Source organism: Pseudomonas cremoricolorata DSM 17059 = NBRC 16634 (assembly GCF_000425745.1).
Taxonomy (GTDB): Bacteria; Pseudomonadota; Gammaproteobacteria; order Pseudomonadales; family Pseudomonadaceae; genus Aquipseudomonas; species Aquipseudomonas cremoricolorata.
Genome location: NZ_AUEA01000003.1, coordinates 339,019 through 396,689, shown reverse-complemented (window position 1 = coordinate 396,689; position 57,671 = coordinate 339,019). Strand labels below are relative to the sequence as shown.

The following is a 57,671-nucleotide window of genomic DNA, read 5'->3' as shown; positions in this document are numbered from 1 at the left end:
CATCGCCGAGCAGGCGCGGGTACGCAATTTCAGCCTGCGCCAGGCGGTGGAGTTCGGCCGTCAGTTGCGCCCCGGCGCTTTCGTCGGGTCGGCCGAGACGGTCGCCACCAAGATGACCGACTGGTTCGAGGCGCGGGCGCTGGATGGCTTCAACATCTACATCGGCCACCCCGAGCAGTTCCGCCGCTTCACCCAGGAAGTGATCCCGCTGTTGCAGGCGCGCGGGGTGTACCGCCGCGAGTACCAGGGCAGCACCCTGCGCGAGCACCTCGGGCTGGCGATACCGCGTAACCGCCATGGAGGGTAGCGTGCAGGCTGGGCGGATTGACTGGCGGTGAGTGGCAGAGGTGTGCTGCAATCAGCGCCTCTCAACCCACCAAGGACATAACAATGGGTGTGCAAGGGCAGGATCGGCAGATCGACAACGTCGAATTCAACGTCAGCGACATCGCCCGCAGCAAGGCGTTCTATGGCGCCGCGTTCGGCTGGAGCTTCACCGACTACGGTCCGACCTACAGCGAATTCAGCGACGGTCGCCTGCACGGCGGATTGACCACGGGTGAGGAGGTAAGGCCCGGTGGGCCATTGGTGATCTTGTACGCCGATGACCTGGAAGCGACCCAGCAACGTGTCGAAGCCGCGGGGGGAGAGATCTGCCGCGCCACGTTCAGCTTTCCGGGTGGGCGACGTTTTCACTTTCGCGACCCCGATGGCTACGAGCTGGCGGTCTGGACCTCAGCTGTCTAGGGCGCCTGGCCTTGGATTCGCGGCTGAGCGCAGCAACGGTCGGTGCTGCGCTCGCTGATCGATTCAGTCGCCGCAGCACCGCTCGGTACCGCTTTATTTCTTCTCGATCTTGTCCAGCTCTTCGTTGATCGCCTGCACGCGTTCGGTAGCCTGTTTGCGCAGGTTTTCGTCGCGGGCGGTTTCCATCATGTAGCCGTTGAGCTTCTCGCCCAAGGCCTTGGTATCAGGGGTTTGACCGAGCTGCTGGGCCTTGGCCGGGTCTTTCATGTAGCCCGCGATCTGCTCGAATTCGGCGTCGTTGAAGTGTTCCTTGCCGTACAGCTTGTGCATGTCGGTGCGGTATTCCTCGAAGGTGAAGTGTTCACGCACCACCGACTGGATCTTGTCTTCGGACACCTTCGGGTGCGCAGCGGCGAACGGCGGCACGATGCTGTCGATGGTGGTCTGGTAGTGTTTTTGCAGCGGGAACTGGGTGTCGATCTGCTTATCGCGGTCATTGCCGCCGCAGGCGGCCAAAGCGCCGGCGAGCAGCAGGGGAAGTAGGAAGCGGGAAGTACGCAGCATGGGAAAAGCCTTATCAGGACGTAGGAAAAAGGGAAAACCATAGCAGCCGGACACGGTTCAGGACACCGGCTCGCGCAGGTAACGTTGGTAGAAGTCCAGGGTCGCCAGGTTCTTGTGCTTGGCCTCGAACATCACATCGAAGGCATCGAAGAACTGCAGGGCATAGCGGTTGGTCCAGTCGTTCCACATGGTCTGGCTATGACCGTACAGATCACGTTTGTTCAGCACCTCGAGCAAGCGCTCGATTTCCAGCTTGTGCTCAGCGTCGAAACCCAGCGCCTGCAAGCTTTCCGGGGGTTGCGAGTAATGCAGCACCGGGCGCACGCCGCGCCAGCTGTCGATGACATTTTGTACGCGCGGGTCGTGGCGGGCGATGTGGTGATTCTCGTGAATCCAGATGTGGTGGATGTCCAGCACTACCGGCGCGAGGTCGGCAATCGCCAGGCAGTCGTCCAGGCCGTAGGTCTTTTCATCGTTCTCGAAGGTGATGACATTGCGCGCCACCTGCGACAGCCGCGGCCACACCGCGCGCACCCCGGCAGCGCCGAGGCGTCCGGCGATGTGCACGTTGCACTTGAAATCCTGAAAGCGCTGACCGTAGCCCATCAGGCGGATCATGTCGGCGTGGTACTCGAATTCGGCCAGACTCGCTTCGACCACCTCAGGGCGATCGGAACCAAGCACGCAGAACTGCCCGGGATGAAACGACAGGCGAATGTCCGCCTCGCGGGCGCGCTGGCCGATGGCGGCGAAGCCGCGTTCGAGCAACTGGCGCATCTCGCCGTGCTGATAGAACGGCGCGCCCTGCGGGTGGCTGTACAGTGGCAGCAGGTCGCTGCTCAGGCGCAGCATGTGCAGCGCTGCCGGCAGGCTGGCGACATAGTCGAGCAACTGCAGCTGTGCATCGAGGTTGTGCTGCACCAGGCTCAGGAGTTTTTCCTGAGCGGCTTCGACGCTGGCCGAAGACACCCAGCGCAAGGTGGTGGTACGCGGGTTGTAGGCGCGCTCGATGACCTCCAGCTCTTTGGCCGAGTGGTCGCGGTGCGGGTGGCGGTACATGCAGGCAAAGCCCAGGCGGGGCATGGAAGTCTCCGTTGACGACGAGCAGGCAGGCAGTTGACCACCGCGGTTGGCAGAACGATCCCTCGCTCTTTGCACGCAGGCCTGAACTGCCCGGGCGGCGCTTGAGTCGTATAATTCACGGCCATCGCCCACTGAAGGACACCGCCATGCGTCAACGCCCCTCGGCCCGTTTGCTGGTCATCGACCCGCAACAGCGGGTGCTGCTGTTTCACTTCGTTCACCACCAAGGCGCCCTGGCCGGCAGCTCGTGCTGGGCCACGCCTGGGGGCGGTGTCGAGGTAGGGGAAACCTTCGCCGAGGCCGCGCGCCGCGAGTTGTGGGAAGAAACCGGTATCCAGGTGCAGGATGTCGGCAACCCCATCGACCAGCGGCGCTTCGTCATGACCTTGCCGTGTGGCGAGCAGGTCACCGCCTTCGAGCAGTACTTCGTGGTGCGGGTGGCCGATGCGCTGGTGTCCAAGGTCAACTGGAGTGACCTGGAAGTGGAGGTGATGGCTGCCCATCGCTGGTGGTCGGTCGATGAACTGCGCCAGACCGAGGACATCGTCTGGCCGGCCGATCTGGTCGAGTTGCTGTCGCGGGTGCGCTGACTCAGCTCTGGCGATTCACGGTGCCGGGGCCTGTCGCTGACGTTCGCGCAGCTCTTGCTCCACCTCCTGCATGCGCTGCGCCGCCCGCTGCTTGGCCGCAGGATCATTGGCACTGGCGCGCATCAGGCGGGTGAGTTTCTCGCTCAGCTGCCGGCCTTCGAGGCTCTGGTTCAGCGCCCGGGCCTTGGCCGGATCTGCGGTGGCGGCGATCACCAGCTCGAACTCGGCGTCGCTGAAGTTCTCTTCGCTGTACAGGCGGAACAGGTCCTGGCGTTGATCCTCGACGGTCAGGTGCTCGCGCAGCACCCGGTCGATTTCAGCCTGCGGCACCCCGGCAAAGCGCGGTGCCAGCAATTGCGCCATGCGCGCGATGTTGTGCGCGTAGGCATCTTCCAGCGGCAGTTGGGCGAGAATCTTTTCCTGGCGGGTGGTGTGCGCTTCGCCAGCGTGCTGATCGCAGCCGCCCAGGGTGACCAGCAACACGACCAGGAACATCGAAAAATAACGCGGCATGCACGACAACCTTGCTTGGAAACCAGCCGCCAGTGTACTCAAGCGACAGGCACTTGGCGCGGCGGCGTGCTTGCCCTGCTGCGCCAGGCTGGGTTAGAACCGCTGATTACCTGCTGCTGACCTGGACTGCCGATGACGCCCTGGACCCTGCATCAAGCCTGCGCCGAACACATCGAGGAAATCGTCGAGTTCGTCAACTGCGCGCGCAAGGACATGTTTCCCAAGCTCGCCCATTCACCGATGCCGACTGATCTGCTCGATTTCGCCGGGGTGTACCTGCACGGCCAGGGGCATTTTCTCACCGCGCGGGCAGAGGGCGCGTTGGTTGCGGTGATTGGCTACGTACCGTACGACCACCGCTTCGCCCAGCTCGACTACCGTGGGCTGAAGGTGGTGGAAGTGGTCCGGTTGTTCGTGCAGCCGCAGTATCGCCGCGGCGGGCTGGCGGCGGCGCTGTTCGCGGCGTTGCGCGAACAGGCGCAGCGAATGGGGGTGCAGTGTCTGTACCTGCACACCCATCCGTTTCTGCCGGGGGCCATCGCGTTCTGGCAGCGTCAGGGTTTTGCCATCGTCGACATCGAGCCTGATCCGCTGTGGCAGACCACGCACATGCTGTTACCGCTGACCCCTGAAGCGATGCCGTTCACGCCGGAGTGAGCGCTTCGCGCCAGGCGACGATCTGCTCCAGGGTCGCGGTGGCGCCACCGCAGACCACCACCAGCACGTTCTGCGCCTGGCCCAGACGCTCGCCTTCGTAGGCCAGGGCCAGGGCAGCGCCGCAGGCCGGTTCGACCAGCACGCGGTGATCGTGCAGGAAGCGCTCGCAGGCGCGCACGGCTTGCAGGTCGGTGACCAGGTGGCTGCTCACCGGATGCTGGCGGGCGCACTCCAGCGCTTGTTCAGCCACGCGCTTTGCGCCCAGCGAAGTGGCGATCGACTCGATCTGATTCAGCTCGACCAACGTATCGATTTGCAACGAGGCATTGAACGACGCAGCCCCTTCGGTTTCCACCGCCAGCACCGGCACATGCTCCCAGCCATTGCGCTGCAAGCCTTGCACCACACCGCTGAGCAAGCCGCCGCCGCCCACTGCCAGCACCACTGCATCCGGCACCACGCCGGCTTTGGCGACTTCGTCGATGAGGCTGGCATGGCCGGCCCACAGCAACGGATCGTCGAAAGGGTGAATGAACGCGGCGCTCTCATCCACCAGGGTCTGCGCCAGGGTATTGGCTTCATGCCAACTGCTGCCGTGCACGACCACTTCGGCATCTTCCAGCGCCAGCAGGGTCTTGGCATGGGCGCTGGTGGTCTCCGGCACCACCACCGTCACCGGCACCCCGAGTTGGCGCCCGGCGTAGGCCACTGCCAGCCCGGCGTTGCCACCGGACGACGACACGAAGCGCTTCGCGCCCTGGGCGAAATGGCGTTCACAGGCGTGGCCGACACCCCGCAACTTGAACGAGCCACTGGGTTGCAGCGCATCGAGCTTGAGCCAGATGCGCCGGCCGGTAGCCTGCGAGAGAGGACGGGATTCGATCAGCGGGGTATTGATGTGCAGCGTCATCGACAAACTCCATGTACAAGGCAGCCTTGGACCATAGCGCCGCCCGGCACAACATTCAACGCGCGCTCAACGGCGGGGTGCGTGGCGGAATCTGTCGACGCTGGCCAGTGGCCTCGAAGGCGCAGGCATAGCGCAGCAGAGCCGAGTCGTCGTAGGCCCTGCCGGCGAAGGTCAGGCCCACCGGCATGCCGATGTCGGCCATGATCCCCATCGGCACGGTGACCGTCGGCACGCCAAGGTGGCGGATCGCCAGGTTGCCGTTGGCCACCCACACGCCGTTGCTCCAGGCGATGTCGGCCGAGGTCGGATTGACGTCGGCATCGGCCGGGCCGACATCGGCTACGGTGGGGAACAGCACGGCGTCCAGGCCCAGGCCCTGCATCCAGTCTTCGAGGTCTTGCTTGCGGGTCTGCTCCAGGCCGCGCAGGCCGGCTTGCAGCGACTCGATCTGGTCCCAGCGCTTGAGCCCGCGTTTGGCCATGTTGACGTACTCGTCCATGCCCGCAGCGAGGTCGTCTTCGCGGTTGGGCAGGGTGCCTGGGTCATGCGGGAAAATCAGCGCACCGTCGACGTCGGCCAGGCGATTGAGCGCCGGGTCGCCGTTGGCTTGCAGGAAATCATCGAAGGCCCAGCCGGACAGTTCCCACAGCTCGTCATGCAGGAACGCCGCACTGACGATGCCACGGTTGTACACGGTGGGTGCGCCGGGGCGGTCGCCCTCGCAGTTGGACACCAGCGGGAAATCCACCTCGATGACCTCGGCGCCTGCGGCCTCGAGGGCCTGACGCGCTGCCTGCCACAGCGCCATCACGCTGGGGCGGGTGTGGATGCGCTGGCCGGTCGGGCCACCGATACCGGGTTTCTCGGCAGTGCCGGCCAGGTCATCGGCGTTGATGTACATGCGCGGCACACCAAAACGCTTGCCCGCCAGGGCCTCGGCGCCTGCGGCCAGGGCTGGGTAGGAGGGCGGGCGGACGCTGCTGGCCGGCGGAATCTCGACCCAGGGTTGCAGGCGCCACAGGTCGCCGCGCGGGTTGGCGTCATCGGCCACCACCACATCGAGCACTTCCAGCAGGTCGGCCATGCTGCGTGCGTAGGGCACCACGACATCCATGGTCGGGGTCAGCGGCCAGTTGCCGCGCACCGAGATCACCCCGCGCGATGGGGTGTAGGCGCACAGGCCGTTGTTCGAGGCAGGTCCACGCCCGCTCGACCAGGTTTCCTCGGCCAGGCCGAAGGCGCAGAAACTGGCCGCCGTGGCGGTGCCGGCACCGTTGGAGGATCCGGAGGCGAACGGCGCGGTGAGGTAGGCGGCGTTGTACGGGCTTTCGGCGCGGCCATACACGCCGCGCTGCATCCCGCCGTTAGCCATGGGCGGCATGTTGGTCTTGCCCAGGCAGATGGCGCCGGCAGCGCGCAGGCGCTCGATGGTGAAGGCGTCACGTTGCGCCATCAGGTGCTCGAATGCCGGGCTGCCGGAGGCGGCTGTCAGGCCTTTGACCAGGTAGCTGTCCTTGGCCGTGTAGGGGATGCCGTCGAGCGCCCCGAGCGACTCGCCGCGGGCGCGGCGGGCATCGGAGGCGGCGGCTTCATTGAGTGCTTTGGGGTTGCGGACCACCACGGCGTTGAGCGCTGTCGCGCTGTCTTTGCCATCGAAGGCAGCGATGCGCGCCAGATAGGCCTCGACCAACTCGACCGCGGTCGTTTGGCCAGTGGCCAGCGCTTCGCGCAGGGCGGCGATGGAAACCTCGGTTACCTCGATCATGCGTTCACCAGACTGTACAGAGGGGCTAATGCCGCGAGTGTACAAGAAGCCCTAGGGTGACGCAGTCGTGCGCGCCAGCAATGCCTGATTGCAGGCCGGCACGTCAGGTGGCGCTCGAGCCACGCTCCAGGGCGCAGCCCTGGAGGTGGATGACTGACGTTTCCTCACTCAAGCGCGTGGGTCAGGCTCACGATCAGGCCGCGCTCGACCTCTGCCAACTGCTCGACGATACGCCCGCTGGCCACGCGGTACTGCTCGGAGTTCACCTCGACGCGGCGCAACTGACCGGTGTCGTCGAGCAACGACTCGCCCAGCGCCGCCTCCAGTGTGGTGCGAACCGACAGCGGCAACTGGCGCACCGCTTCGGCCTCGGCATCCAGGCAGTAGTCCAGATAATCCAGGCCGCCGCGCCAGAAGTCGGCCAGGGCCTCGAACTGACTGGCGTAGTGCCTGCGCAGGGTGCGCTGCCAGTGCGGTTGTTCGATCATCCAGCCACGCGCTGCGGCCGGGTCCTGGTCGAGCCTGAGCACTTCTTGCCTGACATTGCCGCGGATCCGATCGTTGAGGTAGGCGACCTGCTCGTACAGCATGTCGACGCTCGGTTCCGGATAGTCCAGCGCCTGGGCCAGCGACTGACGCAGAGCCAGGCGGATTTCGATGTCATCGACCAGGCCGTCGATCAACAGCACATCGGGGACTACCTGAGGATCATCCAGTGGGTCGAGCGCGGCCAGGTCGCTCTCATGGCCAGTGCGTTCCGCTTCCTGCAAGGAGGCCTTGCGCAGGCTGCGGCGCCAGGCGATGCGTTCGGCCAGCAGATTGACCTGTTCACGGCGGTACAGTCGCCGGTAGAGACGCAATTGCTGGCTCAACGGCTCGCCGCCCAAGGCGATGTCGTGGGTCAGCAGACGTACCTCCAGGGCGCTGAAGGCGTCGGCCCCGGCATCGCCGCAGGTGACGGGAAAGGCCTGAGCTTCAGCGTTGAGTTCCTCCAGCAGGCCGGCGTCACCGTGGGCGCGCTCCAGCAGCGTCCACACCTGCTGGCGTAGCTTGGCCGGGTGCTGACGGGCTTCGGCCGAGCGGCTGAGCAGCTCCAGCACCTGGGCCAGCGGGCGATTGGCGTTGTCATCGAACAGCTCAGCCCAGATGCCCTCCCGGGCCGCGCTGGCCGTACCGCGCCAGACCATCTGCCAGTCCGGCAGGTCGGCCGGATGCTCGAATACCGACACGCCGGCACGGAACAGCCGCGCCCGCAGCGCGCCTTCCAGGCCGTTGTAGTTCAGCCGCCAGTGTCGACCCGGCACGCGAGCCTGGACATCACGTGCAAACGGCGTGTCGAGCAGTTGCTCGAGCTCGGGCAGCTCATGGATGCGGTTGAGTGAGAGGTCGACTTCGCGCAGTTGATACTGCGCCTGGCTCATGAGCACCTGCAGACCCTGCGGTACGCGCTGCAAGCCGCAATTGGCCATCGACAGATGGCGCAACCGGGCCATGGCGCGCACGTCAGGCACGACCCCCAACGGATTGAAGTCAAGGCGCAGGTACTGCGGATGAATCACCCGCTGGAAACGCTCGGCGCGCGCCGCGTCCAGACGCAGGCCGTTGCTGCTCAGATCGAGGCTGTCCAGGGGCAGTTCGGCGAGCGCATCGATAGTCGCTGCGTCGAGCACCAGGCGGTTGCGGCTCAGATTCAGCACACGCAAACGGCGCAGGCTGCGCAGGCTCTGCAAGGCCGGCTCTGGCAGCAGGCTCAGGCCATTGCTGGACAGATCGAGCTGGACCAGCTGCGGCGTCGCGCGCAACGTGGTGAACAACGGGCCGGCCGGCAGGCCGTAGTTTTCGACGATGCGCAGTCGCTCGAGGTTGGGGAAGCATTCCAGGAAGCTGGCATCGAGCTGCTGCACACCCAGCCCCTCCAGGGCCAGCATGCGCACGTGATAGAACCGTGCGCTCAGGCTTGGCAGACGTGGCAACAACAGGTTGCTCAGGCGCAGCGCGTTGGGGTTATCGACCACTTGCCGCCAGTTGTCGTTGAGCTGCTCGGCGCAGCGCAGGCGCTCTTGCTGAATGCCGTCGCTGGGCGCGCTCGACACCCACTCGAACAGGTCGTGGACCATCTGCGCGTGTTCGGCCTCCAGCGCGCGCAGCGCTTGGGCAAGGTCGCCGCGCTCGGCCAGTCGTGCTTGCAGCTGGCCGATTTCGGCGTCGTCCATCGCCGGATACAGCGCTTGCAGGCGGCGCATCGCCGCCACCCGCAGGCGCCGGGGTACGCCGCGTCCGCTCAGCGGGTAGCCGAGCCGGCCATGACTGAGCCCGAGCGGCGAACGATAGCCGGGCCTGAGTGGTTGCTGCCCGATCAGCTCGGCACACCGTTCGCGCTGGCTCAACGCGAAGCGCCACAAGGCTTGGCTGCCCAGGTGCGGATGGCGGGCTTGCAGGCCCTCGATGATCAGGCTGCTGTCGGCGTTCGCCAGGGTTGGCCGGTACAGCCCCAGCAGGGCGCGGTCCAGGCGCACTTGGGCTTGCAGGGCACGTGCCTCTTCGAGCAGGCGCAAGGGAATCGGCCCAGCTGCCGCCAGACGCTCGGCTTCAGCCAGGCTGGCGCCCCGCGCGATGGCCGCCACGCCCACGTTGGGCAACCCCGGGAACTGTCCGGCGATGCGCTCGCCGGCAGCACTCAGGCTTGGCGCGCCGGCGCTATACAGGCGCTGCTGCAAGGCAGCGTGCTGGCTGCGCAGGCTGCTCGCCAGGCGTCGCTGCAAGGCTTGTGGGCGCTGGTCAGCAGCGACCGGCTCGAGCTCTAGCACCTTAGGATCGTGCAGTTGCCCCAGTACCACCTCGGCCAACCGGCCTGCTTCGAGTTCGCTGCGGCTGATCTGGATCAGCCGGTCGCCAGGCTGGCTCGGCAGGCGCCCGTACAGCACTGAAGGGCCGGCGCGCTCGCTGCCGTGAAACACTTCCAGCAGGTGATCTTCAGGCCAGCCCGACAGTTGCACCAGCGAGGGCGCCGCGAAGTTCTCAGCCGCCGGCAGAGGCTGACCCTGCTCGATGCGCTGGATGATGTGCAGCACACGCTGGTCGGCCTCCAGGCGCGCCAGGCCGTCGCTGAGCCGCGCGGGCATTGCCTGGTTGTTCAGGTGCAGTTCCTGCAACAGCTCACCGGGCAGTCCGGTGCACTCCCAGGCGGCGTTCAGGTCCGCCTGGCCCAGCAAAGGGCGGTCTGGGGCGAAGCGCCGCAGCAGGGTGGGCAGGTCCCAGTCCAGGGGTGCTTCGAGCCTCAGGCGCCAGGCGCCGGCGCCGTTGTGCTCGAGGGCCGGGGCGTAGGCCTCGGCGTGGTTGGGGTGGCGCACGTGCCAGGTGCCGTCCGCGGCCTGGAACTGCTCATACAGTTGCCCATCGATGCGGATGAACTGGCGCTGCTCGACGCTGAACTGGCCCAGCGCGTTGGCCTGGGCGCCGTCGGGCAGGGCCAGGTCGCTGGCATAGCCGGCAAGGCTCGGCTGCCACAGCCGTTCGCCGTCTGCGGTGCGGATGCTGCGCAACGCGTCGACGAAACCTGAACCCTGCAGCACCGCGCCACCGCCGACGACCCCGGCAGTCACCACCACGTTAAGCAGAATCGATTCGAGCTGGGCCATCGCCGTTGCCGTGTCACCGGCCTCCCAGGCCGAGATGCCTGCGAACACGCTGCCGCTGATTTGCGCCGCGCCGAGTGCCAGCATCAGCGGGTTGAGGGCGGGCACGCACAGGGCCGCGATGTTGAGCACGTTCAGGCCAACTTCCAGCCAGTACTCGAGGTTTTTCAAGCGCACCTGCTGATCGACGTCGGCAGTGGGGACGGCGATATGCCGGGCATCGGCTTTCAGGCGGATGACGTGTTCACGCTCGAGCTTGTCCCACAGCGCAAACGGCAGTGAGTGTTCACGGGTTTCCAGGCGCGCGCTGTAGCGGCTGCGCAGCGGCTGACCGGCCTGCTCGGCGTTGTCGTACAGCGCCTGTTTCAGCCTGGCCAGCAGCCCAGCCTGTAGCGCCTGGGGCGCCAGCGCCACCAGACGCTGGCGCACGCCCGTGTCGAGCAGCGCCGTGCGCATGTGCGTGTAGGCCTGTGACAGGGACGCGAATTCACGCAGCGGCTCGGCTTCATGGGGCAGATACAGCACCACCGAGCCGTCATTGCCAGAGTCGCCACGCGAGATCAGCAGCAGCTCGTGGATCGGTGCACCGAACAGCGACAGCTGCCGGCAGCGCAGCGCGTGCGCGGTCGGCACGTCGTGGCACAGGCCATGCAGGGCGAACGCCCAATCGCTGCTGATCAACGCCTTCAGGGCGGCGATACGGACCTGCACGCGCAGCTCATCCTGGCGCGCCTGCACCGCCGCGTCATGGATGGCCTGGGCGTTGGCGCCGTCGTACACGGCGCTCAGGTGGTCCTGATAGCACTGGCCCAGGTCAACGGCGCGGCATTGTTCGATGAACTTCGGCAGGCTGAGCTCGGCGAGGCTGCGCGGGTCATCGCGGCTGACCTGCAGGGCGCTCAGCCGGGTAGTGTCGGCAAGGCCTTCGAAGTTGTGCAGGGCCGCCTCGAGCAGGCTGCGCAGTTGCGGCGCACCTCTAGCCACCACCGGCAGCGGATCGCCCGGCACACCAGGGCCAGCAGGCGGGGTGGTCGGGCGTTGCACTTCGGTGGCCTGAAAGCGGTACTGCGCTTGCAGCACCGAAGCCTGGATGCCCAGATGCCGTTGCAGCAGCGGTGCGCAATAGGCGGTGATGCCCTGTAGCGGGGCGAGCAGTCGGCCAAGGTTGCCCAGGCTGATGGCGCGCACTTCCAGGGCGCGACGCAGCCCTTGCTGATCGAGCTCGGGCGCATCGCGGTACCAGGGGTAGGCGACGCCGCTGGCATCGAGGTAGGGCGCGCGCTGGGCGCTGGTCAACGGCGCCACGGCACTGGTCGGCAGGTGCATGCTCCACTGCGGCAGGGTGCGCAGGATCTGGGCGTGATGCAACGGGGTTGATGCAGGCATGGCGCGAATCTCCGGGGGAAGGGGGAGTCGCGATGAAACGTCACCCCCAGGCGTGCCGCGCGGTATTCAGGCAATACCTGCGCTTGACCTTCACCTGGAGTTGCACGAGCGCCCCGGCAGCGTCGCTGGCAGGTCAGTCGCGCAGCAGTTGCTCGATGCGCGTGCGCTCCCACTGGCTGAGCAGTTCACAAGGGTCACTGCCGTGGCGCGGCCAGTGCTCGCTGCTGGCCTGGCCGCCCGCTGCGCTACGGCAGGCCAGGCAGTGCGCCAGGCCGTGCTGATCGAGTTCCAGGGTCAGTTGCCAGGCGTCGATGCCAATCTGCACCCGCCCAGCGCCGAGGTGAGCCTCGACGCGCAGCGCGGACACTCCCAACGCGGCATCGCGCAGGCATTGATAGACCTCGCGGGCGCTGGGCGGTCGCGGGCGCTTCAGAAGTTGGCCGGGGTGTTGGCGCTGATGATTTCGGCCTCGTCGGGACCGATGTTCTTGAAGGCGTGGGGCAGGGTGGTGGGGATGTAGTAGCCGTCGCCTGCGCTGAGCACACTGACCTGGCCATCGACCCACAACTCCACGGTGCCGCGGGTGACCAAGCCACACTCTTCGCCCTCGGCATGCACGATCGGCTCACCGGAGTCGGCGCCCGGGGCATACAGCTCGCGCAGCATGCGCATCTGCCGGCCCTCGACACTGGCCCCGACCAGCAACATGCGCAGGCCGTTGCGGCCCAGGTCGGGCTGTTCGCCGGCGCGGAAGACGAAACGTTCCTCACGCACCGGGGCGTCGAAACTGAAGAACTCGGCCAGCGACATGGGAATGCCTTCGAGCAGTTTTTTCAGCGAGCTGACCGACGGGCTGACTCGATTCTGCTCGATCTGGGAAATGGTCGAGTTGGTCAGTCCGCTGCGGCGAGCCAGTTCACGCTGGGAAAGGTTGTTGCGTTCACGCACCAGTTTGCTGTTCACCACCGGTGTGCACTACCTACCGCTGGCCGAGGCCACCGCGGTGAACTTCCTCGCTCCGGTGCTGGTAACCGCCTTGTCGGCACCGCTGCTCAAGGAGCGGGTGACCCGCGGCCAGTGGGCGGCGGTGGTGCTGGGCTTCGTCGGCGTGCTGGTGGTGGTTCATCCGGGGGGCGAGATGTTCACCCCGGCGATTCTGTTCCCGTTGGGGTCGGCGCTGGGCTTTTGTTTCTACCAGTTGCTCACCCGGCAGTTGGCGAGCATCGACAGCCCGACCACCAGCAATTTCTATGCAGGGCTGTGCAACACCGTGGTGATGACCGCGCTGGTGCCGTTTTTCTGGTCGACCCCGCGCTGGGATCACGCCTTGCTGATGCTCGCCTTGGGAGGCTTTGGCATGAGTGCGCACTTGCTGCTGACCCAGGCGTTCCGCTTCGCCGCCCCGGCGTTGCTGGCACCGTTCAGCTACTGCCAGATCGTCTTCGCCGGCCTGCTCGGCCTGCTGTTCTTCAGCCATGTGCCCGATTCCACCAGCCTGCTGGGCATTGCCATCATCTGCCTGAGCGGCCTGGGCGCTGCGTGGATGCAGCGCCGCCGTTAGGCGCCCTAGGCGCAGCCGCGAGACTGGCCCACGGGCGAACGTCAGCCCGCCTCGGTGAAGTCGGCGACCGCTACCCTGCGGCGGAACCCAGCGGTCAGTACGCCCAGGTACGCTACCCCAAGCACGAACCATGACAGGCCGATGACCAAGGTCACGCCCGACAGGCTGGTCCACAGCCACAGTGTCAGTGTCAGCCCCACCAGCGGCACGACGCCGTGCAGACCCCAGCGCCTGCGCTGGCCGGCGGTGGGCACAGCCAGCAGGTGCGTGCGCAGCACCGCCAGATTGACCGCAGAGAACGCCACCAGCGCCCCGAAGCTGATCAGCGAGGCCAGCGTACCAAGGTCGACGAACAGCGCCGCCAGCGAGACCACCGACACCACCAGGGTCGCGTTGACCGGGGTGCCGAAGCGCGGCGACAGAGTGCTGAACAGTCGCGTTGGCAACAGTCGGTCGCGCCCCATGCTGTAGAGAATGCGTGAAACGGCCGCCTGGGAGGCCAGCGCCGAGCCCAGGTTGCCGGTGACGAAGGCCGCCGTGAAGAAGTTCGACAGGAAGCTGCCGCCGGCCTTGACCATCACCTCATTGGCCGCCGCGTCGGTATTGGCGAAGTGGCTGCCGGGCAGCACCAACTGGCTGAGGTAGGCCAGTGCGGTGAACAGCGCGCCTGCCAGCAGCGTGGTCAGCACGATGGCACGCGGGACGTCGCGGCGCGGATCACGGGTTTCCTCGGCCAGTGTCGATACGGCGTCGAAGCCCAGAAACGACAGGCAGAGGATCGCCGCACCTGCCATCAGGGAGACGAACCCTGGCTGGCTGCCATCGCCGCGCAGAGGCGCCAGGTAGTCGACCGGCGCATCACCCAGCGATGCCCAGGACAGCGCAACGAACACGACGATGAAGACCAGTTGGGCGCCAACGATCAGGTTGCTGGTCTTGGCCACTGATCGGATGCCGCCGATGTTGAGCAGCGTCACCACGATGATCGAGGCGAGGACGAACACCCAGGCCGGCACGGCCGGAAAGGCGATATTGAGGAATAGACCGATGAGCAGGTAGTTGATCATCGGGATGAACAGGTAGTCGAGCAGCAGCGACCAACCGGCCAGGAAGCCGGCATTCGGACCGAACGCGATGTGTGTGTAGGAATAGGCAGAGCCCGCCACGGGGTAACGGCGCACCATGATCCCGTAGGAGGCCGCGGTGAACAGCATCGCCAGCAGGGTCACCAGGTAAGCCCCGGCAGTCCGTCCGCCGGTGATCTGGGTGACGATGCCATAGGTGGTGAAGATGGTCAGCGGCACCATGTACACCAAGCCGAAGAAGATCAGCGCGGGCAGGGTAAGCACCCGGCGTAGTCGAGAGTGAGGCAGGGGCGTCGGCGAGGCAGTGCTGTGACTCATGATTCGTGTCCCGTTCTTGGCTTTTTATAGGGAAATGCGTGAAGGCACAGCGCCACGCGCAAGACGTGGCGTCGGCAGCACGCTACCACTGCCTTTGGCAGACGTCATGCCGAACATGCGTGCAGGGCTGCAAGCACCGTTTGTAGCGTTGCCCGCCTGGCGGTTGCTACGCCCATCCTGGGTCGGTAGTGAAGGTGATGGTCAGCCAGCGGTTGGCCGGGTCACCACCGATGTCCTCGCCGACGCGGTCGCGCAGCGCGTCCCATTGCTCGAGCGTTTGTGCCGGCCATTGGCTGGGGACGATGAAGTAGATCTCGATCTGCCGGGCTCGACCGACCTTTGCGACGTAACTCTGATGACCAACGAACCCCTGTTCAGCCACTACCCGAGTCGCGATCGCGTCGACACGTTGCTTGAGGTCGGCGGGCGTCAGCATCAGCACATCGGATAGAGCGTGCCGCAGGGTCTTGAGCGGCAACGGGATCAGGCAGGCGCAGATCACCGCGAGCACCGCAGGATCGAGATAGGGCAATAGCCAAGCCCAGCGCGTCTGCTCGAGCAGCAAGCCCAAGGCGAAGGCCACCAGCAAGGCCGCTGAAATGCTGCCGGACATGATCCACGTTTTCACGTCCAGGGCAATGAAGTCTGAGCGCAGGGTCTGGTTGGCCTTGTAGGCGTACAGCGCCATGCCCGCACAGACCGCCACCGCCAGCATCGCGTAAACCAATGCGTAATCGAAGTGCAGCACCTGGCCGCCGTCCAGCAGGCTGCCGATGGCAGTGATCAACGCATACAGCGCCACGGCGCACAGCAGCGCGCCGTTGAGCATCAGCACCATCGGTTCGAGATGCCAGAAGCCCATGTTGAAGCGTTCACCCAATTTGCGACTGGATGCGCCGCGACCGGTGTGCCGTCCTATCAGCGACGTGACTGCCAGGGCAAGCCCGCTCATCATCGCGTCGATCAGTGAGTAGAACCCGTCGAAGACAATCGAGAATGAACCGGACAGCAGCCCGGTAATGATCCCGAAGACCGCCAGCAGCACCGTACAGACGATCGAGAGTTTGAGGACGGCGGATTCGGTCCACACGACAGGGATCCTTGTGCAGGGTGGCAGAAGAGAGGCGAGGCGAAACGAGCGATCATCGATAGCACAGCGGCAGCCGTCAATGTGCGTGGTGGCATAGGCTACTTGCAGGTGTGAACAGCACGAGCGACGTGCCTGGAGCCGAGTCTCGAGCCGATGGCGCCTGCCTGAACAGACGCGCCTGCCATCGGCCTGTCAGAAGGCTGGCCCCTTTTAGCGCCGCGCCTGCTGGCGCGCCTCGGCGAATGCCTGCTCACTCAGCGGCACGGCATCGGCCTTGCCCAGGTCGGCCATGGCCAGGCGGTGGGTCTCAGGCGCCAGGTAGGCGGCCACCGCGCACAGGCAGGTCAGGGCGAAGGTCAGGCCGCCGACGATCCAGGGAATGTTCAACGACCCCGGCGGGGCCAGCGCGGCGAACAGCGCGGGCAGCATGGCCGTGACCAGGGTGCCCATGTTCTGCGCGATGGCCATGGCCGAGACGCGGTAACGGGTCTGGAACAGTTCCGGGAAGAAGCTTGGAAATACCGCGTTGTAGCCCTGGTACAGCAAGCCCCACATCAGAATCGAGGTGAGCACCGCCAGCGGCACGTTTTGGGCGCTGATGGCGTGCAAGTAAACGAAGGCCATCAGCCCCGAGCCCAGGCACCCAGCGATCAGCAGTGGGCGCCGGCCCACGCGGTCGGACCAGCCTCCGACCAGTGGAATGGCCAGTACCGCGACCAGGTTGCCGACCACCGGAATCCACAAGTACAGGCTCTTGTCCATGCCGATGCCGTAGGCCGGCTGAACCGCGTAGGCGGCGCCGAAAATGGTCGCGACCACCGGAATCACGTTCATCAGCGCCATGCAGGCCACCAGCGCCATGCGCCGCCAGCTGCAGCGGAAAGCCTCGCGGATCGGTGAGCGTGGAATGCGTGCGGTCTGTTCTTCCTCGACGAAGGCCGGAGTTTCGTGCACCTCGCGGCGAATGATCAGCCCGGCCACCAGCACGAAGGCGCTGAGCAGGAAGGGAATGCGCCAGCCCCACTCGTTGAAGGCCTGGTCGGGCATGAAGTAGGCCAGCGGCAGGAACACCGCCGCGGCCAGCACCTGGCCAGCCTGCACGCCTTGCAGGGCGAAGCTTGCGTAATAGCCGCGCCGGCCCATCGGCGCGTGCTCCATGATCATCGAGCTGGCGCCGGAAATCTCGCCGGCCACGGCAAAGCCCTGCACCAAACGCAGCAGCACCAGGATCAGCGGCGCGGCAATGCCGATGTCGTGGTAGGTCGGCAGCAGGCCGACGGCCATGGTCGATAGACCCATGAGGAACATGCACAGCAACAGCACGTACTTGCGCCCGCGGGTGTCGCCCCAATGGCCGAGCACGAAGGCGCCCAGGGGCCTGGCCAGGTAACCCACGCCGTAGGTAGCCAGCGAGGCGATGATGGCCATGCTCGGGTCCATCGAGGGGAAGAAGATCTGCGGAAAGATCAGCGCTGCGGCCTGGGCATAGATGAAGAAGTCGTAGTACTCCAGCGCCGAGCCGATCCAGCCACTGGCCGTGGCCTTCTTGGCCTGTGAGGGGGATGAGGACATCGTGTTCTCCGGGGTCAGTGCTGGCCAGCCAATGGCCGGCGACGTTGCGGTGAAAAGGCGCGGCGGGCCGCGAGATGCGCGTGCTGGAGGCTGTCAGGGCAGGCAGGCGGGGCACTGTGGGCGTGGAAAGTTGAACGCAAGTGGCATTGTTCCGTACAAAGCAGGGGCGGGCGCGACTTTACCTGTGAACCTGCCGGGCCGCCAACACGGCGTCGGCCATCGCTCAATCCGCTTGCTCGGATCAAGGAATCTGTCATGCAACAGTGCATCGCCACGGTATCTCTGGCCGGCGCCTTGCCGGAAAAGCTCGAGGCCATTGCCGCGGCCGGCTTCGACGGCCTGGAGCTATTCGAAAACGATCTGCTCGACTACCCGGGCACGGCCGCCGAGGTGCGCCAACGCTGCGCCGACCTGGGCGTTGACATCGCCCTGTACCAGCCCTTTCGCGACTTCGAGGGGGGCGCGCGCGAGCAGCTGCCCAGCCAGCTCGAGCGTGCCGAGCGGACCTTCGACATCGTGCAGACCCTGGGCTGTACGCGCATGCTGGTGTGCAGCAATACCCAGGCCGACGCCAGCGGCGATTCGGCGCAATTGATCGACGACCTGCGGCAATTGGCCGAACGCGCCGAGCGCCGCGGCCTGCAACTGGGCTATGAGGCGCTGGCCTGGGGGCGCCAGGTCAATACCTACCAGCAGGCCTGGATGCTGGTGCGCGAGGCCAATCACCCGGCCCTGGGACTGGTGCTGGACAGCTTCCATACCTTGGCCCTGAACGGCGACCCACAGGGCATCGCCGAGATTCCCGGGAACAAGATCGCCTTCGTGCAGATGGCCGACGCGCCGCTCAAGCGCATGGATGTATCGCAGTGGAGCCGGCATTACCGCTGTTTCCCGGGCGAGGGTGAACTGGACATGGTCGGCTTTCTGCAGCCGATTCTTGCCACCGGCTACCGCGGGCCGCTGTCGCTGGAGGTCTTCAGCGACTTGCAGGACAGCCTGCCGGCGCGCGTCAGCGCCGAGCAGGGCCTGCGTGCGCTGCGCCAGTTGCAGCAGCAGGTGCGTGCACGTGGCTGAGGCGCCTGGCGCTCACTACTCAGCGCTCAGGCTCAGGCGCCCGTGCAGCTGCAACTGCTGCAGAAACACCTCGTCATGCGACACCACCAGCAGCGCGCCGCCAAAGGTTGCGAGCATCTGCTCGAGCGCCTGTAACGAAGACAGATCGAGGTGGTTGCCAGGCTCATCGAGCAACAGCAGGTCGACCGGCTCGGGTCGGTAGAGCAGAGCGGCGAGGGCGGCCTTGACCCGCTCGCCGCCGCTGAGCAGGTGGCTGGGCAGGTCGACCCGAGCCGCATCCAGCCCCAACTGCGCCAGGCGCGTGCGCAACTGGCTGGGGTCAAGCCCGGGGCTGTGCTCACGCAGGTGCTCGAAGACGCTGCACTGGCCAGGCAGCAGGCTGGCGTGCTGGTCGAGCAGGGCCACGCTGCCCTGCACGCGCACCTCACCTGCGCGCGGCGCGAGCTGACCGCTGATGACCTGCAACAAGGTGGATTTGCCGCTGCCGTTGGCGCCCGTCAGGGCCACTCGCTCACCGGCGCACAGGCGTAGATCGACCGGCGCAGCGTTGCCGAATGGCACCTGCACCTGTTCGAGCGTCAGTAACGCTCGACCGGCAGGGCACTGCACCGCTGGCACCTGAACATGGATCGCCTGGGGCCGGTCGAGCCGTTGCGCGGCTTCGCGGACTTGGGCCTGCATGGCCTCGCTGGCCTGTTGCAACTGCTGCTGGCGCTTGCCGGTGCTGGCCTGGCTGCGCTGCTGCTGCCGGTCGAGGAGGATCTGCGCCTGATTGGCCTGCCGCGCCTGGCTGCGTCCGCGGCTCTGTTGGCGTTGCAGTCGCTCACGTTGTTCGCGAGCGGCCTGGGCCTGGCGCTCGCGCTGCGCTTTCAAGGCGCCCAGCGCCTGTTCGGCACGCGCCTGCTGCTCGGTTTTGCCACGCTGGTAGGCGCTGTAGCCGCCGGTGAAATCCAGCAGGCCGTGGGCGGTGAGTTCCAGGGTGCGTTGCAGCGGTTCGAGCAGGGCGCGGTCGTGGCTGATCAGCAACAGGCCTCTGGGCCATTGGCTGATCAGTGCCTGCAGTTGCTCACGGGCATTGCGATCGAGGTGATTGCTCGGCTCATCGAGAATCAGGTAGTCGGCGTCGCTCAGAAACGCCCCCAGCATCGCCACGCGCATGGCCTGGCCCGGGCTCAGCACGTCAGCCGGGCCGTTGATGTCGAGGCCGCCGAGCCCGTGCCGGGCGAACAGCGTTTGCAACTGCTCGGCCAGGTTCCAGCGCTCGCCCACCGCGTCGAAATCGGCAGGGTCGCTGCTGCCTTGGGCGATGCGCTGCAAGGCGCCAAGCACTGGCGCCACCTGGGCGAGTTCGGCAATGCTGCGGCTGTAGCGGATGATCTGCTGATCGAGCAGGTGCACGTGAGCGTGGCGCAGGCAGCGACCTTCGCTGGGCGCGCGGTGGCCTGCAAGAATCTGCCCGAGCAGGCTTTTGCCCACGCCATTGCGGCCCACCAGGCCGGTGTGGCGCTGGTCGAGGGTGAGGTTCAGGTCAGAGAACAGCACCCGGCCGTTGGGCAAGGTGCAGGCGACGCTGTCGAGCGTCAGAATCGAAGAAGGGGTCATGGAAGGCTCCACGCATGCCGCGACATCCCCAGAGCAGGCTAGGGAGTGAAGACTGGCCGTCGACTGGACGGCGGCATCAATGGCGCATCGGACCACTACCTCATGGACAGGAAAGGCCGCCAAGGGTAACCAACCCTGGCGGCAAGGTAAAGGCGTCAGTCGTCTTGCTGACAGAAGCGCAGCTGGTTGCCGAACGGATCGGCGATCTGCATCTGCCAGCCCCAGTCGACCTGCTCGGCGCTGGGCCGCGAGTAGCCATAGCGCTTGGCTTGCAGCTCCTGCTCCAGTGCCCGCAGGTCGCTGACCCGGGCGAACACCGTCGAGCCGGGGGTGGCATCGCCGTAGTGCTCGGAGAGGTGCACGATCAGCCCGTCGCGGTGGATTTGCGCATACAGCGGCAGGTCGGCGGCGAAGCGATGTTCCCAGTCGAGGCTGAAGCCGAGAAAGTCCAGGTAGAACTCCTTGGCCTTGTCGACGTTGAAGATGCGCAGTACCGGAATGGCAGGGGCGAAGTTCATGGTGAGGGTCCGTGTGCGTCAGGGCGCAGGCAGAGTAGCCGTGGCGCGGGGATCGTTTCCAGTCCACCGGCCGCCAGTCAGCGATCGCGGGCAGACCTTGGCGCATGCAATCAAAGCAATTAGAATCACTCGCATTTGCACCTCACCCACTCTGCCTGCGTGCCTGTGTATGACCGATTCCGTTGCGGCGCCTTCACCTTGCATGAATACCCTCTACCGTGAGCACAGCGGCTGGCTGGAAGGCTGGTTGCGCAGTCGTTTGGGGGATCGCTGGGCAGCGGCCGACCTGGCCCAGGATGCCTTCGTGCGGGTGCTGGCGGCCGAGCGCAGCAACAGCCTGCCGAGCCTGCGTGAGCCGCGCGCTTATCTGCTTACCGTGGGCAAGCGCCTGCTGGTCAATCACTACAAGCGGCGCAGCCTGGAACGGGCGTATCTGGAGGCGTTGCAGCACCTGCCCGAAGAGCTCGCGCCCTCGGCCGAGCAGCGCTGGTTGCTGCTCGAAGCGCTGCATGCGCTGGATGAACTGCTCGACGGGCTGCCGCTGGTGGTACGTCGGGCGTTTCTCTGGGCGCAACTCGAAGGCCTGGGTTATGCCTGCATCGCCAGCCGTTTGCAGGTTTCCGAACGCACCGTCAAACGCTATATGGCCCAGGCGTACGAGCATTGCCTGTTGGTCGAGCTGTGAGCGTTCAGCTCGACAGCCAGGCCCGCCAGCTCGCCCGCGAGGCGGCGCAGTGGCTGGCGCGCCAGGACGCTGGTGAGCTGGACGCTGACGGCGCGTTGCAGTTGCAACACTGGCGCGCCCGCAGCGCCGCCCATGAAGCGCTGTGGCAAAAAGCCGAGCAACTGCGCCAGCGTTTCAGCCAGGTGCCGCCGCCCATCGGCCTGAGTTGCCTCGACCGTCCCGATCCGCAGCGGCGCAAGCTGCTCGGCCAGGCTCTGGCGTTGGGCGCCGTGGCGCCGCTGGCGTGGATGGCCTACCGGCAACTGCCGATCACGCCGTGGGGCGCTGACCTTGCCACTGCCACCGGCGAGCGTCGTGGCGTCGAGTTGGCAGACGGCAGCCGCGTGCAACTCAATACCGCCAGCGCGCTGAACATCACCTTCGAGGCTGGCCAGCCGCGTTTGCACCTGCTGCGCGGCGAGATCGCCGTGGACAGTGTCGGCCCGTTGCAGGTGCAGACTCGCTATGGCCGCATTGTGGCCGGCGCTGGCAGCTTTTGCGTAAGAGAGGGCGAGCACGACTGCCAGGTGTCGGCGCTGCGCGGCGAACTGCGCCTGCTGCCGCAGCAAGGTAGCGAAACCCTGCTCAAGGCCGGACACCGCGCGCGCTTGAGTGCCAGCCAGGTGCACGGCATCCAGGCCTTCGACCCGCAGATACCGGGCTGGCAGCAGGGCGTGCTGATCGTCGAGGCGCAGCCGCTTGGGCTATTTCTGCGTGAACTGGACCGCTACCGCCCCGGCGTGCTGCGCTGTCAGCCGAGCCTCGAGCGTCTGGCGGTTACCGGCACCTTCGCGCTCGATGACACCGACCGCATTCTGGCCTTGCTGGCCGCCAGCCTGCCGCTACACGTCCAGTACCGCACGCGCTACTGGGTGTCGCTCAGCGCCCGTGGCGCAGTCGCTTAGGTGCAAGGCAAATGTTTCAACGTGTAGCACGATGGAATCGCAGCGCCTGTGTGTAGTCCGATCCTTCACGCGGGTTCTGCAAGGACCTGTCATACCGGGTACGACGCCCGACTGATCATTGCCAAGGAGACATCATCATGAAAGCACTGCTAATGACCGCCCTGCTGGCCAGCGCCGGGCTGGCCCAGGCGGCCGAAACCGTGGAGCTGAAACTCGCCGGTGCCGATGGCGCGGGCAAGTCGATCGGCACCGTGACCATCGAGCAGAACAAGTACGGCACGCTGCTCACCCCAGACCTCAAAGACCTGCCACCGGGCGTGCACGGCTTCCACCTGCATGCCAAGGCCTCGTGCGATCCAGCCCAGGAAGACGGCAAGACCGTGCCAGCAGGCGCGGCCGGCGGGCACTGGGACCCGGATGACACCAAGGCGCACAAAGGCCCGTACGACGACAGCGGCCATCGCGGCGACTTGCCGGCTATCTACGTCGGTGCCGACGGCAAGGCCACCTATCCGGTGCTCGCGCCACGCCTGAAGGCCAGCGATTTCAAAGGCCACGCGCTGATGGTCCACGCCGGTGGCGACAACCACAGCGACCACCCGGAAAAACTCGGCGGCGGCGGTGCGCGCATGGCCTGTGGTGTGGTCAAGTAAGCGACGCCCAGGGTTAGCGGGGCTGCTTTGCAGCCCATCGCGGCGCAAGCCGCTCCTGCAGTGAGTGCAATTGCTGTAGGAGCGACTTCAGCCGTGAAGGGCGCTCTAGAGTTTGTTGTCGATCAGCTCAGTTCGAGCCAGATCGGGGCGTGGTCTGAAGGCTTTTCCATGCCACGCAACTCGTAATCCACACCGGCATCCTTGATCCGCGGCGCCAGGCCCGCCGAGGTCATGATGAGGTCGATGCGCAGCCCACGCTTGGGCTCGTCCTCGAAACCGCGACTGCGGTAGTCGAACCAACTGAAGCGATCGTCGACCTGCGGATGCAGGTGGCGGAAGCTGTCGGTCAGTCCCCAGCCCTTGAGGCGTTCCATCCACTCGCGTTCTTCTGGCAGGAAGCTGCACTTGCCGGTCTTCAGCCAGCGTTTGGCGTTGTCGGCGCCGATGCCGATGTCACAGTCCTGCGGCGAAATGTTCAGGTCACCCATCAGAATCAGCGGCTGGTCGTTGCTGAACTGGCCCTCGAGCAGCGCTTGCAGATCGCTGTAGAAGCGCTGCTTGGCCGGGAACTTGGTGGGGTGGTCACGGCTTTCGCCTTGGGGGAAGTAGCCGTTCATGATGGTGATCGGGGTGCCATCGGTATCGGCGAAGGTGCCCCAGATGAAGCGCCGCTGGGCGTCTTCTTCGTCGCCGGCAAAGCCCTTGTGCAGCGCCAGCGGCGCCTGGCGCGAGAGCAACGCGACGCCGTAATGGCCCTTCTGCCCGTGGTAATGCACGTGGTAGCCCAGCGCCTGCACCTCGGCCAGCGGGAACTGTTCATCGCTGACTTTGGTTTCCTGCAGGCCGATGACATCGGGCTGGTGCTTGTCGATCAACGCCGCCAGCTGGTGCGGACGGGCGCGCAGGCCGTTGATGTTGAAACAGACGATTTTCATGGGTAAGGCTTGCCTTGGTAAAAGCCCGGATGCTAGCGGACTCACGCCGCGACCACCAGCATCGCGCCTGGCACGCGTATTTGCCTGCTACAGCGGTGAACGATGGCCACGCGCGCGCCTCCAAGGCTAAACGTCAATTCCAGGAGGTCCGCTCGCCATGTCATCCCCGTCTGAACCGCAGGTCTGCATGCTCGACAATGGCTTTGCCCGTGAGGTGCGTGCCTTGCTGTTCGAAGCCTATCGCCGTGAACCGGCCTACGGCTTTCTGTTCGACGCCCAGCGCGGCGGGTATGAACGGCGCTTGCGCGTGGTCATCCGCGAATGGGTGCGCCAGCATTTCAATTTCAAGCTGCCGGCCATCGGCCTGCTGGTTGACGACCGGCTGGTGGCGGTGGCGCTGATCGTACCGCCGCAACGCCGCCTGGGGGTGGCCGACAGTTGGGGCTGGCGCCTGCGCATGATCATCCGCGCCGGGCTGCGCAGCACCCGCCGCTACCTCGACTATCAGGGCGCGCTGTCCAGCTGGCTGCCTACCGAGCGCGTCCACGTGCTGCCGCTGTTGGGCATTCACCCGCAGTTTCAGGGCGAGCACTTCGCCGATCGACTGCTCCAGCAGGTGCATGACTGGTGCGCCGAAGACCCGCACACCGAGGGCGTGGTGCTCAACACCAGCAACCCGCACGCGGTGGCGTTCCTGCAGCGCCAGGGCTATGAGGTGCTGGGCGAGGTGACCATTGGCCCGGTCATCGAGCAAGTGTTTTTCAACCCTGCACCGACCTCCTCGCGTGCCGTACCGACATGAGTGGCGGGCAAACGGCTTTCATCGACGCTCGCCTCTGGTAGCATGCCGCGCATGAAATATTCAGGAAGAGTTGCCTGGGGCCTGATCATCTGGGTCGCCAGTTTCACAGCATGGGGGCAGAGCGAATTGGTGGTGCGGATCAAACCGGCCAACAAGGCGCTCAAGGCCAATGTCGAGGGCTACATCGGTGCGCTGGGCAACCGTGATGAGGAAGCGCTGCTGCGTTTCAGTCGCGGTGCCGAGGAGCAGGCGCGCAAGGCCGCCCAGGCGCTGGGTTATTACCAGGCGCAGATCGACACCCAGGTGCAGCCCCCGGCCAATGCCGAAGCCTCACCGCGACTGCTGGTGACCATCGAACCGGGCGAGCCGGTACGCCTGCGCAACGTGACCGTGCGGGTCGAGGGTCCGGCCAGCGAGCTGGCCTCGTTCCGCGTCCCGGACAGCCGCCTGTTGCGCGCCGGGCAACCGCTCAATCATGGCTATTACGAAGATGCCAAGCGCCTGATCCAGAATCAGGCGTCGCGTTACGGCTTTTTCAGTGGCCGCTTCAGCCGTCAGCAACTGGCGATCGATCCGCGCGCCGGTGTCGCCGACATAGACTTGGTGTACCAGAGCGGCCCGCGTTATCGCCTGGGGGCGGTGACCTTCGGCGGCGACACCCCGCTCGATCAGGACCTGCTGCAACGCATGGTCTCGTTCAAACCGGGCACGCCGTACGATTCCGAGCTGATCGCCGAGCTCAACAACGACCTGCAGTCCAGCGGCTATTTCGAAGGTGTGCGGGTCGATGCGGCGCCCACCGCCGCGGTCGACCAGCAGGTGCCGGTGGCGGTCAACCTGGAAACCCGCAAGCCGCGCACCATGGGCCTGGGCCTGGGGTTCTCCACCGATGTCGGCCCGCGCGGCAAGGCCAACTGGACGCGCCACTGGGTCAACCCGCAGGGCCACAGCTATGGCTGGGAAACCGAGCTGTCGGCGCCACGGCAGAACGTCGGGATCTGGTACGACGTGCCCCTCGACCCGCCGCTGACCGACAAACTGCGTTTTGCAGGCGGCTACCAGAACGAGGAAATCGCTGGCACCGACACGGTCAGCCAACTGCTCACGGTCGGCCCGGAATGGCACAGCAAGCTGCCCAGCGGCTGGCAGCGGGTGCTGTCGCTCAAGTACCAGCGTGAGGAATACAAGCTGGGCGATGATTCGGGCCTGAGTAATTTGCTGATGCCCGGCGTCACCTATTCCTACCTGCGCAGCGACAATCGCATCGACCCGCACAACGGCTACCGCGTGCAATTCGATGCCAAGGTGGCCAAGGAGGGTGTGGTCTCCGACACCAACCTGCTGTACGGCAACGTCACTCTCAAAGGCCTGACCACCGTGGCGCAGAACCATCGCCTGCTCGGCCGTGTGCAGTTCGGCGGCAGTGCCACCAACGACTACAAGAAGAATGTTCCGCCATCGCTGCGCTTCTTCGCCGGTGGTGACCAGAGCGTGCGTGGCTACGACTACCAGACCTTGTCGCCGAAAAACAGCGACGGCGACCGCATCGGCGGCCGGTATCTGTTCGCAGCCAGCGCCGAGTACCAGTATTCGCTGACGGAGAAATGGCGCGTGGCGACCTTCATCGACCAGGGCAACGCCTTCAATACCCCGGAGTTGTCCAACCTCAAGACCGGGGTCGGCTTTGGCGTGCGCTGGGTTTCGCCCATCGGCCCGCTGCGCCTGGATCTGGCCAAGGCGCTGGACGATGACGGTGGCATCCGTCTGCACTTCTCGATGGGGCCGGAACTGTGAGGCCTGGGGTGAAGACCGCGCTCAAGGGCGGCGCAATGGGGATTGTCGGGTTGCTGGTGTTGCTGCTGCTGGCGCTCGCCGTGGTGCTGGGCAGCCAGGCCGGCAGCCGCTGGGCGCTTGGCCTGGTGCCGGGTCTGCAAGTGGATGAGTTCCAGGGCCACCTGGGCGGCCGCTGGCAGGCCAGCCAACTGCGTTGGATCAGCGGCGAAAGTCGGGTAGAGGTGCAGGCGCCGCAGTTCGACTGGGCGCCTGGTTGCCTGTTGCGCGGGGCGCTGTGCATTCGCCGCCTGCAAGCCGAACGCATCGACATGGCCTTCGCGCCAAGCGAGCCCGACCCACAGGCCGGGCCGCTGCAGTTGCCGAGCCTCGACCTGCCGGTGTCGATCGAAATCGAGGAACTGCAAGTCGGGCAACTGCGTCTGGACGGCAACGAATTGCTGGGCGATCTGCAACTGGTCGCGCACTGGACCCCCGAGGGCCTGCGCATCGACCGCCTGGAAGTGCAGCGCGAAGACCTCCACGCCCGCCTGGAGGGGCTGGTGCAGCCCAATGGCGACTGGCCGCTGGAGCTGAGCGGCAGCGCGCAGTTGCCGCCGGTCGACGAACAGCCGCTGGCGCTGCAACTGCAGGTCAAGGGTGAGCTGCAGAACGTGCTGACCCTCAACGCCAGCACCCAAGGCTACCTCGACGCCACCCTCACCGGCCAAGTGCAGGCACTGGCCGAAAACCTGCCGGCGACCGTGCGCATTCGTTCCGAATCGTTCAAGCCGAGCCAGGCGCTGCCTGACACCCTGCGCCTGCAACAACTGCAGCTCGATGCCAGCGGTAACCTGCTCGACGGCTTCGCCCTGACCGGCGCCGCCAATCTGCCGGCCGAAAAAGGCCCGATCGCTCTGGCGCTCAATGGTCGCGCCGATGCCAAGGGCGCGCAGGTGCAGGCCCTGGACCTGACCGCAGGCGACAAACAGCGGGTCAAGTTGCAGGCCAATGCCGACTGGCAGCAAGGCATCAAGGCCGACGCCAAGCTCGACTGGCTGGACTTCCCCTGGCTGCGCCTGTACCCGCTCGAGCAGCCGCCGCAGGTCACGCTCAAGCGTCTGCGCGCGCAGGTGGAGTATGTCGATGGCGATTACCGCGGGGATTTCAACGGTGATCTGGACGGTCCGGCCGGTGCCTTCAACCTTACCAGCCCATTCGAAGGTGACCTGACCCAGATCAAGCTGCCCAAGCTGGCGCTGAGCGCAGGGCAGGGCAAGGCAGCCGGCAGCGTCGCCGTGAAGTTTGCCCAGACCCTGGCCTGGGACGTCGATGTGCAGCTGTCGGCGCTCGATCCCGCTTATTGGGTGGCAGAGTTGCCGGGTACCCTGGCAGGCCCATTGCGCAGCACCGGCGAGATGAAAGACGAGCGTTTGAGCCTGGATGCCAAGCTCGACCTCAAAGGCCGCCTGCGCGGTCAGCCTGCGCAGCTCAAGGTCGACGCCCAAGGCGCCGGCGAGCGCTGGACGCTGGGCGCGCTGGCGGTGCAGTTGGGCGCCAACCGCATCAACGGCAGCGGCAGCCTGGAGCAACGCCTGGCCGGGCGCATCGACCTCGATCTGCCGCGCCTTGGCCAGCTGTGGCCGGGCCTGCAAGGCCAGGTCAAAGGCCAGGTGGACGTCGCCGGCACCCTCGACGCACCCCAGGGCACGCTGAAATTGCTGGGTAGCGAACTGGCCCAGGGCGACAACCGCATCCAGCGCCTGGACCTCAACGGCAAGCTCGACGCTGCCCAGCGTGCGCTCATCGACCTCAAGGCCAGCGCCATTCGCGTCGGTGAAACTGCGTTGGGCACGTTGCTCGTCAACGGCAAGGGCGACAGTCGCCAGCAGGCGCTGACCCTTGGCCTGGATGGGCCGCAGCTCAAGCTCGACCTGGGTGTTGACGGCACCCTGGGCAACGGTGACTGGCGTGGGCGCCTGGCCAGTGGCCGGGTCCAGGCCGGCGGCCAGGACTGGCGCCTGCAAGCGCCGGCCCGTCTGCAACGTCTTGCCAGTGGCCAACTGGATTTCGGCGCCCACTGCTGGCGCTCGGGTCAGGCCAGCCTGTGCGGCGACGACCAGCGCCTGGCACCGGAGCCGCGCATTCGCTACCACCTCAAGCAGTTCCCGCTCGAGAGCCTGGCGCAGTGGATGCCCAAGGACTTCGCCTGGAAGGGCCTGCTCAGCGCAGACATCAACCTGGACATTCCCGCCAGCGGCCCGAAAGGGACGGTGCGCGTCGATGCCAGCGGCGGCACCTTGAGCCTGCGCGATCAGGATCGCTGGATCGCCTTCCCGTACCAGGCCCTGCGCCTGGACAGCACCCTGGCGCCGCGGCGGATCGATATGCAACTGACGTTCCAGGGCCAGGGCCTTGGTTCGTTGAACCTCAACACCCGCATCGACCCCATGGCCGCAGATAAACCGTTGTCTGGCGATTTCCGCCTGAGCGGGCTGGACATCGGCGTTGCGCGGCCCTTCGCGCCGATGGTCGAGCGTCTGGCCGGCCAGCTCAACGGCAGCGGACGCTTGTCGGGCACGCTGCTGGCGCCGCAGGTCAACGGCAATCTCAACCTCAGCGGGGGCGAGGTCAGCGGCGCCGAGCTGCCGATCAGCCTGCAGGATCTGTCGGTGCAGGCGATGATCGCCGGGGAGCGGGTCGAACTCAGCGGTGGCTGGCGCAGTGGCGCTGCCGGACGCGGGCAGATCGGCGGCAACCTGACCTGGGGCCAGGCGCTAGGCGTCGATATTCGTCTGCAGGGCCAGCAACTGCCGGTGACCGTCGAACCCTACGCAACGCTTGAAGTCGCGCCTGACCTGAACATTCGCCTGATCGACGACAAGCTGGCAGTGGTCGGCAAGGTGCAGGTGCCCAAAGGCAAGATCACCGTGCGCGAGCTGCCACCCTCGACGGTGAAAGTCTCCGACGACACGGTGATCGTCGGTCAGCAGACCGAGGAGGGCAAGCCACCGCTGCTGATGGCGATGGACGTCGATGTCGAGGTCGGTCGGGAAAAACTCTCGTTCAGCGGCTTCGGCCTGACCGCCAACCTCAAGGGTCGCGTGCACGTGGGTGACAACATGGACACCCGCGGCGAACTGAGCCTGGCCGACGGGCGTTATCGCGCCTATGGTCAGCGCCTGACCATTCGCCGCGCGCGATTGCTGTTCGCCGGGCCCATCGACCAGCCGTTCCTCGACATCGAAGCGATCCGCCAGGTCAATGACGTAACCGCGGGTATTCGCCTGAGCGGCAACGCCGAACAACCGACCACCACGGTGTTCGCCGAGCCGGCCATGAGCCAGGAGCAGGCGTTGTCGTACCTGGTGCTGGGGCGTCCGTTGGGCACCACTGGAGAAGACAACAACATGCTGGCGCAGGCTGCACTGGGGCTGGGTCTGGCCGGCAGTGCCGGCCTTACCGGCGATGTTGCCAACCGGCTGGGTATTGACGACTTCCAGCTCGACACCGAGGGCAGTGGCAACAGCACCAGCGTGGTCGCCAGCGGCAACCTTACCGAGAAGCTGAGCTTGCGTTATGGGGTGGGGGTGTTCGAGCCGGCCAATACCATCGCGTTGCGCTACAAGCTGAGCAAGATGGTCTATCTGGAGGCGGCCAGCGGTCTGGCCAGTTCGTTGGATATCTTCTACAAGCGCGATTTCTGAGAAACGCCTGCGGTGAACCGGCCACGACGTGGGAGCAGGGCAGTTACGGGTTGGGCCGGGACGCGATAAGCGTTGGATATGGCGTCCCGGCGGGTCGGCAGGGGCATTCGTCAAGGTCCCGCTGGCAGTGCTTCAGTGCTGGCGACGAATGTTGCCGATCTGCCTCAGGCTCAAGCCGTACTTGTCGGCCAGCAGGCTGCGGGAAAGCCCGCTGGCGCTTTCTTCGATGATTTGCAGGTTGCGCAACTGGCGCTGGAAATGATCGACCTTGGGAATTTCCAGGGCCATGCCGGAGAAGCGTTTGATCAAGCAGTCCAACGCTTCGCCGGGCAGGATATCGACCAGGCGGGTGCGCTCACGGTGCTTGGGAATGTACTTGGGCCTGCCGCCGTAAGCATGGGTGAGGCGGTAGGCATTCTCGATACCGACGCATTCGATGAGTGACTGCAGGGACTCGGGAAGTTGTTCGGTGTCGATGCGGGAAAGATCGGGCATTTGCATAAGAATTTCCTCTGAAGCGAACGATGACGTTGGCTGGCTTCGGCAGCGATTGGCCGTGGCCTGCGCGAATTGTCGAGTAGCGTCTGAGGGGTCGCTAGGCGCCAATAGGGCCGCCTTCTGTAGTCACTTTGGGGTCAAGTTTGCGGGCAGCGTGAGACTTGTGCGTAGGAAGAGTCCGCACAGCGCTTCCCTAGCCCCTGTTTCTCCTGCAATACAGGTAAATCGTTACTTCCGAGGCATGCCATACCCACGCTAGGTCGGCTCATGCCCGGGAAATGTGCCCTCTGAGGTTCCATGTGCAGCATCACGCGGTATCATGCGCGCGGCTCGTTTGAGCCTTTTGCCTTCGATGCAGTAGGAATGTTTACCCATGACACACATGCAGCGCCTGAAGTACTCGATCCTGATCATCGTGGTGATGTTCGCCGCGATGCTGGGGCTTTCCTACCTGCAGAAGCAGGGCTCGATCAGCGAGCAGACCTTCCAGTACTTGGCGATCGCCATTGCGGTGGTGGTGGTGGTGATCAACGGCATCCTGCGGCGCAAGGTCAAGCGTTCGTGATGTCGACGGGCCGGCCTTGACTGGCCGGCCGCACCTCGCCGGCCGCACCTCGCCGGCCGCACCTAGCCGGCCGCACCTCAACGCAGCTCGAGCACCGCGCGCGCCTGTGGGTTGAGGCTGTAGCACTTGTCGCTGCCCAGGGCGATGACCCCTTCGGCGCACAGGCGCTTGAGCACCTCGCGCACGCTGAGGAACGACAGCGGAATGTCCAGTTGCTCCAGCTGTGCATGCACCCCACGTACGCCGATGCTGCGCCCCTCGCGGTCGGCCGAGTGCAGGGCGTCGATCACCTTCAGGCGAATCAGGCTGGTGCGCAGGCCGTAGACTCGCAGCAATTCACGGATCTGCTCGTTGCCCAGGCGCTCTTCGCTGGCCTCCCCGCTGTCGGTGATGGGTTTTGCGCCCGGTTTGGGGCGTTGCGAAGCGGGTAGCGGGTTGTGCATGTGAATGCTCCTTTTCGTGGACTGTCCCGATTGTTTTTTTGGGTTCCTCGAATAAGTAAGACGAATGAAAACGAAAAATCTGCAACCTGAGTAGAAAAAACTTTCTCGGACGGTTATTTCAGGTTGTGTCTGGCTTGCGCTAAACATCGCGGCAAGCGACTCGTCTGCTGATGATGACCCGCACAATCATCAGGAGTGCCCGTGACCACACCTTCGCGCCATGTGGCGTGCCTCAGCCTGGCAGCCGTTCTGGCCGCCTCGTGCGCTGCCCAGGCAGCCCAGACTTCCGCACAGGCCAGCGCCGAGATTCGCCGCACCAGTTTCGGCGTGCCGCACATTCTGGCCAGCGACGCACGCGGCCTGGGTTACGGCGTGGGCTATGCCTATGGCCAGGACAACCTGTGCTTGCTGGCCGATGAGGTGCTGACCGTAAGCGCTGAGCGGTCGCGGCATTTCGGTGCCGAGGCGACCACTGTCGAGCAGCGTAACAACCTCGACAGCGACCTGTTCTTCACCTGGCTTAACTCGCCTCAAGCGGTGGACGCGTTCCTGCAGGCGCAACCGGCCCAGGTACGCGCGCTGCTGGAAGGCTACGCCAGCGGCTTCAACCGCATTCTCGCCGAACGTCGAGCTGCCGGCTTGCCCGCTGAATGCGCCGCCGGCGAGGGGTTGCGGCCAATCACCAGCCTCGATCTGGTCAAGCTGACTCGACGCATGCTTGCCGAGGGCGGCGCCGGACAGTTCGCCGAAGCCCTGGTTGCGGCGGCACCTCCAGGCCTCGCCGCCCGGCCCGATGAGTCTCGCTTCGCCAGCGCCTTGGCCCGCCAGCAGCGTTTTGCCAGCGAGCGCGGCAGCAACGCCATCGCGGTCGGCTCGCAGCGCTCGGCCAACGGTCGCGGCCTGCTGCTGGCCAACCCGCATTTTCCCTGGCTCGGTGGCCTGCGCTTTTATCAGATGCACCTGACCATACCGGGGCAGTTGGATGTAATGGGGGCGGCGCTGCCGGGCCTACCAATGATCAACATCGGCTTCAACCGGCACCTGGCCTGGACGCACACCGTCGACACCTCCCGGCATTTCACCCTGTACCGTTTGCAGCTCGACCCCAAGGACCCGACACGCTACCTGCTCGATGGCGTATCCAGGCCTTTGCAGACCCAGCGCCTGAGCGTCACCGTGAAACAGGCCGATGGCACCTTGCGCCAGGTCGAACGCCAGCTCTACAGCTCGCAGTTCGGACCGCTGCTGCAGTGGCCCGGCAAGCTCGACTGGGACCAGCATCACGCCTACGCCCTGCGTGACGCCAATCTCGACAACACCCGCGTGCTGCAGCAGTGGGATCAGATCAACCGCGCAGGCAGCCTCGCCGCGCTGCAACGTTCGGTGAGCCAGACCCAAGGCATCCCATGGGTCAACACCCTGGCGGTGGACGAGGGTGGCCAGGCGCTGTACCTGAACCAATCGGTGGTGCCGTACGTGGACGATGCGTTGCTGGCTCGATGCAGTGACCCGGCCGCGGACGGCCCACTGGTGGTGCTCGACGGGTCGCGCAGCGCCTGCGCCTGGAAAGTCGATGCGCAGGCCGCGCAGCCGGGCATTTTTCCGGCCAGCCAACTGCCCAGCCTGATGCGCCGGGACTTTGTGCAGAACTCCAACGACTCGGCATGGATGGTCAATCCAGCGCACCCTCTGACTGGTTTCTCGCCGCTGGTCAGTCGCGCCGACCAGCCGCTGGGGTTGCGCAGCCGCTTTGCCTTGAATCGCTTGCACGGCTCTGCGCGGCTCGATGCCCAGGCGCTACGTGATCTGGTTCTGAACGATGACGTGTACCTGGCTGAACTGGTGCTGCCCGAACTGCGCCAGTGGTGTGACGGCGCGCAGCAGGATCTGGCTCAGTTGTGCGCCAGCCTGCGCGCCTGGAACGGCAAGGCGAACGCCGAGAGCGGTATCGGCTTCGTGCACTTCCAGAACATCTTCCAGGCCCTGGCAGAGCATCCCGAGGCCTGGCGCGTGGCGTTCGACCCCGCTGACCCGCAGCACACCCCGCGCGGTCTTGCCGTGGAGCAGGCGGCGGTGCGCGCGTTGTTGCGCGAAGCGGCACTGGCCTCGCTGCAGCAGGTGCAGGCGCAAGGCTTGCCGGCAGACGGGCAGTGGGGGCAGATCCAGCAGGCCGCCAGTGGCACGCCGGTGGCCGGTGGGCCGCAGGCGCTTGGGATATACAACGCCATGGTCAGCGTGCCCAGTGCGCCGGGCAAGCGCCTGGTCGTGGGCGGCACCAGCTATTTGCAGGTGGTCAGCTTCACCGAGCAGGGTCCGCAGGCGCAGGGTTTGCTGGCGTTCTCGCTGTCGAGTGAAGCGGCTTCGGCGCATTTCGCCGACCAGACCCGCGCGTTCGCAGCCAGGCAACTGGCGCCGCTGCCGTTCAGCGAGGCGCAGATCAAGGCCGACCCGCACTACCGCAGCTACCTCATCGGCGAAAACGATCAGCCACAGGTGGCAGGCTCGAAGTAAACACGGTGCGCGCGTTCGCCTCAGGACAAGGCGAACGAGCGCAGGTGCAGGCCCTGTTCATCGGCCTGCACCAGCCAGCCGAGGCTGTCCCAGTCACCCAGCACGATGCGCTGCGCGGGTTCACCTGCAACCTGCAATGGGTGTACCGCTGGCCGGTGGGTGTGGCCATGAATCAGCGTGCGCACGCCGTGGGCAGCCATTTGCCTTGGCACTTCCTCGGGCGTGACGTCGACGATGTCGCTGGCCTTCATGCGCACTTGTGCACGGCTTTCACTGCGCAGCTTGCGCGCAAGGCGCTGACGGGTGGCCAGCGGCAGGTGGCGCAGCACCCATAACGTCAGCGGGTTGCGCAAGTAGCGGCGCAGCTTCATGTAGGCCACATCACCGGTGCACAGGGTGTCGCCGTGCATCAGCAGCACCGGTTGCCCGGCCAGTTCGACTACGCTGGGGTCGGCCAGCAGGGTGCAGCCTGCGGCCTTGCAGAACGCCTGGCCGATGAGGAAATCTCGATTGCCATGCATCACGAACACGGCCGTGCCGCTGTCGCTCAAGGCGCGCAGCGCCTGGCAGATGCCCTGCTGGAAGGGGGTCATGGCGTCATCGCCGATCCAGGCTTCGAAGAAGTCGCCGAGGATGTACAGGGCTTGCGCCTGGCGGGCCTGGCCTTCGAGCAGAGAGAGAAACGCCCGGGTAATGTCCGGGCGTTGTTCTTGCAGATGCAGATCAGAGATCAGCAGAATCACTCAATGATCTCGGCTTTGACGATGACCACGTCATCCTTCGGCACGTCCTGGTGACCTGCGCTGGAGCCGGTGGCGACTTTCTCGATGGCATCGACCACTTCACGGCCTTCGATCACCTCGCCGAACACGGCATAGCCCCAGCCCTGAACGTTCTTGCCGCTGTGGTTGAGGAAATCGTTGTCGGAGGCGTTGATGAAGAACTGCGCCGAGGCCGAGTGCGGCTCCATGGTGCGGGCCATGGCGATGCTGTACTTGACGTTCTTCAGGCCGTTGTCTGCTTCGTTCTGGATGCTGGCGCGGGTTTTCTTCTGGCTCATGCCAGGCTCGAAGCCGCCGCCCTGGATCATGAAACCTTTGATGACGCGGTGGAAGACGGTGTTGTCGAAGTGGCCGTCCTTGACGTACTGAACGAAGTTTTCGACGGTCTGCGGGGCTTTTTCGGCATTGAGTTGCAGAACGATGTCGCCGTGGTTGGTGCTCAGTTTGACTTTGGACATGCAGAAACTCGCTTTTCAAGGCAGGTGAATATGGGGCTGCGCCGGGCGCGTGCCGTTAGCTGACGCAGGTTCTGACCCTGGCGACACGTTGTCAGTGCCATGCCATGGGTCAAAGGGTGACAAATAGCGGTCGATTGCGGCCAGCGGCTGTCAGCCGCTTGACTGCATCGGCTATGATAGGCGTTTTGATTGAATCGGCCTACCCGGGCCAGACACGTGCATTCAAGGATCCTATGAGCAAGCCCACTGCCGACAACGCGCCCAACGCCGCTGCCAAAGGCGCCCCCGCCGCTCCTGCGAACTTCCTGCGGCCAATCGTTCAGGCCGACCTGGACTCGGGCAAGCACTCGCGCATCGTCACGCGCTTCCCGCCAGAGCCCAATGGTTACCTGCACATCGGCCACGCCAAGTCGATCTGCGTCAACTTCGGCCTGGCCGAGGCGTTCGGCGGCGACTGCCACCTGCGGTTCGACGACACCAACCCGGCCAAGGAAGACCAGGAATACATCGACGCCATCCAGCGTGACGTGCAGTGGCTGGGCTTTCAGTGGGCCGGCCCGGTGCGTTTCGCCTCGCAGTATTTCGACCAGTTGCACGCCTGGGCCGTGGCGCTGATCGAGCAGGGCAAGGCGTATGTCTGCGACCTGACCCCCGAGCAAGCCAAGGAATACCGTGGCAGCCTGGTCGAGCCGGGCAAGAACAGCCCGTTCCGCGAGCGCAGCGTCGCTGAAAACCTCGACCTGTTCGCGCGCATGACAGCCGGCGAGTTCAAGGATGGCGAGCGTGTACTGCGGGCCAAGATCGACATGGCTTCGCCGAACATGAACCTGCGCGACCCAATCCTCTACCGCATTCGCCATGCCCATCACCACCAGACCGGCGACACCTGGTGCATCTACCCCAACTACGACTTCACCCACGGTCAGTCCGACGCCATCGAAGGCATCACCCACTCGATCTGCACCCTGGAGTTCGAAGGCCATCGCCCGCTGTACGAGTGGTTCCTCGACAACCTGCCGGTGCCGGCGCATCCGCGCCAGTACGAGTTCAGCCGCCTGAACCTGAACTACACCATCACCTCCAAGCGCAAGCTCAAGCAGCTGGTGGACGAGAAACACGTCGACTCGTGGGATGATCCGCGCATGTCGACGCTGTCCGGCTACCGCCGCCGCGGCTACACCCCGGCGTCGATCCGCAACTTCTGCGACATGGTCGGCACCAACCGTTCCGACGGCGTGGTCGACATGTCGATGCTCGAATTCAGCATCCGTGACGACCTCGACCGCACCGCGCCCCGCGCCATGTGCGTGCTGCGGCCGCTGAAGGTGGTGATCAGCAATTATCCCGAAGGCCAGGTCGAACAGCTGGAATTGCCCCGTCATCCCAAGGAAGACATGGGTGTGCGCACCTTGCCCTTCGCCCGCGAGCTGTACATCGACCGCGACGACTACATGGAGACCCCGCCCAAGGGCTACAAGCGCTTGGAGCCAGGGGGTGAAGTGCGTCTGCGCGGCAGCTACGTGATTCGCGCCGACGAGGCCATCAAGGACGCCGACGGCAACGTCATCGAGCTGCGTTGCTCGTACGACCCGGACACCCTGGGCAAGAACCCCGAAGGGCGCAAGGTCAAGGGCGTGATCCATTGGGTCCCGGCGGCTGCCAGCGTCGAATGCGAAGTGCGTCTGTACGACCGTCTGTTCCGCTCGCCGAACCCGGAGAAAACCGAAGACGGCGGCAGCTTCCTCGACAACATCAACCCCGACTCGCTGCAAGTGCTGCAAGGCTGCCGCGCCGAGCCGTCGCTGGCCCAGGCCGAACCTGAAGACCGCTTCCAGTTCGAGCGAGAAGGCTATTTCTGCGCCGACCTGAAGGACAGCCAGCCTGGCCGTCCGGTGTTCAACCGCACCGTCACCCTGCGTGACTCCTGGGGCAGCTGAGGAACCGTCGTGCTTACCGTCTACAACACCCTGAGCAAGCAAAAAGAAGCCTTCAAACCGCTCGATGGCAACAAGGTGCGCATGTACGTCTGCGGCATGACCGTGTACGACTACTGCCACCTGGGCCACGGCCGCAGCATGGTGGCCTTCGACCTGGTCACCCGCTGGCTGCGCAAGAGCGGCTATGAGCTGACCTACGTGCGCAACATCACCGACATCGACGACAAGATCATCAACCGCGCCAACGACAACGGCGAGCGTTTCGATGAGCTGACCGCGCGCATGATCGATGCCATGCACGAAGACGAACGCCGCCTGAACATCCTGCCCCCCGACCAGGAACCGCGTGCCACCGATCACATTCCCGGCATGCACGCGATGATCCAGACCCTCATCGACAAGGGTTACGCCTACGCCCCTGGCAACGGCGACGTGTACTACCGCGTCGGCAAGTTCGTCGGCTATGGCAAGCTGTCGCGGCGCAAGATCGAAGACCTGCGCATCGGCGCGCGCATCGAAGTGGGTGAAGCCAAACAGGACCCGCTCGACTTCGTCCTGTGGAAGGGCGCCAAGCCCGGCGAGCCGAGCTGGGAATCGCCGTGGGGCGCTGGCCGGCCAGGCTGGCACATCGAGTGCTCGGTGATGTCCACCTGCTGCCTGGGCGAGAGCTTCGACATCCATGGCGGCGGCAGCGACCTGGAATTCCCGCACCACGAGAACGAGATCGCGCAGAGCGAGGCGGCCACCGGCAAGCCCTACGCCAATGCCTGGATGCACTGCGGCATGATCCGTATCAATGGCGAGAAGATGTCCAAGTCGTTGAACAACTTCTTCACCATTCGCGATGTGCTGGCCAAGTACCACCCCGAGGTGGTGCGTTATCTGCTGGTGGCCAGCCATTACCGCAGCGCCATCAACTACTCAGAAGACAGCCTGCGCGACGCCAAGGCTGCGCTGGAGCGCTTCTACCACGCGCTGCGCGGCCTGCCGCGTGTGGCCGCCCAGGGCGGTGAGGCGTTCGTCGAGCGCTTTGCCACGGCGATGAACGACGACTTCGGCACCCCTGAAGCCTGCGCCGTGCTGTTCGACCTGGTGCGCGAAATCAACCGCCTGCGCGACAGCGACCCACAGGCCGCTGCTGGTCTTGCCGGGCGTCTGCGCGAGCTGGGCGATGTGCTTGGCGTGCTGCAACTGGACGCCGACCAGTTCCTGCGGGCCGGTGCCGAAAGCAAGGTCGATGCGGCCGAGGTCGAAGCGCTGATCGCCGCGCGCCTGCAAGCGCGCAGCGAGAAGAACTGGGCCGAGTCCGACCGCATTCGCGATCAACTCACGGCTTTGGGCGTGGTGCTGGAAGACAGCAAAGGCACGACGACCTGGCGGCTCGCCGATTGAGTCGCTGCTGCCCCGGATGGTTGGGCAGGTGTCCAGCATTCGGGGCGCAGTTCAATCCTGCAGGCGCGGCACCTACCCACTTCCAGCAGCAGAGGTTTGTCCAATGGTAAAAGCGCGGCCGCGTCCAGCGGTGAATGGTGTGGCTTCGGCTGATCGGGTTCTGACCGTGCTCACGGCGTTTCGCATCGGTGATGCGGCGTTGAGCCTGGTCGAGCTGGTCGAGCGCACCGGCCTGATCAAGAGCACCATCATGCGCTTGATGGTTTCTCTGGAAAATCACGGTTTCATTACCCGCATGGCCGATGGCCGCTACCAGCTGGCCAGTGAGGTCATGCGCCTCAATGCGGTGTACCAGGAAGCGCTGGACCTGGAGCGGCACGTCATGCCGCGCCTGCACCAATTATCCGAGCTGACCGGCGAAACGGCTTCGTTCTATGTGCGCCATGGCGCTTATCGGATGTGCCAGTACCGGGTCAACTCGACCCACCGGCTGCGCCTGCACCTGCAACCCGGCGACATGCGCCCGATGGACGAAGCCGCCGGCGCCCAGGCGCTGCGCGCCGCCTATGCGGTGGGCATGGCGCTGGAAAAACCGTACTACTCGCGTGGCGCCACCGACCCCCATGCCGCATCGATCGCCTTGCCGATCTACGGTGCACAGCACGAGCTGATGGGCGCGCTGGTGGTTTCCGGACCCGCCAGCCGGCTCACCGAGGAAACCGCCGAAACCTTGAAGCACACCATGCTCGTCACCGCCCGTGAGCTGATGCGCAGCCTCGGTTGCAAGGGCACCGAGACGCGCGCAGGCGAGGCTTCAGAAGCCGTACAGTGACACCGGGTTGTCGCGCAGGATCAGTGCCTGCGCGCGCGGCTCTGGTGCCCACACCGACAGCAAATCGAAAATCGCCGCATCATCCGGCTTGCCATCCACCGGCAAGGTTGGATGCGGCCAGTCGCTGCCCCAGAGCAGTCGCTCGACATTGCGCTCGACCAGCGCCCGCGCCACCTTGCCCACGTCCGCATAACTCGGTGCGCCGACCTGTGAGCGCAGGTACGGCGCAGACAGCTTGACCCAGGTATTGCCCTGATCGAGCAGCCGTTGCAGAGCGGCGAAGGCAGCCGAGTCGACACCCTCTGGCTGGGGTACATGGCCAAAATGGTCGATCACCAGCTTGCCCGGCAGTTTGCTCAGACGCTCTGCCAGTTCCGCCAGGCGCGGGCCGGTTGCCAACTGCACGTGCCAGCCCAGCTCCTGCACCCGCGCCGCCAGGGGTTCGAGACCCTCCAGCGCGGCACCGCCCACGCTGAGGTTGAAACGGATGCCGCGTACGCCCGCGTTGTCCATCGCCTGCAAAGCCTGGTCGCTGATGTCGCGATCGACCACCGCGACACCCCTCGCAGCCCCATGGCTGCGCGCGAGGCCATCGAGCATGATGCGATTATCGGTGCCGTAGGTAGAAGGCGTGACGATGACCATGCGCGTCAGGCCCAGCCGCTGTTGCAACTGCTGGTAGTCGGCCAGGGAGGCGTCGGGCGGGAACAGAGTGGCGTCGGCGGCAGTGGGAAAACGGCTGTCGTACAGGTGCATGTGGCAGTCGACGCTGCCAGCCGGAGGTATCAGTCGCGGCGGCTGGTCGCCGAGGCTGAAGGGCGTTTTCGCCAAGGCGCCGAACGAGGCGAGGGCGCCCAGGGCGCTACCGGCCTGAATGAAGCGGCGGCGGGTCAAAGACATGTTCTGGTCCTTATTGTTGTGGGTCGAAACAACGATGCCCACGGCGCAGCGTGGGCATCGGTTCAACGCGGCAGGAGTTACTTGACGGTGGCTGCGTCTGCCATCTGCGCCTGCTCACGCTGGCGCTTGCGGCCGATCACCAGCACCATGATCCCGGCGATGGTGCACAGCGTCGCCAGCGGCATCAGGGCGATGGCGTAGCTGCCGGTGGCGTCGTGGATGGCGCCATAGGCGTTGACCATGATGCCGCCGCCGATCAGGTTGGCCAGGGCACCCACCGCAGCCAGGCCTGCCGCAGCCGTGGAAGACGACAGCCACCCGGACACCAGTGCCCAGAACGGCCCCTTCATCGAGTAGGCGCCGACCAGAACCATTGTCAGCATGACGATGGTCGCCGGCAGCGACGAGGTGAACAGGGTCATCAGCAGGCCTGCGGCAATCAGCAGCATGGTCATCGCGGTGTGCCAGCGACGCTCGCCGGTACGGTCCGAGCTGCGTCCCCAGATGATCATCAGCACCGAGGCAATGCCGTATGGAATGGCGTTGACCAGACCGATCTGCATGGAAGTCAGGCCGAAGGTCTTGAGCAGCTGCGGCGCCCATACGCTCATGGTGCTGCCGGCGGCGGATGCGCCGGAGTAGATCAACGCCAGAATCCAGATGTCCTTGTGCCGCAGCAGCTTCCACAGCGAAATGTGGCCAATGGCGGTCTTCTTCGCCGACTCGGTGGCCAGGCGCTGGATCAGCCAGCCGCGCTGCTCATCACTCAGCCATTTGGCCTGTTCGGGACGGTCGGTGAGCACGAACAGGCAGGCGATACCGAGCAGCACTGCCGGCACGCCCTCGATGATGAACAGCCAGTGCCAGCCGCGCATGCCCATCCAGCCGTCCAGGCTCAACAGCAGGCCAGACAGCGGCGAGCCGATGAAGTTGGCCGCCGGAATGGCCACCATGAAGATTGCCACCATGCGCGCACGGTAGGCCGCTGGCAGCCAGTAGGTGAGGTACAGCAGCACGCCTGGGAAGAACCCGGCTTCAGCGGCGCCGAGCAGAAAGCGCATGACGTACAGCGAGTTGGCGCCGGTGACGAATGCGGTGCCGGCCGAGATCAGGCCCCAGGTCACCATGATCCGGGCGATCCAGATGCGCGCGCCGTAGCGCTGCATGGCCAGGTTGCTGGGCACTTCGACGAGGAAGTAGGCGAAGAAGAACAGGCTGCTGGCAAAGCCGAAGACCTTGGCGGTGAGGCCGAGGTCTTCGTTCATTTGCAGCGAGGCCATGCCGATGTTGCCGCGGTCGATGATCGCGATCAGGTAGCAGACGATGAGAAACGGCAGGATGCGCCAGGCGACCCGGCGCATGGTGCTGCGTTCGAGTTCGCTGATGGGGGCGGCGGTTGCAGTCATGGGGCTCTCCAATTGTTATTTTTGCTGGAGTCACGCGAAGCGAAAACGCACCCGTGTGGCGGGTGCGCGCAGGGTGTTCAGTGGCCGAGCAACTGGCGGTTGACCACGCAGCGTGGGTCAAGCTCGCTGCCCGCCCACGCGGCGAAGATCTGCCTGAGCGCGACCAGGCCGACGCGGTCACGCGATTCGCTGGTGTTGGCGCCGACGTGCGGCGTCGCGACCAGCGTCGGCAGGCCCCACAGCGGGCTGTCGGCAGGCGGTGGCTCGGGGTTGAAGGTGTCCAGGCCGGCACCGCCGATACGCCGCTCGCTCAGCGCGGCGACCAGCGCAGCGGTGTCGATCAGCTCACCGCGGGCGGTGTTGATCAGGATGCTGCCTGGGCGCATTCGCGCAAGCTGCTGGGCACCGATCAGGTTGTGGTTGGTGTCGGTCAGCGGGCAATGCAGGCTGATGATATCGCTTTCGCTGAGCAGTCGATCGAAATCCTCTTCGCGCTCGACATGCTCGCGCTGAGGCAGCTGCTGCAGGAACGGATCGTAGACCTTGACCTTCATCTGCAAGGGCGCCACCAGGTCCATGAGAATGCTGCCGATCGAACCCAGGCCGACCAGGCCGAGGGTCTTGCCGAACAGCTCGACACCATTGGCCGAGGCCTTGTCCCAGTGTCCGTCGCGCATGCGTGCATCGAGCAGGGCGGTCTGCCGGGCCACGCTGAACAGCAGGGCGAAGGCGTGTTCGGCCACCGACTGGGCGTTGGCGCCGACCGCGATGGTCACCGGAATGCCGCGGGCAGCCGCAGCCTTGATGTCGATGGTGTTGTAGCCCACGCCGTGCTTGGCGATCACCTTGAGCTTGCTGGAGGCGGCGATCATCGCCTCGGTCAGTTCGCCCTGGCGCACGATGATGGCGTCGGGCTGCTCGGCGCGGATGATCGCTTCGAGTTCATCGGCAGGCAGGTACGGCGTGGTGGGGATCACCCGTACGCCTTCACTTTCGGCCAGGCGCATGGCATCGGCGGCAAGCGCGGGCCCGGTCAGCAGAACGGTTCTGGTCATGGTCGTTACCTTGTTCTTATGAGTGGCGCAGATGTCGGGGTGCGACATCGGGACGCGCCAACACTACTTCTAATGAAACGACGTTGCAATATCGATAATTACAAAAGGCACGAATGGTCATTTTGCTGGATCGGTGCGTATTGCATTGCGTTAAATGAAATGACATTCTGAAAAAACGCTTAGGTCTTACGCTAGCGACATCGAATAACATCAATAGAGGTACGTCACATGAGCATTGGATTCAGGGTCTTGCAGCGTGCGCGCAAAGTCGACGCCGAGTGGGTGGAGCGCTACCGCGAAGTGCCGGTGGCCAACGTCAGCGATTCGATGAACCGCATGACCGCAGGCGGAGCACGGATTCGTCCGATGCACCGCGCCGGGGTGCTGGCCGGCGCCGCGCTGACCGTCAAGGCTCGTCCGGGTGACAACCTCATGCTGCATTACGCCCTGGACATCGCCGAGCCCGGCGACGTGGTGGTGGTGGATGCTGGCGGCGACCTGTCCAACGCCCTGATCGGCGAGATGATGGTGGCCTACGCCATCAAGCGCGGTGTGGCCGGGATCGTCATCAACGGCGCGATTCGTGATGCCGGCGCCATCGGCGCGGCTGACTTCCCGATGTTCGCCGCCGGCATTTCCCATCGCGGCCCGTACAAGGATGGCCCCGGCGAGATCAATGTGCCGATCGCCATCGATGGTATGGTGATCGAGCCGGGCGACCTGGTGATTGGCGATGACGATGGTCTGCTCTGCGTACCGTTCGATCAGGTGGCTGAGGTGTACGACCGCGCGGCCGCCAAGCACGCCGCCGAGCAGCACCAGCTCGAGCAGATCGCCCAAGGCACCAACGACCGCAGCTGGGTGTTGGAGTCGCTGAAGAAAAAGGGCTGTCTGCTGCCCTGAAGCCTGATGTGCGAACCAGGCCTGGCAGGCGCCCGCTGACCCATTCGGAGGAATCGTTTGCCAGAGTCACGTCCCACTTCCCGCCGCACCTGGCCCGCCGCTGTGCGGGCCCTGGCCCATCGCGACTTTCAGGTCTACTTCAGCGGTCAGGCCATCTCCACCCTCGGCAAATGGCTACAGCAGGTGGCGTTGTCCTGGCTGGCCTATCACCTCACCGGGTCCGCGGCGCTGCTCGGCGCCATTGCCTTCGTCAGCCTGGCACCGCAATTGCTGATCGGCCCGATCGCCGGTGCCTGGACCGATCGCCACGACAAACGCCGCCTGTTGATCATCGTGCAGTCGATCCTGGCGTTGCAGGCGTTGGCCCTGGCCGTGCTTGCCTATGGGCACTGGCTCGATGCCCGCAGCATTCTGGCCATGGCGCTGTTGCTGGGCCTGCTCAATGCCTTTGAAACGCCGCTGCGTCAGTCGTTGATCGCAAGCTTCGTCGCCGACCCGGCCGATCTGCCCAACGCGCTGGTGCTCAACGCCATGCTGATCAACGCCGCGCGCTTCGTCGGCCCGCCGCTCGCCGGGGTGCTGATCGCCTGGGCCGGCGAGGCCGTGTGTTTCGCCCTCACAGCGTTGGCGTTTTCCGGGCTGCTGGTTGGCTTGCTCAAGGTGCGTGGCAAGCCCGGCAGCAAAGCCAGCGGCTCCACTGGCGAGGTGTTCCGCGAGGGCCTGCGCTACTTGTGGCAAACCCTCGAAGTGCGCCGGCTGATGGTCAGCGTGGTGGTGGTGAACGTGCTTGCCTCGTGCTACACCGCGCTGCTGCCGATCCTCGCCAAGGCGGTGTACCAGGGCGATGCGCAAACGTTGGGCTGGCTCTGGGGCGCGGCGGGGGCGGGGGCGTTTCTCGCCACCCTGGTGCTGGCGTTCAGTGGCTCGGCATCGCGCCTGCAACGTTTCATCTTCGCTGGCGCCTTGTTCTGCGCGGCAGGCCTGCTCGGGCTGGCCGCACCGGCGCCGCTGGTGGTGGCGCTGCTGGCCCTGGGCCTGTTGGGCTTTGGCATCACCGTCAGCAACGTCAGCACCAACATGCAACTGCAAAGCGGCGCGCCGAGTGCGCTGCGTGGGCGGGTGGTGTCGTTCTACATTGCCCTGCGCTTCGGCTTCGAGGCGATCGGCGGCTTGCTGGCGGGCGTGGCGGCGACGCACCTGGGTGCGCCACTCACATTGGGGGTCGCCGGTGGGCTGTTGCTGTTGATCAGCCTGTGGCGTGAGGTTTGCCGTCGGCGTCGCGCGGCGCTGGCCGGCGGCGCCTAGGCAACGCGCGTCAGACGCGGAACTGATCCATCAGCCCTTGCTGCTGGTTGGCCAGTTGGTTGAGCGACTGGCTGACCCGCGCCGATTCGTTGGCCTGGCCGGAGAGCGACTCGGTGACGTCGCGAATGGTGGCGATGTTGCTGTTGATCTCTTCGGCCACCGCGCTCTGTTCTTCCGCGGCGCTGGCGATCTGCAGGTTCATGTCGGTAATTACCGATACCGCCTGGCCGATGCGCTGCAACGCGGTGACTGCCGCTGACACCTGCTCGACACCGCCTTGCGCCTGCTGGTGGCTGCCTTGCATGGCGCCGACCACTTCCTGGGTGCCGGCTTGCAGGGCTTCGATCACCTGACGGGTCTCTTCTACCGACTCCTGGGTGCGCCGGGCGAGGTTGCGCACTTCGTCGGCGACCACCGCGAAGCCACGTCCGGCCTCACCGGCACGGGCAGCTTCGATGGCGGCGTTGAGGGCGAGGAGGTTGGTCTGCTCGGCAATCGAGCGAATCACCTCGAGCACCGAACCGATCTTGTCGCTGTTCTGCGCCAGGCCGACCACCTGGCCCATGGCCGTGCTCATGTCGGCGGCCAGGGTGTCGATGCTCTGGGTGGTGCGCTCGATCACCGACAGCCCCTCGCGGGTGGCCAGGTCTGCTTCACGGGCAGCTTGCGCCGCCTGGGCGGCGCTGCGCGCGACGTCCTGGGCGGTGGCGCTCATTTCGTGGGAGGCGGTGGCGGCCTGATCGACCTGGCGGTACTGCTGCTCCATGCCGGCGCTGGTCTGGCTGGCGATGGCTGCCGACTGGTCAGCGGTGCCGCGCGCGGCCTGCACCGACTGCTTGACCTCGGCAATGGTCGGTTGCAGCTTGTCGAGGAAGCGGTTGAACCAGCCGGCCAGCTCGCCGAGTTCGTCGCGCTTGTCGTAGGTCAGGCGGCGGGTCAGGTCGCCTTCGCCACTGGCGATGTCCTTGAGCATCGCCGCCACACCGAGAATCGGCCGGGTCACGCCACGGGCGAGCAGCCAGACCAGCAGCAGGCCAGCGAGCGCCGCTGCCACGCCGAGCGCCAGTTGCAGCAGCATGCCTTGGGTGTTGACGGTGTCGAGTTCGTTCTTGAGCGCTTCGGCCGGCGCGGTCAGCACGCTTTTTGGCAGATCCAGCAGCACACCCCAGGGCTTGCTACCCGGTACCGGCTGGAAGCGGGTCAGCACCTTAAGCCGATCTTCATGTTCGACCACCTGCTGCGCCTGGCCTTGGCTGAGGTTGCGCACCAGCTCTGCGCCTTGCGCCGGGTCGACCTGCTCGTAGCGCTGCGACAGCTTGCTGGCGTCGGCGCTGTAGCCAGCCAGCAGGCCGGCCGGGCTGAGAATGCCCACCGTGGTACGGCCTTCGTACAACCCGGCACTGGCCCGTTCGCTGATCGCCTGCAGGCTGTTGAGGTTGATGTCGGTGGACAGCGTACCGATCACCTTGCCGCCTTCGATCAGCGGGAAGACGATGCTGGTCATCAGCACCTGCTGGCCATCGATGGCATAGAAGTAGGGTTCGCTGATGCACACCTTGGCGGTGCTGTGCGGGCACACCCACCAAGTGTTGGCCGGCTCGCCGCTGGGGCCGATGCTGGTGTCGGCCATGTCTTTTTCCGGCAGCGCCATGGCGGTCAGCTGGCCGGGGCGTGGCTGCGACCAGTACAAGGCGAAGCGACCCTCGGCGTTGCTGCCCAGGGCATCGTCACCGGCGAACTGGCTGTCACGTTGGTCGAGGGCGTTGGGTTCGAACACCAGCGAGAAGCCGAGCAGTTCGGGATTGCCCTGCAATGCCTTGTGCACCTGCTCGGTCAGATCCTGGCGCAGGTCGCGCGCCTCGATCTGACGCTTGCGCGCCTGTTCGCGAATGAGCATGACCTGGCGACTGACACCGGCGCCGTATTGGTAGGCATCCATGAACTGGCGGCTGACATTCAGGCCCTGGGCCTCGCTCTGCGCTTCCAGGCGGGCCTGGGCGACCTTGCCGAGCATCTGCATGCTGCTCGCTTCCACCAGCCCGGCGCTGGCATTCATCCGGTACAGCGACAGGCCAACCAGCAGGGTGACGATGCTGGCCAGGCACAGGCCTGCCAGCAGGGTGATCTTCCATTGGATGGACAATTGGCGCAGGGGCATGGGGGTAGTCTCGTGAAAACGGGTTGGGACACGCATCTGTATCGACGAGGCCCCGGCTTTCTTTATTCAGCCGTTCAAGAAAACCGTATCAGCAGGTCTGGCCCGCGCGCTTTGACAAGCGCGCGGGGCTGCTTCAGAGTGTGCGCCCTCCAATAACGACCTGCCTTTTCCGGCCCTGCGCAAGCAGACCCGCGCCGGTGGCGGTTTTTTGTCTGTCGCAACGAGGTAGTTCGAGAAATGAATGCAGTCATTGCTGCGGTCGGCATCATGCTGATCCTCAGCCTGTCCCGCGTGCACGTGGTCATCGCCCTGATCATCGGCGCGCTGGTCGGCGGGTTGGTTGGCGGCCTGGGCATCGAAGGCACGCTGCAGGCCTTCAATGGTGGCCTGGGTGGCGGTGCCACGGTGGCGTTGTCCTACGCCTTGCTCGGTGCTTTCGCGGTCGCGATTGCCAAGTCCGGCCTGGCCCATGCCCTGGCCGACCGGGCGCTGGCGATGATTGACCGCCAAGGCCATGCCGAGGGTGGCAAGGTCAAGTGGTTGCTGATCGGCCTGATGCTGGTGGTGGCGGTGTCATCGCAGAACATCTTGCCGATCCACATCGCCTTCATTCCCTTGCTGGTACCGCCGCTGCTGTACGTGCTGACCCGCCTGCGCATCGATCGCCGGCTGATCGCCTGCGTCATTACCTTCGGCCTGATCACGCCGTACATCTTCCTGCCGGTGGGTTTTGGCAACATCTTCCTCAATCAGATTCTGCTGGCCAATGTGGCCCGCGCCGGGGTCGATGTGAGCGGGGTCAACGTCACCCACGCCATGGCGCTGCCCGCTGCCGGCATGCTCGTCGGGCTGCTGGTGGCGGTGTTGTTCAGCTACCGCAAGAAACGCGACTACGACCTGGCGCGCATCGAGCAGGTCGAGCAGGTGGCGGTGCAGTACAACCCGCTGACCCTGCTGGTGGCGGGCCTGGCGATTCTGGCGGCGTTCGTCGTGCAGCTGTGGCTCGACTCGATGATCATCGGCGCCATGGTCGGTTTTCTGATTTTCTCGCTGTCGGGCATCGTGCGCTGGAAGGACACCGATGACCTGTTCACCGAGGGCATGAAGATGATGGCCATGATCGGCTTCATCATGATTTCCGCCTCAGGCTTCGCCGAAGTGATGAAGGCTACGGGTGAGGTCAAGGCGCTGGTCGAGGCCGCCGCCCAGTGGATCGACCACAGCAAAGGCGTTGGCGCACTGCTGATGCTGCTGGTGGGCTTGCTGGTGACCATGGGCATCGGCTCGTCGTTCTCCACCGTGCCGATTCTCGCGGCGATCTTCGTGCCGCTGTGCGTGCAACTGGGCTTCGACCCGCTGGCCACGGTGTGCATCGTCGGCACCGCAGGCGCCTTGGGCGATGCCGGCTCGCCGGCCTCCGATTCGACCCTCGGGCCGACCTCGGGGCTCAATGTCGACGGCCAGCACCATCACATCTGGGATACCGTGGTGCCGACCTTCATTCACTACAACCTGCCGCTGCTAGCATTCGGCTGGGCGGCGGCCATGCTGCTCTAGGGTTCAGCCGCGCGGCGGTGGCGGCGAGATGCGGTTGAGCACCGTGCCGCCGTCCTTGCTGCGGGTCAGGTAGACCGGCAGCACCTTGGGCAGCGCCGCGACCATGCGCCCGATGTCGCGGGTGTTGTACACGCCGCTGATGCGGATCTTGCCGGTGTGCTCATCGGCGACCCGCAGCGGCTTGTCGAGGTAGCGGTTGATGATCGGCAGGGCCTGTTGCAGGCTGATGTTGTCGAGCACCAGCTTGCCGCTGCGCCAGGCCAGGCTGTTGTCCTGGTCGGGGCTTTGCGCCAGCTGCGGCTCGAAGTCGCCCAGGCGATAGCTGGCCTGCATGCCAGGCCCGAGGCGGTAGCCGCCGTCGCCGTCGCTGCTGACCAGCACCGAACCTTGCACCAAGGTCACCTTGACCTGATCCTGATACTTCCACACGTTGAACTGGGTTCCGGTGACACGGGTCTGGCCGCGTCCGGCCTGCACGATGAACGGGTGCTGGCTGTCGTGGGCGACCTTGAAGAACGCTTCACCGTCGACCAGGGTGACCTTGCGCTGGTCCTTGAAGTTGAAATAGCGCAGCTCACTGTTGAGGTTCAGCTCGACGCTGCTGCCGTCACTCAGTTGCACCGTCTGTTGCGCGTCGGTGGTCTTGAAGTGCTCGTAGTGATTGGGCAGCCAGCCCTGTTCCCAGCCGATCCAGCCGGCCAGCGGCAGGGCCAGCAGGGCGCAGGCGAAGGTCGGCACCAGGCGCCGCAGACGATAACGCAGCGGTGGAGATCGATAGGGCGGGTTATACGCCAGGTGCACCTGCGGACGCGGCAACTGCTCGGCAGCCTGCCAGATGACGGCGATGGCCTGGTACTCCTCGGCATGCCGCGGGTCGGCCTGCAGCCAGGTCTCGAACGCTTGCCGCTCGGCGCGGGTGCAGTCATCGGCGTGCAGGCGCATGCACCAGTGCGCAGCCGCATCGGTGATGGCGTCGTGATCGCTTGCGGGCTGGCGTTCTTGGTTCATCTGGGCTCCAGGTTTTGCGCATTCTACCCTTGCGCAGACCTTGCAGAGAACCAAGATGAGGGTGAACTCCTATCACTTAGGTTTTTTTTCCGCCTGAGCGGGATGGGTAGCCGCGCAGCAAGGAGTTGTGTGGGAGTTGCGCGAGCTTAGAGTATACGTCGCGCGATCGCTGAGGTTGGCTCACTCGCAAGGGCCATCGCAGGCTGAGCAAGTCGCAGAGCTGGTCTGGCCGCCCAAGCCGTGGATCGACACATTCACCAGCACTTCTGGCGGCCATCTGCTCCCGCCAATGCGCGCGGCACAATCATGTCTTGATGGCCGGAGTCGCTATCCGCGCCTGACATTTTTGTCAGTAGTTTTTTTCGCTGAGTGAGCCCTGAATAGTCGTACAGCTGACCGAGGTCGATGTCCGGTCGTTAGATCAACGCGTCGGAGGTTTGGTGATGAACGATATGCTCATGGGCTTGGACACGGTTACTGTTGACCAGCTTTCCGGACACGCGACGTTCACGTTGCCAGTTGCAAAAATATTGGGCGACCAAGACGGTCGATTCGCGCTGTCGCTGTCGTGCGAATTGCCCGGGCGAGACATCACTTTTCTCCCGCACGGTACATGGTCCTTGTACTGGGGAGGGCTCAACGCATCAACGACGAGGCTTACACTTTCGAATTTGCGCGTCCTTGAGGGGCTCATCGATTCTGTAAAGGTTGGACAGGACGGGCTTGCACGAGATAACGGTTATCAGGTGGATGCAGAGAAATACCTGGAGGCACTCAGCAAGCATGTCGCGGACACTGGCGCGACAAAAGGCTTCAACAAACATTCGATGGTCACGGTCACTACCGCCAACGGTGCACTGTTCGTATTCGATCTATGTCGTACTCATAACGAGGGGAACTATGGTAACGCGCTGCTCAAGAACATTGTTACGCCCCTTGGGCGAAAAATGACCTTAACGTGGGCAGACGAGGCATCGGCACCGAAACTACAATCGATCAGTGATGCGCACGGCACGCTACTTAAAGTCGATTGGTTAGCCGGTTGTATTCACAAGATATGTCTATTTCCTGACACGGATGACCAGGCAGACTTCATGCTTGCCTTTGCCGACGAGCAGGTCGAGATTACTCAGTCAACGGGCAGCGCCCAGGAAACAGGAATCATTCATCGCCTAAGCGGCACCAAGAGCAGAATCAATCGAGTTGAGTTGCTCAAAGTATTTGGCGATGATGCGGCGCCGGTGTTGATAAATACATTGGATTTAGTATTCAGCGATGAGAAGCTCAAGTCGCAAAACCTGCTTCGCCCTGGGCAGGCTTCAGGCGATGGGTTCGTGACGGAATTTTCGTATCTTACGGATGACACCAAGGCAACGCGTGAAACGACGATTACTTGCTCCCGCGGACATCGTTTGGATAGCGACAAGAAACGTGTGCCTATCGTATTGGCGAATTATAAAAGCACCTACCATGAAGGTACGCTGATTTCATCGACGAGTGTGATCGGGGATACCACATACGAAGTGAAGCGTGAGGTAGAACATGACGATGTGAATAATCGGCTAAGGCTGGTGACCACGCGTTTGAAAAACGCTGAAGAAGTCGAACGCATCATCTTGACCTTTGACGTGATGGGAAATCTCATTGCTCGCGAGCATGGCGATTTGGTGACAGAATGGACATATTATAACGACTACCATCTCTATAGCCTGGCCGCGGAAAACAAACGGGTCAGCACTATCAATGCAAAAAACTTTTTCTCTAAATGGTTTTTTGCCGCCGTCGACTACGCCAACCCGGTCGGCTGGGGATTCCTTATTTTCGGAAACAAGGGTCTGACGTGGCACGATGACACCACCTATGGTGTGTCCGTCTCAAATGTGGGTAGCCGTTATGCTCAGGAAGCGTTCAATTTGCCGGTTGATCTAAACTATCCCGGTAGTACCGCAGGATATTGCAATCACGTGGAATCGGAATTGGTATCGAAACGCGTGGGGAATACCCTGCAGGCGTTGAGCTTGACCTACTATGGGTATGAAGCGTGCACACCCATCAAACAGGAGGGATTGAAGCAGCCGGACCTCGTCCGGCAGTGCACCCGGCTGACCGTGCGTGATCCGAAGTTTGAGCGGGTCGATATTTCCAAAACTCAGTATGAGATCGCAGCAGCTTACGCCAAACCTTACAAGCGTCTTCTCGACAAAAAAGCCTCATCGACTAAAGATCCAGATGAAAAGGCGTCTGTCGAATCAATGCTCAAAGGCCTTGAAGACAGCTTGGTCGAGCAAAGCAAGCTCAACGGTATCGGTTTCAAACTGTCGACGCCTTGGGTCGATGGCAAGATGCGCCTCGAGACCATCGTTTATGAGACCGATGAGAACAACCCCGGGTTCGGCATGCCGGCAAAGACGCTCAACTGCCTGCTGGATGACAAAGGTGTCCAAAAAGCATCTTCCCTGCTGACAAGCGTGTTCAGTACAGAACGCGATTTCCTTTCAACACGCAAGATCAAGAAAACCGTAGCGCTCAGTGTCGCTCAGCAACTGGCGCGCAAATCGAGTGTTACCCGGTCAGAGCTGACGGGAAGACTGTATGAGCGGTCGCTGGGTGACGAGAGCACTGAGACCTGGGAATATGACAAGGCAGGAATTTTGAAGAAGGAATGTGTCAGCACGGGTGAAAGACATGAGGTGTGGGATCATGCGGTGACTTACACAAGCGACGGGCTGTCAAGCTATCGCCTGATGACTACCGACTCGGGTTGCGGGACACGGGTTGTAGCCGATGCGCAAGGTCAGATCCTGGAAACATGGTTGACGCGCGGTGAAGCCGATTGGCTGAAACTGTCTGCTCAGAAGTATGATCTCGAGGGCCGAGTGAGCTGTCGCCAGGAATTCGACTATGACGCAGGCGACAAAAAGTTGATGGAATTTCGGACCGATTACCAGTTCGGCCACGACACGAACGCTGTCAATATCAGGCGGTCGCTCTGGAACGCAGCAGGCCAGGAAGTCGATGTGGTCGAGCAGACTGTTTCCTATTCCGATGAAACTCTGCTGTGGTCAAGCGGTACCTTTTCGATAGAGAAACACGTGGACCAAGCGAAACACACCGAAACGCTCGCGCGCCGTGTCGCTGGTAAAGAAGCATTCACCAAAGAAAACATTTTTGATGTTCAGGGTCGCCTGGTTTCAACTACCTATGGAATTACCAAGGGCAAGTCGTTCACCCCTATGGGCAGTGCTACTCTAGCCTACAACGCCTCAGGTGAAATCAGAAAGTTGATCCAAGAGGTAAGTGGTGTTTCGGGGACTCAGGAGTTCGAATATGATCATTGGGGGCGACTGGCCAAGCACCGCGTTGATGATCGTATTGTTGAGCAACAATTCTCGGAGTTTTCTGTCTCACCCGATCCTCTTAGGCTTTCAATTTCGAGTACGACCGCACCGAACGAAGCCATCCTGTTGGGTGAACAGACCCAAGACAGCTTTGGTCGCCTGACGTCCCGAAGAGCAAATGGTGTAGACGAGTTCTTCGGCCCCGTCGTAGGAGGGGCATCTCCCGTTACTGCTACTGCGAATGAGTCGCAAAACTACAGCGCGACGTGGGATTCGAAAGCCCTGACACTGACCGATTCGGTCACGCTGGCTTGCTCACTTTCCGACGCAGAGGGTGCGGAACGCTCGACGGTGTCCGTGTACAGCCGACAGGGCCGGTTGCTGGCCATCACTGATCTTCTGGGCAACGAAACTCGCTACACTTACGATGCCCTGGGACGGGTCGTCAAAGCCGTAAGCCCGGCGTGCTCAACTACAAGCTGCTTCCGTGACGATGGTCTACTCATGAAGGAAATCATCCTGCAGAGAGCGGACGGCCATACAATGTACGTCACGTATGAGTATGACGCTGCTGGGCGTGAAACGGCCCGTACCTTCGAGAGCCAGGGTATGCCAACCCACAGCATGCATCGTGCGTATGGCCCAGGCGGCCTGTTGCAGAAGAGCGAGTTGAGGATTGCTGGGGTTTATTCATCTGCGGATGCTTATACCTATGACTCCGCCGGGCACCTGGCATCGTGGCAAGGAAAAGGCAAGTCTTACAGCGAAGGCTCCATCTCGATAGACAGGGAGTCTTTCAAATATGATGTCCTGGGTAATGTAATCGAGCATAAGACTCTTGATGTAACGGGGACGCGCACAGATGTTTACAAAAGATCGTTCAACGCTGCGACGAGCACAGAAGCTTTCAAGAGATCCTTCGATGCTGCGACGAAAAGTGTATGGGTCGAGCATGAAGGTAGGCATTTAACTCGCGACAACCGAGGTAATTTACACCTTCATGGCCTGACCTATGACGCCGCCGGTAGACCCCTGAGCTACGAAACACCGAGATTACATACATTCACGTTTCAGCATGATTTTACCGGGCGCTTTCGCAGCCTTTATCAAAAAAACTCTGCGAGTGTCTCCAATGCCATGCATTTTCACTACCGTAACGCTAGGATCTATGCGCGCACAAGCTGTTCCGACCATCGATCTGGAATTGGCGACATGTTGAAAGTCCAAGATCTGATTTTACTGAATGATAGTCCAGGTTGCTATTTGCAGTTAGATCGTCGAAATCATCAAGTGAAAGATCCTAATAACATACCTACGGTCAGTACGAGCTTCGAGATGCGCGACGCTTCGGGCACGGTGGTGTGCAGCTATACCGTTGGCAAGGGAGTTAGATATTTTGTCTACTCTGCGTACGGGTACCGTTCACACAGCGACTTTAGTGAAGACTGGCTTGGTTTCAAAGGCGAAGCGATTCTGCCGGACAGTGTGTATTACCTTGGTAGCAACAGAATTTACAGCCCAGAATATATGACATTCACCAGTCCGGACAGCTTAAGCCCCTTTGGCGTCGGGGGCGCCAACGCCTACGCTTATTGCGCCGGCGATCCGATCAACTACCACGACCCCAGCGGTCACCAACGAGTGGCACAGATTGGGTTCCAAGGTTCCACACTGTTGGAAACGAAAGAATTCCGTTATGTGCTGAGTGCGATAGCGCTTCTAACTGCCCCTGTCACAGGCGGCTCATCGTTTGCGCTTGCGGCCGCAGTGACAGGATTGGCGGTTGTGGCATCAGGGTTTGAGATCGCGTCGTTGGTGCTCGAGGACAGCGATCCGGAACTCGCTCGCAAGCTCGGCTATGTCAGCATGGGCCTCGGCGTTCTTTCAGCCGTGGGCGCTTTCGCGGTTACGGCAAGAGGCTCGGCGCGCGCTTTGAGCTCAACGGCACGCAGACGCTCTGCGATGGACACTACTGTGGAGAGTGTCTTAGAACGATTCAATAGCCAGGGTTTAACAGGTACCAATGTCCATACGTCTCCTTTCAACGAGACATTCACGCTGTACAGCGCACCCGGATCCCGCGGGTTGTTCATCAATGGGCACGGTGTGCCCATAGAAGGGTATGTGCGTGCTGGAGGCGTGGCGATACCGGAATATTTTGCGACTACGCTGGCCCCTGAGGTGAGATTTTTTACGCGTCAAGGCTGGAAGGCAGCGATGCATGGACACTCCTATGCCAGTACCTTCAATGGGACCAGAAAACCGATAGACAGGATTCACAGTCATACCGTGCCCAATTATCTTCTCGACAACCTGAGCACTGCGGACCTGATCACCGAGCTTCCTGGGCTAGAGGGAAAAACAGCGCAACAAATTAACGATGTCATTGGCGGGTACGCGGTTAGCGAGGGCGTCGACTACGTCGCACTGCAGGGTCAGGCCACTTTCGATTCCGTGCTAAGCACATTGGCCGCGCATGGCTACAGCTACGACTACGTCGGTGCGATGTTCTGCAGAGGTTCGAATTCGCTTTTTGCCCCATCAGAGGTCCCTAAATTGGTGTACGACATGAAGCTCGCTGCAGTAGCCAGCGCATTGGATATTGTGGATTGGACTAAAGGAGTGCGTAAGATGCCTTGACCGTGGGGCTGGGAGCTCCCCCAATGCCCCCGCCTGCTCCCGCCCGGCCTTGTCAGCGCAACGGCTAGGCAATGCCAAACGGGGCGAAGCAGGGCGTCAGCGCCGTGCTCGCCTTCTCTGAGGTCGTCCGTCCTTGTAAACGGGCTCGCGCCCTCGTCTAGGGAGGCGAGAGCGTTCGCCAAGCAACTCAACGGGCGCTGGCCACTACCGCCGGCTGCAGGCCGCCGCCCAAGGCCTTGTAGATGTCGACGATTCCCTGGTAAAGCGCCACTTCGCCCTGTGCCTGCGCATCTTCTGCCGCCAGGCGCTCACGCTCGGCATCGAGCAGCACCAGGTAGTCGACACTGCCTTCGCGGTAGCGCACCGAAGCCAGCTGTGCGGCTTTACGGCTGGCTTCGCTCTGGCGTATCAGCGCCAGCAGGCGCTGCTGGCGCTTGCCGTAGTCGCTGAAGGCATTGGACGACTCTTCCAATGCCAGCAGCACCTGCTGTTCATAGCGGGCCAACGCACCTTCGGCGTCGGCCCTGGCGCCGCGCAGACGGGCGCGCACGCTGCCCAGGTCGAACGCCGCCCACTGGATACTCGGCCCCAGTGCCCAGGCACCGGCCGCCGAGCTGCCCAATTGCGAGCCGCGCGCTGCGGTGAAACCCAGGAACCCGCTGAGGCTGACCCGCGGGAACAGATCCGCCGTGGCAACGCCGATGTTGGCGGTGGCTGCCGCCAGTTGCCGCTCGGCACTGCGGATATCGGCGCGCCGGCGCAGCAGCTCGCCGGGGTCGCCCACCGGCAAGGCCTTGGCGATTGCCGGCAGGGCCTTGGGCGCAAGATCGACGCTCAGCGCCTCGGGGCGCTGGCCGAGCAGGGTGGCGATGCGATTGCGTGCGCGCACCTGTTCGGCCTGCAACTGCGGCAGGGTGGCTTCGACCCCAGCCAGACGCGCCTCGGCGCGCACCACGTCCAGTTCGTTGCCGACACCGGCCTCATTCAGGGTTTCGGTGATCTGTCGCGACTGCTGTTGGGTCTTGAGGTTGTCGTTGGCGATCCGCTCGCGCAGCTGAGCGCCGCGCAACTGGCCGTAGGCATCCACCAGCTCGGCGATCAGGCTGACCTGCAACTGTTGCAAGTCGGCCGCAGCGGCGTCTTCCTGGGCGCGGCTGGCCTCGATCTGCCGTTGGATACGGCCGAACAGGTCGATCTCCCAGGCCATGTCCAGGCCCAGGTCATAGCGCTCTTGATTCACCCGTTGTTCAGTCTGCCCAGGCACCTGGCCCTTGCCGATTTCGCTGCTGGCACGGCTGGTGACCACCGGAAACTGATCGAGGCTGGCTTCTTCGCGCAGCGAACGCGCTGCCTTGAGCCGGGCGAAGGCCACGCGCAGGTCACGGTTGCCGTCCAGCGAGGCACTGACCAACTGGTTCAGCACCGGGTCCTCGAACTGCTGCCACCACTGCGCCTCGAAGCGGCTGCGGTCGAAGGTCTGCGCCTGGGTGTCCAGTTGCGCGGGGGCCGGTTGCGGTGCCCGGTAGTCCGGGCCCACTGCACAGGCAGACACGGCCAGGGCCAGCAGGGCAGGGGCGAAGGCTTTCAACAGATTCATGGATGGCTCTCCAGCGCCGGCGCGTGGCTGGCCTTGCGCGCCTCGCGGCGCTCGACGTAACGGCGAATGAGGAAGAAGAACACCGGGGTCAGGAACAGGCCGAAAAAGGTCACCCCGATCATCCCGGAGAACACCGCCACACCCATGGCATGACGCATCTCGGCACCGGCACCGGACGACAGCACCAGGGGCACCACGCCCATGATGAAGGCGATGGAGG

The 57,671-nt window shown here is 64.2% G+C and carries 44 protein-coding genes and 3 pseudogenes (2 of these 47 only partly in view); 21 read left to right on the top strand and 26 right to left on the bottom strand.

Features of this window, described 5'->3' with window-relative positions; all coding sequences use genetic code 11:
* A protein-coding gene (locus H618_RS0106275) for an LLM class flavin-dependent oxidoreductase (RefSeq protein ID WP_028694269.1) crosses the window boundary here: on the top strand, positions 1–307 show its final stretch. 1,019 nt of this gene lie to the left of the window's left edge; 307 of the gene's 1,326 nt are visible here — the last part of the coding sequence; its start codon lies off the left edge, out of view; the stop codon is at positions 305–307.
* Between the two features lie 83 nt (positions 308–390).
* Positions 391–747 carry a VOC family protein gene (locus H618_RS0106270; protein WP_028694268.1) on the top strand — a complete coding sequence of 119 codons (357 nt, stop codon included), beginning with the start codon at positions 391–393 and terminating at the stop codon, positions 745–747.
* A gap of 93 nt (positions 748–840) precedes the next feature.
* Here the strand turns inward: H618_RS0106270 and H618_RS0106265 are convergent, their stop codons facing one another.
* Positions 841–1,311 carry a hypothetical protein gene (locus H618_RS0106265; RefSeq protein ID WP_028694267.1) on the bottom strand — a complete coding sequence of 157 codons (471 nt, stop codon included), beginning with the start codon at positions 1,309–1,311 and terminating at the stop codon, positions 841–843.
* A 57-nt stretch (positions 1,312–1,368) separates the two neighbouring features.
* Positions 1,369–2,394, bottom strand: coding sequence for a UV damage endonuclease UvsE (locus tag H618_RS0106260; RefSeq protein WP_028694266.1), 1,026 nt, complete (start codon positions 2,392–2,394; stop codon positions 1,369–1,371).
* Between the two features lie 146 nt (positions 2,395–2,540).
* Between H618_RS0106260 and H618_RS0106255 the strand changes: the two genes are divergently transcribed.
* A complete protein-coding gene (locus H618_RS0106255) occupies positions 2,541–2,984 on the top strand; it encodes an NUDIX hydrolase (RefSeq protein WP_028694265.1) in 444 nt (147 codons plus the stop codon).
* Positions 2,985–2,999: 15 nt separating this feature from the next.
* Here H618_RS0106255 and H618_RS0106250 read toward each other — a convergent pair whose 3' ends face one another.
* Positions 3,000–3,497, bottom strand: coding sequence for a hypothetical protein (locus H618_RS0106250; protein WP_028694264.1), 498 nt, complete (start codon positions 3,495–3,497; stop codon positions 3,000–3,002).
* 132 nt (positions 3,498–3,629) lie between these two features.
* Between H618_RS0106250 and H618_RS0106245 the strand changes: the two genes are divergently transcribed.
* On the top strand, positions 3,630–4,154 hold the full coding sequence (locus H618_RS0106245) for a GNAT family N-acetyltransferase (RefSeq protein ID WP_028694263.1): 525 nt from the start codon (positions 3,630–3,632) through the stop codon (positions 4,152–4,154).
* On the opposite strand, the gene H618_RS0106240 is transcribed toward H618_RS0106245, so the two are convergent.
* The 5 genes from H618_RS0106240 to H618_RS0106220 all read right to left on the bottom strand — a co-directional run bounded on the left by H618_RS0106240 (position 4,141) and on the right by H618_RS0106220 (position 12,816).
* Positions 4,141–5,064, bottom strand: a complete 924-nt coding sequence (locus H618_RS0106240) for a pyridoxal-phosphate dependent enzyme (protein WP_028694262.1) — start codon at positions 5,062–5,064, stop codon at positions 4,141–4,143. The two genes, H618_RS0106245 and H618_RS0106240, sit on opposite strands and share 14 nt — an antisense overlap.
* Before the next feature lie 55 nt (positions 5,065–5,119).
* On the bottom strand, positions 5,120–6,829 hold the full coding sequence (locus H618_RS0106235) for an amidase (RefSeq protein WP_028694261.1): 1,710 nt from the start codon (positions 6,827–6,829) through the stop codon (positions 5,120–5,122).
* 164 nt (positions 6,830–6,993) lie between these two features.
* Positions 6,994–11,850 carry an NEL-type E3 ubiquitin ligase domain-containing protein gene (locus H618_RS0106230; protein ID WP_050577222.1) on the bottom strand — a complete coding sequence of 1,619 codons (4,857 nt, stop codon included), beginning with the start codon at positions 11,848–11,850 and terminating at the stop codon, positions 6,994–6,996.
* 133 nt (positions 11,851–11,983) lie between these two features.
* Positions 11,984–12,283, bottom strand: coding sequence for a DUF7693 family protein (locus H618_RS0106225; RefSeq protein ID WP_028694259.1), 300 nt, complete (start codon positions 12,281–12,283; stop codon positions 11,984–11,986).
* Positions 12,280–12,816: a cupin domain-containing protein gene (locus H618_RS0106220; protein WP_033727542.1), complete on the bottom strand. Its 537-nt coding sequence runs from the start codon at positions 12,814–12,816 to the stop codon at positions 12,280–12,282. Before H618_RS0106220 ends, H618_RS0106225 begins: the two co-directional genes overlap by 4 nt.
* Between H618_RS0106220 and H618_RS21320 the strand changes: the two are divergent.
* Positions 12,797–13,411: pseudogene (locus H618_RS21320) on the top strand (DMT family transporter); the annotation flags it as partial. The gene H618_RS0106220 and the pseudogene H618_RS21320 sit on opposite strands and share 20 nt — an antisense overlap.
* A gap of 41 nt (positions 13,412–13,452) precedes the next feature.
* Here H618_RS21320 and H618_RS0106210 read toward each other — a convergent pair.
* The 3 genes from H618_RS0106210 to H618_RS0106200 all read right to left on the bottom strand — a co-directional run bounded on the left by H618_RS0106210 (position 13,453) and on the right by H618_RS0106200 (position 17,476).
* Positions 13,453–14,814, bottom strand: coding sequence for an APC family permease (locus tag H618_RS0106210; RefSeq protein ID WP_028694257.1), 1,362 nt, complete (start codon positions 14,812–14,814; stop codon positions 13,453–13,455).
* 166 nt (positions 14,815–14,980) lie between these two features.
* Positions 14,981–15,904, bottom strand: coding sequence for a cation diffusion facilitator family transporter (locus tag H618_RS0106205; RefSeq protein WP_028694256.1), 924 nt, complete (start codon positions 15,902–15,904; stop codon positions 14,981–14,983).
* 210 nt (positions 15,905–16,114) lie between these two features.
* Positions 16,115–17,476 carry an MFS transporter gene (locus H618_RS0106200; RefSeq protein ID WP_028694255.1) on the bottom strand — a complete coding sequence of 454 codons (1,362 nt, stop codon included), beginning with the start codon at positions 17,474–17,476 and terminating at the stop codon, positions 16,115–16,117.
* A gap of 255 nt (positions 17,477–17,731) precedes the next feature.
* On the opposite strand from H618_RS0106200, the pseudogene H618_RS21315 reads away from it, so the two are divergent.
* A pseudogene (locus tag H618_RS21315) lies at positions 17,732–18,544 on the top strand (sugar phosphate isomerase/epimerase family protein); the annotation flags it as partial.
* A 21-nt stretch (positions 18,545–18,565) separates the two neighbouring features.
* On the opposite strand, the gene H618_RS21310 reads toward H618_RS21315, so the two are convergent.
* The gene (locus H618_RS21310) at positions 18,566–20,152 is read right to left on the bottom strand and encodes an ABC-F family ATP-binding cassette domain-containing protein (RefSeq protein WP_033727513.1); all 1,587 of its coding nucleotides are present in this window, start codon (positions 20,150–20,152) and stop codon (positions 18,566–18,568) included.
* A 155-nt stretch (positions 20,153–20,307) separates the two neighbouring features.
* On the bottom strand, positions 20,308–20,670 hold the full coding sequence (locus tag H618_RS0106185; RefSeq protein WP_028694253.1) for a glyoxalase superfamily protein: 363 nt from the start codon (positions 20,668–20,670) through the stop codon (positions 20,308–20,310).
* A gap of 169 nt (positions 20,671–20,839) precedes the next feature.
* Here H618_RS0106185 and H618_RS0106180 point away from each other — a divergent pair, with 169 nt between their 5' ends.
* The 3 genes from H618_RS0106180 to sodC all read left to right on the top strand — a co-directional run bounded on the left by H618_RS0106180 (position 20,840) and on the right by sodC (position 22,952).
* Positions 20,840–21,355: a sigma-70 family RNA polymerase sigma factor gene (locus tag H618_RS0106180; RefSeq protein ID WP_028694252.1), complete on the top strand. Its 516-nt coding sequence runs from the start codon at positions 20,840–20,842 to the stop codon at positions 21,353–21,355.
* Positions 21,352–22,299: a FecR domain-containing protein gene (locus H618_RS0106175; RefSeq protein ID WP_028694251.1), complete on the top strand. Its 948-nt coding sequence runs from the start codon at positions 21,352–21,354 to the stop codon at positions 22,297–22,299. Before H618_RS0106180 ends, H618_RS0106175 begins: the two co-directional genes overlap by 4 nt.
* A gap of 137 nt (positions 22,300–22,436) precedes the next feature.
* Positions 22,437–22,952 carry a superoxide dismutase family protein gene (gene sodC, locus H618_RS0106170; RefSeq protein ID WP_028694250.1) on the top strand — a complete coding sequence of 172 codons (516 nt, stop codon included), beginning with the start codon at positions 22,437–22,439 and terminating at the stop codon, positions 22,950–22,952.
* 122 nt (positions 22,953–23,074) lie between these two features.
* Here sodC and xthA read toward each other — a convergent pair whose 3' ends face one another.
* A complete protein-coding gene (xthA, locus tag H618_RS0106165; RefSeq protein WP_028694249.1) occupies positions 23,075–23,887 on the bottom strand; it encodes an exodeoxyribonuclease III in 813 nt (270 codons plus the stop codon).
* A 157-nt stretch (positions 23,888–24,044) separates the two neighbouring features.
* On the opposite strand from xthA, the gene H618_RS0106160 reads away from it, so the two are divergent.
* From H618_RS0106160 to H618_RS0106150, 3 genes are read left to right on the top strand one after another with little or no spacing between them, the layout of a single operon-like run.
* The gene (locus H618_RS0106160; protein ID WP_033727512.1) at positions 24,045–24,689 is read left to right on the top strand and encodes a GNAT family N-acetyltransferase; all 645 of its coding nucleotides are present in this window, start codon (positions 24,045–24,047) and stop codon (positions 24,687–24,689) included.
* A gap of 51 nt (positions 24,690–24,740) precedes the next feature.
* The gene (locus tag H618_RS0106155) at positions 24,741–26,483 is read left to right on the top strand and encodes an autotransporter assembly complex protein TamA (protein WP_028694247.1); all 1,743 of its coding nucleotides are present in this window, start codon (positions 24,741–24,743) and stop codon (positions 26,481–26,483) included.
* A gap of 35 nt (positions 26,484–26,518) precedes the next feature.
* Positions 26,519–30,166, top strand: coding sequence for a translocation/assembly module TamB domain-containing protein (locus tag H618_RS0106150; protein WP_425414174.1), 3,648 nt, complete (start codon positions 26,519–26,521; stop codon positions 30,164–30,166).
* A gap of 132 nt (positions 30,167–30,298) precedes the next feature.
* Here H618_RS0106150 and H618_RS0106145 read toward each other — a convergent pair whose 3' ends face one another.
* The gene (locus H618_RS0106145) at positions 30,299–30,667 is read right to left on the bottom strand and encodes a hypothetical protein (protein WP_028694245.1); all 369 of its coding nucleotides are present in this window, start codon (positions 30,665–30,667) and stop codon (positions 30,299–30,301) included.
* 370 nt (positions 30,668–31,037) lie between these two features.
* On the opposite strand from H618_RS0106145, the gene H618_RS0106140 reads away from it, so the two are divergent.
* Positions 31,038–31,229 (top strand): hypothetical protein, encoded by a 192-nt coding sequence (locus tag H618_RS0106140; RefSeq protein WP_028694244.1) that lies wholly within the window; start codon positions 31,038–31,040, stop codon positions 31,227–31,229.
* Positions 31,230–31,306: 77 nt separating this feature from the next.
* Here the strand turns inward: H618_RS0106140 and H618_RS0106135 are convergent, their stop codons facing one another.
* Positions 31,307–31,672, bottom strand: a complete 366-nt coding sequence (locus H618_RS0106135) for a fe2+ zn2+ uptake regulation protein (protein ID WP_028694243.1) — start codon at positions 31,670–31,672, stop codon at positions 31,307–31,309.
* A gap of 201 nt (positions 31,673–31,873) precedes the next feature.
* Here H618_RS0106135 and pvdQ point away from each other — a divergent pair, with 201 nt between their 5' ends.
* Entirely contained in the window at positions 31,874–34,183 is a 2,310-nt protein-coding gene (pvdQ, locus tag H618_RS0106130; RefSeq protein WP_028694242.1) for a bifunctional acylase PvdQ, read from the top strand.
* A 20-nt stretch (positions 34,184–34,203) separates the two neighbouring features.
* Here pvdQ and lpxH read toward each other — a convergent pair whose 3' ends face one another.
* Together lpxH and H618_RS0106120 are read right to left on the bottom strand one after the other, a co-directional pair.
* Positions 34,204–34,926 carry a UDP-2,3-diacylglucosamine diphosphatase gene (gene lpxH / locus H618_RS0106125; RefSeq protein WP_028694241.1) on the bottom strand — a complete coding sequence of 241 codons (723 nt, stop codon included), beginning with the start codon at positions 34,924–34,926 and terminating at the stop codon, positions 34,204–34,206.
* Positions 34,923–35,423 (bottom strand): peptidylprolyl isomerase, encoded by a 501-nt coding sequence (locus tag H618_RS0106120; RefSeq protein ID WP_028694240.1) that lies wholly within the window; start codon positions 35,421–35,423, stop codon positions 34,923–34,925. Before H618_RS0106120 ends, lpxH begins: the two co-directional genes overlap by 4 nt.
* A gap of 233 nt (positions 35,424–35,656) precedes the next feature.
* On the opposite strand from H618_RS0106120, the gene H618_RS0106115 reads away from it, so the two are divergent.
* The 3 genes from H618_RS0106115 to H618_RS0106105 all read left to right on the top strand — a co-directional run bounded on the left by H618_RS0106115 (position 35,657) and on the right by H618_RS0106105 (position 39,584).
* Positions 35,657–37,360: a glutamine--tRNA ligase/YqeY domain fusion protein gene (locus H618_RS0106115; protein ID WP_028694239.1), complete on the top strand. Its 1,704-nt coding sequence runs from the start codon at positions 35,657–35,659 to the stop codon at positions 37,358–37,360.
* Between the two features lie 9 nt (positions 37,361–37,369).
* Entirely contained in the window at positions 37,370–38,752 is a 1,383-nt protein-coding gene (cysS, locus tag H618_RS0106110; RefSeq protein WP_028694238.1) for a cysteine--tRNA ligase, read from the top strand.
* Positions 38,753–38,855: 103 nt separating this feature from the next.
* Positions 38,856–39,584 (top strand): IclR family transcriptional regulator, encoded by a 729-nt coding sequence (locus tag H618_RS0106105; protein ID WP_028694237.1) that lies wholly within the window; start codon positions 38,856–38,858, stop codon positions 39,582–39,584.
* On the opposite strand, the gene H618_RS0106100 is transcribed toward H618_RS0106105, so the two are convergent.
* The 3 genes from H618_RS0106100 to H618_RS0106090 all read right to left on the bottom strand — a co-directional run bounded on the left by H618_RS0106100 (position 39,567) and on the right by H618_RS0106090 (position 42,945).
* Entirely contained in the window at positions 39,567–40,484 is a 918-nt protein-coding gene (locus tag H618_RS0106100; RefSeq protein WP_028694236.1) for an amidohydrolase family protein, read from the bottom strand. The two genes, H618_RS0106105 and H618_RS0106100, sit on opposite strands and share 18 nt — an antisense overlap.
* 77 nt (positions 40,485–40,561) lie before the next feature.
* Positions 40,562–41,890: an MFS transporter gene (locus tag H618_RS0106095; protein WP_028694235.1), complete on the bottom strand. Its 1,329-nt coding sequence runs from the start codon at positions 41,888–41,890 to the stop codon at positions 40,562–40,564.
* A 77-nt stretch (positions 41,891–41,967) separates the two neighbouring features.
* Positions 41,968–42,945: a hydroxyacid dehydrogenase gene (locus tag H618_RS0106090; RefSeq protein ID WP_028694234.1), complete on the bottom strand. Its 978-nt coding sequence runs from the start codon at positions 42,943–42,945 to the stop codon at positions 41,968–41,970.
* 228 nt (positions 42,946–43,173) lie between these two features.
* Between H618_RS0106090 and H618_RS0106085 the strand changes: the two genes are divergently transcribed.
* The gene (locus H618_RS0106085; RefSeq protein WP_028694233.1) at positions 43,174–43,848 is read left to right on the top strand and encodes an RraA family protein; all 675 of its coding nucleotides are present in this window, start codon (positions 43,174–43,176) and stop codon (positions 43,846–43,848) included.
* Between the two features lie 57 nt (positions 43,849–43,905).
* Positions 43,906–45,153, top strand: a complete 1,248-nt coding sequence (locus tag H618_RS0106080; RefSeq protein ID WP_081673718.1) for an MFS transporter — start codon at positions 43,906–43,908, stop codon at positions 45,151–45,153.
* Between the two features lie 10 nt (positions 45,154–45,163).
* On the opposite strand, the gene H618_RS23425 is transcribed toward H618_RS0106080, so the two are convergent.
* On the bottom strand, positions 45,164–45,919 hold the full coding sequence (locus H618_RS23425) for a methyl-accepting chemotaxis protein (protein ID WP_425414173.1): 756 nt from the start codon (positions 45,917–45,919) through the stop codon (positions 45,164–45,166).
* 102 nt (positions 45,920–46,021) lie between these two features.
* A pseudogene (locus H618_RS23420) lies at positions 46,022–47,050 on the bottom strand (PDC sensor domain-containing protein); the annotation flags it as partial.
* A 498-nt stretch (positions 47,051–47,548) separates the two neighbouring features.
* On the opposite strand from H618_RS23420, the gene H618_RS0106070 reads away from it, so the two are divergent.
* Positions 47,549–48,868, top strand: a complete 1,320-nt coding sequence (locus H618_RS0106070) for a Na+/H+ antiporter family protein (RefSeq protein WP_028694230.1) — start codon at positions 47,549–47,551, stop codon at positions 48,866–48,868.
* A gap of 3 nt (positions 48,869–48,871) precedes the next feature.
* On the opposite strand, the gene H618_RS0106065 is transcribed toward H618_RS0106070, so the two are convergent.
* Positions 48,872–49,876, bottom strand: a complete 1,005-nt coding sequence (locus H618_RS0106065) for a FecR family protein (protein WP_028694229.1) — start codon at positions 49,874–49,876, stop codon at positions 48,872–48,874.
* Positions 49,877–50,319: 443 nt separating this feature from the next.
* Between H618_RS0106065 and H618_RS0106060 the strand changes: the two genes are divergently transcribed.
* Entirely contained in the window at positions 50,320–55,854 is a 5,535-nt protein-coding gene (locus H618_RS0106060; RefSeq protein WP_028694228.1) for an RHS repeat-associated core domain-containing protein, read from the top strand.
* Between the two features lie 187 nt (positions 55,855–56,041).
* On the opposite strand, the gene H618_RS0106055 is transcribed toward H618_RS0106060, so the two are convergent.
* On the bottom strand, positions 56,042–57,451 hold the full coding sequence (locus H618_RS0106055; RefSeq protein ID WP_028694227.1) for an efflux transporter outer membrane subunit: 1,410 nt from the start codon (positions 57,449–57,451) through the stop codon (positions 56,042–56,044).
* Positions 57,448–57,671 carry the 3' end of an efflux RND transporter permease subunit gene (locus H618_RS0106050; RefSeq protein ID WP_028694226.1) on the bottom strand. The gene runs 2,956 nt beyond the window's last position, so the window shows 224 of its 3,180 coding nt (coding positions 2,957–3,180); the start codon falls outside the window, past its right edge — the gene reads right to left on this strand; the stop codon is at positions 57,448–57,450. Before H618_RS0106050 ends, H618_RS0106055 begins: the two co-directional genes overlap by 4 nt.

Excerpts from the sequence above, each read along its gene's own strand:
- H618_RS0106060 (WP_028694228.1), top strand. The coding sequence starts at position 50,320 with ATGAACGATATGCTCATGGGCTTGGACACGGTTACTGTTGACCAGCTT.
- H618_RS0106090 (WP_028694234.1), bottom strand. The coding sequence starts at position 42,945 with ATGACCAGAACCGTTCTGCTGACCGGGCCCGCGCTTGCCGCCGATGCC.
- xthA (WP_028694249.1), bottom strand. The coding sequence starts at position 23,887 with ATGAAAATCGTCTGTTTCAACATCAACGGCCTGCGCGCCCGTCCGCAC.
- H618_RS0106260 (WP_028694266.1), bottom strand. The coding sequence starts at position 2,394 with ATGCCCCGCCTGGGCTTTGCCTGCATGTACCGCCACCCGCACCGCGAC.
- H618_RS0106265 (WP_028694267.1), bottom strand. The coding sequence starts at position 1,311 with ATGCTGCGTACTTCCCGCTTCCTACTTCCCCTGCTGCTCGCCGGCGCT.
- H618_RS0106115 (WP_028694239.1), top strand. The coding sequence starts at position 35,657 with ATGAGCAAGCCCACTGCCGACAACGCGCCCAACGCCGCTGCCAAAGGC.
- H618_RS0106155 (WP_028694247.1), top strand. The coding sequence starts at position 24,741 with ATGAAATATTCAGGAAGAGTTGCCTGGGGCCTGATCATCTGGGTCGCC.
- H618_RS0106095 (WP_028694235.1), bottom strand. The coding sequence starts at position 41,890 with ATGACTGCAACCGCCGCCCCCATCAGCGAACTCGAACGCAGCACCATG.
- H618_RS0106135 (WP_028694243.1), bottom strand. The coding sequence starts at position 31,672 with ATGCACAACCCGCTACCCGCTTCGCAACGCCCCAAACCGGGCGCAAAA.
- H618_RS0106210 (WP_028694257.1), bottom strand. The coding sequence starts at position 14,814 with ATGAGTCACAGCACTGCCTCGCCGACGCCCCTGCCTCACTCTCGACTA.
- H618_RS21310 (WP_033727513.1), bottom strand. The coding sequence starts at position 20,152 with ATGACCCCTTCTTCGATTCTGACGCTCGACAGCGTCGCCTGCACCTTG.
- H618_RS0106085 (WP_028694233.1), top strand. The coding sequence starts at position 43,174 with ATGAGCATTGGATTCAGGGTCTTGCAGCGTGCGCGCAAAGTCGACGCC.
- H618_RS0106145 (WP_028694245.1), bottom strand. The coding sequence starts at position 30,667 with ATGCAAATGCCCGATCTTTCCCGCATCGACACCGAACAACTTCCCGAG.
- H618_RS23425 (WP_425414173.1), bottom strand. The coding sequence starts at position 45,919 with ATGGAGCAGCAGTACCGCCAGGTCGATCAGGCCGCCACCGCCTCCCAC.
- H618_RS0106070 (WP_028694230.1), top strand. The coding sequence starts at position 47,549 with ATGAATGCAGTCATTGCTGCGGTCGGCATCATGCTGATCCTCAGCCTG.
- H618_RS0106065 (WP_028694229.1), bottom strand. The coding sequence starts at position 49,876 with ATGAACCAAGAACGCCAGCCCGCAAGCGATCACGACGCCATCACCGAT.
- H618_RS0106160 (WP_033727512.1), top strand. The coding sequence starts at position 24,045 with ATGTCATCCCCGTCTGAACCGCAGGTCTGCATGCTCGACAATGGCTTT.
- H618_RS0106240 (WP_028694262.1), bottom strand. The coding sequence starts at position 5,064 with ATGACGCTGCACATCAATACCCCGCTGATCGAATCCCGTCCTCTCTCG.
- sodC (WP_028694250.1), top strand. The coding sequence starts at position 22,437 with ATGAAAGCACTGCTAATGACCGCCCTGCTGGCCAGCGCCGGGCTGGCC.
- H618_RS0106250 (WP_028694264.1), bottom strand. The coding sequence starts at position 3,497 with ATGCCGCGTTATTTTTCGATGTTCCTGGTCGTGTTGCTGGTCACCCTG.
- H618_RS0106150 (WP_425414174.1), top strand. The coding sequence starts at position 26,519 with ATGGGGATTGTCGGGTTGCTGGTGTTGCTGCTGCTGGCGCTCGCCGTG.
- H618_RS0106100 (WP_028694236.1), bottom strand. The coding sequence starts at position 40,484 with ATGTCTTTGACCCGCCGCCGCTTCATTCAGGCCGGTAGCGCCCTGGGC.
- H618_RS0106180 (WP_028694252.1), top strand. The coding sequence starts at position 20,840 with ATGACCGATTCCGTTGCGGCGCCTTCACCTTGCATGAATACCCTCTAC.
- H618_RS0106055 (WP_028694227.1), bottom strand. The coding sequence starts at position 57,451 with ATGAATCTGTTGAAAGCCTTCGCCCCTGCCCTGCTGGCCCTGGCCGTG.
- H618_RS0106270 (WP_028694268.1), top strand. The coding sequence starts at position 391 with ATGGGTGTGCAAGGGCAGGATCGGCAGATCGACAACGTCGAATTCAAC.
- H618_RS0106120 (WP_028694240.1), bottom strand. The coding sequence starts at position 35,423 with ATGTCCAAAGTCAAACTGAGCACCAACCACGGCGACATCGTTCTGCAA.
- H618_RS0106230 (WP_050577222.1), bottom strand. The coding sequence starts at position 11,850 with ATGCCTGCATCAACCCCGTTGCATCACGCCCAGATCCTGCGCACCCTG.
- H618_RS0106235 (WP_028694261.1), bottom strand. The coding sequence starts at position 6,829 with ATGATCGAGGTAACCGAGGTTTCCATCGCCGCCCTGCGCGAAGCGCTG.
- H618_RS0106200 (WP_028694255.1), bottom strand. The coding sequence starts at position 17,476 with ATGTCCTCATCCCCCTCACAGGCCAAGAAGGCCACGGCCAGTGGCTGG.
- H618_RS0106105 (WP_028694237.1), top strand. The coding sequence starts at position 38,856 with ATGGTAAAAGCGCGGCCGCGTCCAGCGGTGAATGGTGTGGCTTCGGCT.
- H618_RS0106245 (WP_028694263.1), top strand. The coding sequence starts at position 3,630 with ATGACGCCCTGGACCCTGCATCAAGCCTGCGCCGAACACATCGAGGAA.
- H618_RS0106140 (WP_028694244.1), top strand. The coding sequence starts at position 31,038 with ATGACACACATGCAGCGCCTGAAGTACTCGATCCTGATCATCGTGGTG.
- H618_RS0106185 (WP_028694253.1), bottom strand. The coding sequence starts at position 20,670 with ATGAACTTCGCCCCTGCCATTCCGGTACTGCGCATCTTCAACGTCGAC.
- H618_RS0106255 (WP_028694265.1), top strand. The coding sequence starts at position 2,541 with ATGCGTCAACGCCCCTCGGCCCGTTTGCTGGTCATCGACCCGCAACAG.